Raw genomic sequence first — 57,671 nt, forward strand, 5'->3', positions numbered from 1 at the left:
ACGGCGGGCAGGTGGCCGTCGCCGCCGCCCCGCTGCGCGCCGCGCAGACCGTCACCCTGTCCGGCCCCGCCGAGATCATGGCGGTCGTCTCGCCCGAGATGCTGCGCCTGGCCCTACTCGGCAAGGTCGTCACGATCGGCGACAACGTGTCGCTGCTGCCCCAGGACGTGTCGCTGGGCACCCTGCCGTCGTCGTCGGCGGTGCGGCCGGCGGTACACATGGTGGACCGCGGCCTGGTCGAGGCGGCCCGGCGCAGCCTGTCCAACACCGTCGGCTACGCCTGGACCAGCGCCCTGCTGACCGTCGCCGGCGCCAACCCGGGCCAGGGTGCGCTGGTCACCATGGACACCACGGTCGGCTGGGAGCATGGCCAGGCCACGCACGCCCCCGGCAGCGTCATGGCCACGCCCGCGTCAGGGCCGGCCGCCGTACCGGTGGCCACGCCGGCGGGCGGCGCGCCCGCCACGCCGGCGCCCACCCTCGACGACCTGCCGGGTCTGCGCGCCCAGGGCGAGCAGCTGATCGAGCTGCTGGACCTCGGCTTCCACCACGGCGAGGTGCTGGCCAAGCTCGGCACCACGGTCTCCCTCGGCATGCTCGTCACCGGCCCGGCCGGCTCGGGCAAGTCGGCGCTCGTGCACGCCGTCGGCCGCGAGGTCGGCGCGCAGGTCATCGCGCTGTGGGCGCCGGAGATCGCCGCGCTGACCAACAACGACGCGGCCGGGCGGCTGCGCCGGGCCGCCGACGAGATGCGCGCCCCGGGCCCGGCGATCCTGCTCATCTCCGACGTCGACGCGCTCGCCCCGCGCGACCAGCCTGGGCCGCTGGCCACGGTCTTCCGCCAGCTCCTCGCCGAGCTGATCCGGGAGGGCGAGGCGGTGGTGTGCACCACCAGCCGCCCCGAGGCGGTCGACCCCGCCCTGCACTCCCCCGAGCTGCTGGCCCACGAGATCTCGCTGCCGCTGCCCGACGCCGCGCTGCGCCGCGAGCAGCTCGCCGTGCTCACCCGCGGCATGCCGCTCGACGATGACGTACGCCTCGACGAGGTCGCCTCCCGCACCCCCGGCTTCGTCGCCGCGGACCTCGCGGCGCTGGCCCGCGAGGCGGGGGTGCGGGCGGCACTGCGCCACCGCCGCGAGAACGAGACCCCGCGCGTGCTCATGGCCGACTTCGACGCCGCGCTGGAGGTGGTCCGCCCGACCTCGATGGCGGAGAGCTCCCTGGAGCTGGCGAAGGTCACCCTGGACGACGTCGGCGACATGGTCGAGGTCAAGCAGACGCTCACCGAGTCGGTGCTGTGGCCACTGTCGTATCCCGACGCCTTCTCCCGCCTCGGTGTGGAGCCGCCGCGTGGCGTGCTCCTCTACGGCCCGCCCGGCTGCGGCAAGACGTTCCTGGTCAAGGCGATCGCCGGCACCGGCAAGGCCAACGTCCTCTCCGTCAAGGGCGCGGAGCTGCTGTCGAAATGGGTCGGCGAGTCGGAGCGGGCCGTGCGGGAGCTCTTCCGCCGCGCCCGGGAGGCCGCCCCCACGCTCGTCTTCCTGGACGAGATCGACGCCCTGGCCCCGATCCGCGGTCAGGCCACCGACGGCGGCACGACCGACCGGGTCGTGGCCGCCCTGCTCACCGAGCTCGACGGCGTGGAGTCGCTGCGCAACGTGGTGGTCATCGGCGCCACGAACCGCCCCGACCTGGTCGACCCGGCAATGCTGCGCCCCGGCCGCCTGGAGCGCCTGGTCTTCGTGCCGCCCCCGGACGCCGACGCGCGGGCCGAGATCCTGCGCGCCGCCGCGAAGTCGGTGCCGCTCGCCCCTGACGTCGACCTGAAGGCCTTGGCGACCTCGCTGGACCGCTTCTCGGCCGCGGACTGCGCGGCCCTGATCCGCGAGTCGGCCCTGGCCGCGATGCGCGAGTCGCTGGACGCCACCGAGGTGACGGCGGCCCACGTCGAACTGGCACAGGAGCGCGTCCGCCCGTCCCTGGACCCGGCGCAGGTGGCCTGGCTGGCGAACTACGCGGAGCAACAGAAGACCCGCTGACCCCGGCAAGTAGCGTCAGGCGGCGGCGATGGGCACCCGCGGGCCTAGCGGCGGCGGGTGCGGGAGGCTCGTAGGCGGCGCAGGCGCTGGACCACCGTCGCGTCGTGCGCCAGCGCCAGCGGGTCGTCGAGCAGCGCGTTGAGCAGCTGGTAGTAGCGCGTCGCGCTCAGCCCGAACGTGTCGCGGATCGCCTGTTCCTTCGCGCCCGCCTGGCGCCACCACTGCTTCTCGAACGCCAGGATCCGCTTGCCGCGCTCGTCCAGCTCGGCCGGCTCCTCGGCGACGGCGATGTCCCGGGGCGACCCGGCCTCGTCGTCCGCGGGCTCGTCACCGTCGACGAAGTCGTCGACGTCCTCTGCGGACGGCTGGGCCGGGACACGGGCAGCGGCGAGGTCGTCGCGCTTCATCGTCCCTCCTGGCAGCTCATCCGGTACGCACCACCCTAATTGCCACGCCCCCGATCACCCACCCCACAACGCGGGCGTCGCGCCGGGTGTGAGGCGGGCGACGGCGGGTAGAAGGCCGGGTGTCGCACACGGACCTGGCGATCCTGTTGCTGCTCGCACTCGTCGGTCTCTACCGCCCGGTCGGCGCCGGTTCGTCGTACGCCGCGCTGCTGCAACCCTTCGACGACGGGCAGCGGCGCCGGCTCGCGGTCGGGTTGTTCCTCGGCGTGGCCGGCGTCGCGGTGGTCACGCTGCTCGTCGTCGAGCCGCTCCTGGAGCTGATCGGCCTGCCCGCCGCCGCCCTGTCGGCCACCGGCGGCATCACGCTCATGATCGCCGCGCTGCCGCTGATGCTCGGCCGCGCCACCGACCCCGACCGGCAGGTGACGGCGCCGTCCGGCAAGAGCTGGCGCCAGGTGGTCGTCATGCCGCTGACGTTTCCGCTCACGATCGGCGGTGCCACGATCGCCGTGCTCATCGGCTTCCGGGCCGAGTCCCACGGCCCCGCCGGCGTGCTCGCGCTGATCGTCGCCGCGCTGCTCTACTCGGCGGTGGCCGGCGTCTGCGTGCTCGTCGCCGGGCGGGCCGGCCGCCGGCCGGCCGACCGCGCCCGCGCCGTGCAGGACCGCGTCGCGGGCATGCTGCTCACCGCGATCGCCGCGACCCTTCTGGCCAGCGGCTTCACCCGGCTGGTCGAATCAGTCCTGCACGGCCTGGGACGACACGGCCGCTGAGAAGATGTCCGGCTCGGGCGCGCCGCCGTCCCAGGCCGGAACGACCCGGCGCAGGTGGTCCGAGGTGAGGAAGGCCCGCCGCAGGTCGTCCGGCATCCCTTCGTAGGGCGAGACCTGCGACGCGTGCGCCGCGATCGCCCGCTCCCGCCGAGCCAGGTGTCGCCCGGTGTCCACGATGGTGGTGACGAGCTCGTCCGGTGTCCCCGGCACGTCCGCCTCCAGGTACGGCGAGTCTGGGCGCTCGCCCGCGAGGTGCAGCAGCCAGCGGCGCATCAGCGAGCGGGGCAGGCATTGCAGGTACACCCGCGGCACCCGCCACTTCGAGCGCCCGACCGCGGCGAGCGTCGCGTCCCGGATCACCGCGTGGTCGCGGTGCCCGTCGCCGGCGTCGAGGGTGACGACCACGTGCGGCCGGAAGTCCTCGATGTGCGCCAGCACCCGGCCGGCGACGACGGCGGGGTCCGCGCCGGCGAGGGTGCCGGGCCCGGGCGGCCCGGCCATGCCGGAATCGGCCAGGCCGAGCAGGTCCACTCTGGCCACGCCCAGCAGCTCGGCCGCGGCACGCAGCTCCCGCTCGCGCTCCGCCGGCAGCTCCGCCGCGGTGACGCCGCTGCCGGGTGCCGGCTCGCCGGCCTCGCCCCGGGTGGCGCAGACCACGGCGGTCGTCGCGCCGGCCGCCGCCGCGTGCAGCAGCAGCGATCCGCACCCGAAGGTCTCGTCGTCGGGGTGCGCCACCACGACCATCAGCCGAGCGTGCATACGAACTCCTTGATCGCGCCCCGGACCACGTCGCCGGTGTCGAGATCGGCGCGGGTGATGCCCGCCTGGGTCGTGCTCGTCATGGCAGCTGCCTCCCGATACTTCCCTCTCGATACTGCCCTGTGCAGTATGCGTCGAGTAGACGCTGCCCTGGGCAGCATGTCAACGTGACTGTCATGCCCCCGACGAGAACCGCCACCTCCCACGCCCTGCTCGGCCTGCTCGCGGTGCGCGACTGGACCACGTATGAGCTCGCCAAGCAGGTCAAACGCAGCCTCAACTGGTTCTGGCCGCGGGCCGAGCGCAAGCTCTACGACGAGCCGAAGCGCCTCGTCGAGCAGGGCCTGGCCACCTCGGCGCGGGAGCACACCGGTCAGCGAGGCCGGACCGTCTACCGCATCACGGACGAGGGCCGAGCTGTGTTGCGGGAGTGGCTGAGCGAGCCGCCGGCACCGCGGACCGTCGAGTTCGAGGCAATGGTGAAGGTCTTCTTCGCCGATGCGGGCACGCCGGAGCAGTTGCTCGCCACGCTGGAGCGCGTCGAGGCGGAGGCGGCCGGGCGCATCGCCGCGCTGACGGAGATGGCCGCGACGCGCCCGGTGCCGTTCGCGCGGCGGGCGCATCTCAGCGCGATCGGGCTCCGGCTGCAGTATGAGCAGGAGGACGCAGTCCTGCGCTGGGCCCGCTGGACCCGGGAGCAGGTCCTGCAGTGGAACGACACGACCGACCCGGGCGACTGGGACGCGCTGGCCGCCCTCGACGAGCTGGCACGCGTCAGGCCGTGACGATCTTCACGCCCGCCCCGCGGAAGGCCTCCAGCGTCGCGGCGGTCGCGTTGGAGTCGGTGACCAGCGTGTCGATGCGGTCGATCGGGCAGATCCGGGCGAACGCGTGACCGCCGAGCTTCGAGCTGTCCGCGATGATCACGACCCGCCGGGCGCGGGCGACCATCAGGCTGTTCATGGCGGCCTCGCCCTCGTGATGGGCCGCGGCGCCGAGCGTCACGTCGAGCGCGTCGACGCCCAGCAGGGCGATGTCGAGGGTCACGTCGCGCAGGATGTTGCCGCCGAGCGGGCCGACGAGCTCGAAGGACTGCGGCCGGACCACGCCGCCGGTGACGACGATCTTCATCCGGGAGCGGACCAGCAGCTCGTTGGCGATGTTCAGGGCGTTGGTGACGACGGTGAGCTGGGCGTCGTCGACGCCGCCGGTGAGCTCTGGGCGCACCGCGAGGGCTCGGGCGACCTCGGTCGTGGTGGTGCCGCCGTTGAGCGCGACCACCATGCCCGGGGCGACGAGCGCGGCGGCCGCCGCGCCGATGCGCTGCTTCTCCGGGGCGTGCTTGGCCGTCTTGTACCGCAACGGCAGGTCATAGGACACCCCGTTGGCCACGGCGCCGCCCCGGGTGCGCGTGATCATCTGCTGCTGCGCGAGCTGGTCGAAGTCGCGGCGGATCGTCGCCTGCGACACGTCGAGCCGCTCGGCGGCATCCTCCACGCTGATCCGCCCACTGTCGGTGAGGATCTCGAGGAGCGCGTTCCAGCGCGCATACCGATCCACGCGACCCCCTCCCTGCGCGTACGGTGCGAGATGTGTGCACAATAATGCTCGAAACGGCGGGTAAACGCAAAGTCAACTGCTCAAACCAGCCAGGCCGAGATGGTTGCCAGCTGGCCCGTCGGTGCGCAATGATGCGCGAACGTGCCAGGTTTGATGCCATAACGATCAGCCAGCCGATCACCCCGAGATCATCGAGGACGAACCGCACATGACGCAGACCGTGATTGCCCTCGATGTGGGGGGCACCGGGATCAAGTGTGCCCTGGTCGGCGCTGACGGCGACACGCTGCACACGGTCCAGCACGCGGAGCGGCACCCGACCGGGGCGGACCGCGGCGCGGAGGCTGTGATCGAGACCATCCTCGGCATCGCCGAGGGGCTTGCCACGACGGCACGCGCGAAGGGCCTGGAGCCGGTCGGCGCCGGGCTGGTCGTGCCTGGGGTCATCGACGAGGCCAACGGCGTCGCGGTCTGGGCGGCGAACGTGGGCTTCCGTGACGTACCGCTGCAGGCTCTTCTGGAGCAGCGCCTCGGGCTGCCCGCGGCCCTCGGCCACGACGTGCGCGCCGGTGGCCTGGCCGAGGCGCGGCTGGGCGCCGGGCGCGGACACGACTACGTCCTGGTCATCCCGATCGGCACCGGCATCGCGGCGGCCAACGTGGTGCGCGGCCAGGTGTACACCGGCGCGCACGGCGCCGGCGGCGAGATCGGCCACATCATCGTGCGCCCGGGAGGCCCGCGGTGCGGCTGCGGCCAGCGCGGCTGCCTGGAGGCGATCGCCTCGGCGTCCGCGGTCGGCCGCCGATACTCCGAACAGGCCGGCCGGCCCGCCACTGCGGAGGAGGTCGCCCGCCTGGCCGCCGAGGGCGAGCCGACCGCGGTCGCCGTCTGGCGCGAGACGATCGACGCACTCGCCGACGGGCTGATGACCGGCATCGCGCTGTTCGACCCGGCGGTGATCGTGCTCGGCGGAGGCCTGGCCGAGGCCGGCGAGGCGCTGCTGGCCCCGCTGCGTGAGGGCGTGCACGCCCGCGTGACCTTCCACCGTGAGCCGGCCATCACCCGCGCCGCGCTGGGCGACGAGGCGGGCTGCCTGGGCGCCGCCCTGATCGCGCTGGACAACCTGATCACGAAGGGGAACAACTGATGACCGTGGTGTCCGGGGTCCGGGTGGTCGCGGGCGACCGCGTCATCGACGACGGCTACGTCCGTATCGAGGGCGACCGCATCGCCGAGATCGGTTCGCTGGACGCCACGACGCCGGGCAGTGCGCCGGAGCCCGACGCGTCGGCCGGCGTCGTGGTGCCCGGCTTCGTCGACATCCACGTCCACGGCGGTGGCGGCGCGACCTTCACCACCGGCGACGCGGACGAGGCCCGCAAGGCCGCCGCGTATCACCTGGGCCACGGCACCACGACGATGCTGGCCAGCCTGGTGACCTCGCCGCCGGAGCTGATGATGAGCGCCACGAAGGCGTTCGCCCCGCTCGTGGCCGAGGGCGTGCTCGCCGGCATCCACTTCGAGGGTCCATATCTGTCGCAGGCCCGCTGCGGCGCGCAGAACCCGGCCCACCTGCGCCACCCGTCCCTCGACGAGCTCGACGCGCTCATCGAGGCGGGCGAGGGCGCGATACGCCTGGTGACAATCGCCCCCGAGCTCCCCGGCGCCCTCGACGCGATCCGGCTGCTGGTCGCCCGAGGGGTCGTCGCCGCGATCGGGCACACCGACGCCACGTACGAGGAGACCCTCGCCGGCATCGAGGCCGGCGCGACCGTCGGCACCCACGTGTTCAACGGCATGCGCCCGCCCCACCACCGCCAGCCCGGCCCGGTCTTCGCGCTGCTCGGCGCGGCCGGGGTGGTCTGCGAGTTCGTCGCCGACGGCATCCACCTGCACGACGGCACCCTGGCCTTCGCCGCCTCCGTCACCGGCTCGGCCCGCGCCGCCCTGATCACCGACGCCATGGCCGCCGCCGGCATGCCCGACGGCACCTACGACCTCGGCGGGCAGAGCGTCGACGTCGCCGGCGGCGTGGCCCGGCTGACCCGGGACGGCGCGATCGCCGGCAGCACGCTCACCATGGACCAGGCCTTCCGCCGCGCGGTGGGCGCCGGGCTGTCGCTGGCGGCCGCGTCGGGCATGGCCTCGGCCACCCCGGCCGGCGCGATCGGCCTGGCCGAGGAGCGCGGCGCGCTGCGCGCGGGCGCCCGAGCCGACCTAGTCCTGCTCGACGACGCTCTGAACGTCCGGCGCGTCATGCGCGCCGGTCAGTGGGTGTCGTAGAAGGGGCCGGCCCAGCCGGAGCGGGTCAGGCGCGAGCCCAGCGGGATCGCGTCCCACGGGGTGCGCCGCAGGATGCGGTCCAGGAGCAGGCCCAGCATCAGGGCGGCGAGCCCGTCGGTGATCCAGTGGAAGCTCAGATATGTCGTGGTGAACAGCAGCACCAGCGGGATCGTGTAGCGGATCGCGGCCACCAGGCGCCGGCTCAGCACGTCGGTCAGCAGGGTGGCCAGCACGCCGTACCAGACGATGGCGTTGACCACGTGGCCCGACGGATACGACATGCCCGAGTCGATGTGGAACAGGTACTCGGGATGGGCGACCTTGTGGTCGCTCGCCGCCGTGCGGTCGGTCCAGATCTTCAGCGGGCCGATGGTCACATAGGTGATCACGAAGGCGCCGACGACCAGCAGGAACGGGCGCACCGTGTGCCGGGCCCGGGCCAGGAAGAACGCCGCGATCAGGGCCAGCGGGGTGAGGATCTGGCCGCCCTGGCCGAGCCGGTTGAAGATCAGCAGCGTGGTGCCCGCCCAGCCCGGGCGGTGCGCGTCGACGAAGTCGCGGACGGCCAGGTCGAGATCCAGCAGCGGGGTCTTCGCGGCGAGCAGGATCGTGATCGCCGCGAAGCCCGCCACCAGCAGCGCGTCGAGCCACCAACCTGCGGGACGGACCGGCCGTAACTCAAGGCGCACGAGGGTGAACGCTACCCGAGCGCCGCCGACCGCTGTGCCAGGCCGTGCAGGTGGGCGGCGATGCGGTCGATGCGCACGCCCGAGTTCGGGCAGCCGCCGAATTCACCGATATCCATCGATCGTCCCACCGGTCCGAGCCAACAGGTCGCCGAGTCCCAGCCGCGTCGTCGCCACGGTCAGCGAACGCGTGGAAGGTTGCCGCGCAGCCGCCGCATCAGCCACGACTCGGACGTCACCGGCCGATCGTAGCGAAAATCGCCAGTTGCCGATGCCCGTCCGGCCTCGTCGGACCCGCCCGCCGAAAGCTACCGCCGCAGCGGCGCTCCGGCCTCGTGGAGGTGGCGCAGCGCCTGGGCGTAGGAGTCGACGAACGTGGCCGAGTGATACGCCACCCCGATCTCGGCGCAGAACCGCTCGACGATCGGCCGGGCGAGGCGCAGGTTGGGCGTGGGCATGTTCGGAAACAGATGGTGCTCGATCTGGTAGTTCAGGCCGCCGAGCGCGACGTCGAGCCAGACGCCGCCACGAACGTTGCGCGACGTGAGCACCTGCTTGCGCAGGAAGTCGAGCTCGTCGGCGGCCGTGAGCACCGGCATGCCCTTGTGGTTGGGTGCGAACGTCAGGCCGAGATACAAGCCGAACAGCCCCTGGTGTACGGCGATGAAGGCGATCGCCAGGCCCGGCGAGAACAGCAGGAACGCGGCGGCCACGTAGACGGCGAAGTGGCCGTACAACAGCGCCGACTCGAGCCGGCGGCGCTTCAGCGTGCCGAGGGCGCGGGCGCTCTGCACGTGGAGGTTGAAGCCCTCCAGCAGCAGCAACGGGAAGAACAGCAGCGCCTGGTGGCCGCCGATCAGCCGGGCCAGACCCCGCGCCCGCTCCGCCTGCCGCGTGGACCAGACCAGGATGTCGGGCGCGACGTCGGGGTCGTGGTCCTCGTGGTTTGGGTTGGCGTGGTGGCGCGTGTGCTTGTTCATCCACCAGCCGTAGCTCATGCCGATGCCGGCGTTGCCCGCCAGGATACCCAGCGCCTGCGACCAGCGGCGGCCACGGAAGACCTGCTTGTGGGCGAGGTCGTGAGCGACCAGGGCGACCTGCGCGTACGCGACGGCGAGGACGACGGCGAACCACAGGCTGTGGGTCGCGGCCACGCCCACCCAGCCACCGATGTAAAGGGCGGCGACGAGGGTGAGCCGGATCGCGTAGTACCCGGGGCGCCGGTCGAGCAGCCCGGCCGCGCGGATCCGCTGCGACAGGACGGCGAAATCGGTGGCCTTCTCCGCAGAGACCAGAACTGTCATGCCGATCAGCGTCCCGAACCGGCCACCGAAGGTCGAACCTGTCAGCCCCCCGGCCGGGTGGTAGGGCTGACCCCACCCTCAGGGCGGCGTCCCTGCCGCATAGCCGTGGCGCGCAGCCTAGGCTTTGTCGGGTGCCAGTGCTCATCGGCTCCTACGCGGACCAGTACTCGACCTACGACGACGACTTCAAGCCGCTCGCGCCGCCCGTCCGGACGCCCGCGCCCAGCTTCCTGGCCGTGGGGTCCACCGGGACCCGGTACGCCGTCGGCGAGCTCGAAGGCGGCGAGGTCTCCGCCTTCACCCCGGGCGGCGAGCTCATCAACTCCCTGCCCACCGGCGGCGGCTCCCCGTGCCACGTCGTGACCGCCGGCGACCACCTGCTCGTGGCCAACTACGCCACCGGCAGCGTCGCGGCGTTCGCGCTGCGTCCGGACGGCGGCCTGGACCGGCGCACCGACCTGGCCCAGCACGCCGGCGCGAGCGTGGTACCCGACCGGCAGGAGGGGCCGCACGCCCACCAGGTCACGGTCCGCGGCAGCATGGTGCACGTCGTCGACCTCGGCATGGACGCGATCGTGCACTACCGGCTGACGCCCGAGGGCCGGCTCGAGCACGTGCGCACCACGACGGTGCAGCCGCTGGGCAGCGGGCCCCGGCACCTCGTGTTCCACCCCGACGGGCGGGTGTTCGTCGCCAACGAGCTGACGTCGACCGTCTCGACGTACACCTCCGGCTTCGAGCTGCTCGACGTGAAGCCCTCGTGCCTCGTTCAGCCGGTCGGCGACAACTTCCCGAGCGAGCTGGCGCTCTCTCCCGACGGGCGGCGGCTGTACGTCGCGAACCGCGGCAACGACACGATCACCACCTTCTCCGTCGAGGCCGGCGGGCTGCTGCCGATCGACGAGGTCTCCACCGGCGGCACCTGGCCCCGTCACTTCGCGATGCTCGGAGTGCGGCTGTGCGTGGCCAACCAGCACTCGGGGACCGTGACGCTGCTCGAGCTCGATCCGCGGACCGGTGTGCCGCACCCGGCCCGCGTGGTGCTGGAGCACACATCGCCGAGCGCGGTGATACCGATCGATCGGTGACCCCTGGGCGAGATGCGGGATGAGACGGCACTGAGCCCTTGCTGAACCGGCGTTCAGTGCCGCACCATCGATCCATGGGTGAGCTGGTGGCGCTGCCCAAGACGGGCGACGTGTTCGAGGACGTGCGGGGCGGCGACCGCACCATGCGGGTGACGTGTCATCCGCAGCGCGGCACGGTCGTGGTTTCGTTGTGGGTGGACAGGATCTGCCGGGCGTCGTTCCAGCTCGCCGAGGCCGACCTGCCGCGCCTGCAGGAGGCGCTGGCCGGGATGCGCTTCGAGGCGCCCCTGGAGGAACCCTTCGACAACGCGCGGCCCGGCCCGGAGGCGCTGCCGGAGACGGCCTGACGCGCTCAGGCGATCTCGGTGGTGAGCGCCGGCTTCTCGGCGGCCTCGGAGCGGGAGTTGCGGCTGCGCTGGCGCGGCACCCGCGGAGTCGGGGCGGTGGGAGCCGGGGCGATGGTCGACCCGGTGAGCCCGGCCCGGCGCGCCGCGTCGAGCGTGTCGCGCAGCTCCGCGGCCTCCTCGGCGACCTCGGCCGCCTCCTCGGCGAGGGCGGCGGCGGACGCGACCGCGACGTCCGCGGCCTTGATCGCGGCGCGCTCGGTGGCGGCAGCCGCCTCGTAGAGCCGGCGGGCCCGGCTCTGCGCGGTGCGGCGCAGCTCGACCTCGCGGGCAGCCAGCTCCTGCAGCGGATCGGCCCCGGCGACACCCTTGAACACCTGCTCCAGCGCTTCGACGGTGATGTCGCCACGCTTGAACGCGTCGAGCGCGGCGCGGGACGCCTCGTGCTTGGCGTCCTCGGCCTGCTCCCTCGTGGGCAGTTCGTCGGAGTCGTGCCCGGCGGCGCGCAACGCGTCCTGATAGGCCTTCTGGGCCACGTCGAACGTCGCCCACGCGTGCTCGCGGGCCACCTGGGCGGCGGCGCTGTGGGCCTGCGCCTCCACAACGGCGGTCTGCGCGCGCTTGGCCGCGGCGGCGGTCGCCGCGGCCTGGCGGATGAGCTCGCCGGCCTCGGTGCGCAGCTGGACACGATCGGCCGGGCTCAGGCCCCCCTGGGCAGCCTCGATGGCGGCCCGGCGGTCGTGGCGGTTGAGCCGGTAGAGGCTCCAGCGCGAGAAGAAGGCCGCGAGCAGCACGAAGAGGACGATGAACACTATCAACCCCAGCCACAGGACGATGGCGCCCGTGACCGGGTCAAGGCCCAAGATGCCCCGGCCCCCGGTGAGGGTCCACGGCACGTCACTGGGTGATAGTGCCAACCTGGCGGGGGTATGAAGGGCCACGGCGCGACCTCCGGCTGTGCGTGTCGCTACAGAGTAGTCGGCGTCAACGGGGCCGGTCATCCCATCGAGCAGTGACCATCAGACGAAGGTCCGTACACGAATAGTCATGGTCATGCAAGAAAGCCCCGCTCATCGGCGCGTCGCGCGATGCGTCGCCGTCGCGTTCTGTGGTGATCATGACGAATGTGTCGGCTACTTGTCACCACATCGTGATCGGACGGCTTTCCGGAGGTACGCCCGCCGGGGGATCGCCATCGTCCGCGCCATGTGCTTAGGCGTCGTGTGCCCGCCGCCGCCGCGGTAGCGGCCTGAGCATGGTGAGGGCGACCACCATGTCGGTGGTCGCCCTCAGTCCTTCAGGATCGTCGCAGCCGGACCACAGAGACCGCGGTGAACCCGGCCGCGACGGCGAGCGCCGCCAGCCCCCATAGCCACAGGCGGGACGACGGCTCGGGCGGCGGTGGTGGCGCGGCCCGCGACGCCGGCGACGGCGGGCTCTGTGCCGGCCGGGCCTCGACCACCGCCTCGGCCCGCACGGCGTCCGGCTCCGGCGCGGTGACCACGACCGTCCAGCGACCCGGCGAGAGCACCGGGCCGGAGGAGTAGAAGCCGCGGCCCTCGCTGGCCGGGTTGAGCTGGATCGGCCCGACCGTCCGGCCGCCCTCAGCCGTTGCGGTGAGGACGAGCCGGACGACCGTCTCGGCGGGGCGGCCGTCCGCGCTGTACGCGCGGACGGTCACCCCCGTCGCACCGTCGCCCGCGACCTCCAGCTGGAGGCCGCCGGAGACCGGCGCGAGCAGGCCGAGCACCATCATGAGGGACAGAACCCTCACAGTTTTCCGTTCTTCTTCAACCGGCTCGGGTCCTCATCGACCCGTCCGGTGCCCGCCAGCGACTTGCCGTTGTTGGCCTTGACGCCGGCCTGGTCGGGCGGCGTGCCGCCGAGCCGGATCGTCATCGCGTCGGCGTCGCGGATCAGCGTGCTGCGGATCCCGGCGTCGGGCACCAGGGCCGGCGTGATGAGCGCGCGGAAGGCCGCGAGCTCCTTGAGGGCCTTGGCGTCGTTGCCTTTCGCCTCGAACTTGCGGACCGTGGCGAGAGAGTCCGAGAGCTGGTTGTACGCCTTGCTCGTCAGCTGGCTGCTCGCCTTGAACCGGTCGAGCAGGTTCTGCATGTCCCGGAACGAGGTGGTGACGAAGAACGTGACCGTGGTGGTGGTCGCGTTCCCGGCGTTGTCGGTGCCGGTGACGCTCAGCTGGTGCATACCGAGGCTGAGCTGGTACATCGCCTGCAGGGTGCCGGTCTGGTAGGCGCCGCCGTCGAGCGAGCCGGCGACCGACTTCACCCCGGACGTGGCGTCGATCGCCTGCCACGTGACCCGGACGTCCTGGCTGTCGCCGTACAGCTGCCCGTCGGCGAGACCGGCCACGATGACGGTCGGCGCGGTCGCGTCGATCTTCAGGATGGCCGACTTGAGGGTCTCCACGTTGCCGGCCGCGTCGGTCGCCTTGTAGAGCAGCTCGTGCTGGCCGTCGCCGGTCACGTTGACCGGCGCGGTGTACGACGTCCAGGCGCCGCCGTCAAGCGACCACTGGATTCCTGCGACACCGGAGCCCGAGTCGGTCGCGGCGAGCGCGACCGGCGTGGCCCCCTTGTGCCAGCCCGCGTCGGTGGCCGGCGCGAACGTGGCGGTGGTGACCGGCGCGGTCGCGTCGATCTTCACCTCCTGGACCTTCGGCTCGGACGTGTTGCCCGCCTTGTCCGACGCGCGGTACCGCACCTGGTGCGTGCCGTCCCCGCTGAGCGGGATCGGCTCGCTGTAGGTGCTCCAGGTCGTGGCCGAGTCCACCTGGTACTCCACCTTGTCGACGCCTGAACCGGTGTCGGTGGCCGCCAGCGTGACGGTGACCGGGCCGTTGTAGAAGCCACCGGCCTGCGTGCCCTGCACGGTCGCGGTCGCCACCGGCGGTGTCGTGTCCACGGCTGCCGTGGTCAGGCGGAAGTAGTCGAACGAGGCCGGCTTCGACGCGGTCTGGCCCGCGCCGAGGGTGTAGACGCCCACCTTGGCGTTGGTACCGACCGCCGCGTTGGTGAGCGTGGCGGCCGTCGTCCAGGTGGTGCCGTTCGCGGAGTAGCTGCCGGTGTAGGCGTTACCCAGCTTGGCGATGCGGAAGTACCACACGGCCGAGGTCAGGTTGTTCACGTTCGGCTGCGGATTCTGCACCGCGGCGCCGATCTCGCTGCGGTACTCGATCCGCCGCACCAGCGCCTGGCCGGGCTGGTTGTCGACGATGTAGTCGATCTTGACGTAGTTGTCGTCGTCGACGTACACGATCAGGCCGCCCTGCTGGTACTGCTCGTTGAACGCCGAACCGTCCACCTTGGTCTCGATGGTGAAGTCGCCGTTCGGAGCCTTCTGCAGGATGAAGTTCTTCGGTGCGGTGTTACCGGTGCCGTAGATGTCGCCGTTCGGGACGTCGATCTGCAGCGCGCCGTTCAGGAGGCGGTACCCGGTCGGGTCCTCCCGCACGATCGCGTTCCACCGGCAGTGGTCCAGTGTGGACGAATTGAACTCGTCGCTCGGGTCCACATTGGTCGGTGCGGTGTCGGGCGAAAGCTGGAACCAGTCGAACGCCGCGTCCACGATCGGAGCCGTGGTGCCGCCGTTGAGCGCGTACAGGCCGATCCGCGGGTTGGTGATGCCGGCCAGTGCCGCGGCCCGCCCGACCGGGACGAACGTGGTGCCGTCGGTGGAGTACGCCGCGGTCAGGTTCGTGCCGTCGGAGATGAGCCGGACGTAGTACGTGTCCCCCGGCTGCGCGTTGATCGCGTCCGCGGCCTCGTTGCGCGGGGTGCCGGCGCTCTCGCGGATGAACTCGATCTTCCGCGAGGTGGCGAACAGCAGGTCCACCTTGGCGTAGTTGTCGTCGTCGCCGTAGAGGATCAGGCCGGCCTGCTGGTAGTTCGCCGCCGCCGGCAGGGTCACCTTCGTGGTGGCCTGCCAGGCACCGGCCGGGGCGGGCTGCAGCACGAGGTTGGTCGCGCCGTTGGTGCCGCCGTACAGATCACCCGGGGCGGTCGGCAGGTGCAACGCACCGCCGCTCACCGACAGCGCCTGCGTCTCCCGCACGACCGTCCACTTCGTACGGTCCAGTTCGGACCCGAGGAAGTCGTCCGAGCGAGCGCCGAAGCACTGGGTGTTGGCCGCCTCGGCCCGCACCGCCACCGTCGCGGTTCCCTTGGCGCCGCGCGCGTCGGTGACCGTGAGCGTCGCCGTGAAGTTGCCCGGCGCGGTGTACGTGTGCGTGGCGTTCGCCGTCGCCGCGGTGCCGCCGTCGCCGAAGTCCCAGGCGTAGGTGAGCGGGTTGTCGCCGTCGGGGTCGGTCGCCGAGCCGGTGAAGGTGACCGTGAACGGCGTCGTGCCGCTCGGCGGGCTGGCGGTCGCCGTCACGACCGGTGGCGCGTTGTCGGTCACGCCGCGGCCGATGAAGTCGATCCAGTTGATGTTGTACCCCGCACCCGCGCCGGTGGCGATGAAGAACAGCTCCCCGGTTGTGGTGCTCGCGGAGATGGGCACGTTCAGGTTGACGTACGTCTGCCACCCGCCGGTGCCGGGCACCGCGACCGAGCCGACGATCGGCCCGTTGAGCGACCCGGTCCGGATCTGGATCGTGCCGCCACTGGCGTTGTTGCTCGCGGCCCGGATCCGCAGGCTGTCGATCCCGGTGAGGTTCACCGGCGTGAAGGAGAACCAGTCGCCCTCCTCGACGAACCCGATGTTCTGGAAGCCGCCCTGCGGGTCGCCGGTGGTCTCCCGTTGCACGCCGGGAGTGCCGCCCGAGTTGACGCCAGGCACCCGCCCGGTCGCCGTGAAGTACTCGGCCTGCATGCGCTTGGGCTGCAGCCTGATCAGCGAACGCCCGGTCAGAGGCGCCGCGCCGCCCGGCCCGCCACGGTCCACATAGGACGCCTCGATCACGGCGAAGACGTTCGCCTCCGCGCCGTGACCGCTGGCCAGCGAGGTCTGCACGGTGCCGGAGCAGCCCGTGTACTGCTCGAGCGGGTGGGCGTGCTCGTCGTGCCCGAGCAGGTACTGCACCTGGACTTTCGAGCAGTCGATCTGCCCGTCCTCGGGGTCGGTGACCTCGACGGTGAACTTGAGCTGGTCGCCCCACTCGTAGAAGCCACCGTCCGGCGGCAGCGTGATCTTCACCGTCGGCGCCGTGTTGCCCACCGTGATCGGCACGTTCGCGGTCCCGCTGCGCCCGCCGGTGTCGGTGACGGTCAGCTGGGCGGTGAAGTTGCCGTTGCTGGTGTAGGTGTGCGCCGGGTTGGCCTCCGTGGAGGTGCCGCCGTCGCCGAACGTCCAGGCATACGTGATGCTCTGCCCGTCCGGGTCGCGCGAGCCCTGGCTGGAGAACTGCACGGTCAGGGGCGCGACGCCGCTCGTCGGCTGGGCGGACGCCTGCGCGATGGGGGCGCGGTTGCCGGCCACGTAGTCGATCCGGTACACACCGGAGTCGCTGTTGTTGCCGCCGAAGCCGGTGCCCCACTCGATGATGTACAGCGCGCCGTCGGGGCCGAACTCCATGTCCATGGGCCGGATGACCTTCATGCCGGCCAGCAGCTGGTTGATGTCCACAAGGGACTTGCCGTCAGCCGAGACCTGCATCGTGTACAGCTTGTTCTGGTTCCACTCGCCGAAGATGGCCTTGCCGTCGAAGTACGCCGGCCACTTGTTCTCCGCGGTGTTGTTCGCGTTGTAGCGGTACACCGGACCGCCCATCGGCGCGCCGCCGCCCCCGATCTCGGGGAACTTCGCGTTACCGGCGTAGTTGTAGTCGACCGTCGCCGGGATGGCCGGCGGCAGGTTGTTCAGGCCGGTGTTGTTGGGCGAGTTGTTGACGGGCGCGGCGCAGTTGTACGCCGGTCCCGCCGGGCCGGACGGGAACGTGTAGGCCCGGTACGGCACGTTCGCGCCGGTGCAGTACGGCCAGCCGAAGTTGCCCGGCTGGGAGACGATGTTCCACTCGACGGTGTTGCCGGGCCCGCGGTTGGGGTCGGCCTGCGGCGCGTCGGGCCCGTAGTCACCCACGTACACGATGTCGGTCAACGGGTCGACACCGATGCGGAACGGGTTGCGGAAGCCCATCGCGTAGACCTCGGGCCGGGTCTTGGCCGTGCCCACGGGGAACAGGTTGCCGGCCGGGATCGTGTACGTCCCGTCGGCCTGCGGCGTGATCCGCAGGAGCTTGCCGCGCAGGTCGTTGGTGTTCGCCGACGTACGCTGGGCGTCGAAGTCCTGGCGCCCCGCCCGCTCGTCCAGCGGCGAGTAGCCGCTCGACTCGAACGGGTTGCTGTTGTCGCCGGTGGCCAGGAACAGGTTGCCGTGGCTGTCGAACGTCATCGAGCCGCCCTCGTGGCAGCAGGTGTTGCGCTGCGTGGTCACCACGAGCACCTGCTTCTCACTGGCGGGGTCGATCGTGTCGCCGGTGACGGTGAAGCGGCCCAGGATGTTGCGCGGCGGGCCTGCCGCCGGGCTGTAGTACAGGTACACCCAGTGGTTCTGCGCGAAGTTCGGGTCGAGCGTGAGGCCCAGCATCCCGTCCTCGTTGCCGGTGAACACCGGGATCGTGACGGCGGTGACCGTCTTGTGCGTGTCCGGCTTGACGATCTGCACGCGCCCGTCACGCTCGATGTAGAACACGCGCCCGTCGGGGGCGACGGCGAGCTCCATCGGGTTGTTGGTGTTGCCGTCCAGCTTGATCTTCTCGAAGCTGCTGGTCAGCGAGGCGCTGCAGTCGGACGGGACCGCACCGGCGGCGGTCTGGATGCCGCCGAGCAGGTGGCTCAGGAACTGCGGGTCGGAGAACGACTCCTGAGTGTGGCCGGCGCCGGTGTACCAGGAGCGGCCGCCGTCGTAGTCGCGGCACCACGCGAACGGGTGGTCCGCACCCATCGCGCCCGTGCCCGGGGTGTAGCTGGTCTCGTCCACGCTGGCCAGGACGTGCACCTTGCCTCGCGGGTTGGTCCGATAGTTGTACCACTCGTCGAACCGGCTCCACCGCGCCGGAAGATTCTTCGTGGACGGGTGCGCGGGGTCCTCGACCTTGATGGTGGCCTGCTGCGACGCCGGGTGGGCGTTGAACCAGGCGCCTACGAGTTCGCCGTACCAGGGCCAGTCGTACTCGGTGTCGGACGCGGCGTGCACGCCCGCGTAGCCGCCGCCGCGCTTGATGTAGCGCTCGAAGGCCCCCTGTTGTTCAGCGTTGAGCACGTCCCCGGTCGTGGACAGCCAGACGACGACCTCGTACTTGGCGAGGTTCGCGTCGGTGAAGAAAGCCGAGTCCTCGGTGGTGTCGACGGTGAAGTTGTTGGCGGCGCCGAGCGCCTTGATCGCGGTGATCCCGGCCGGGATCGAGTCGTGCCGGAACCCGGCGGTCTTGGAGAACACCAGGACGTCGAACGGCCCCGCGGCCGCGTTGGCCTGCGGGACCTGCTGTGCGGGCGGGGGTGCCTCGACGGGAGCCGCGTGCGCCGCGGAGGGCAGCGCGACGGCGGCCCCGGCAACGAGCGGCAGGACTGCAGCAATGATCGGCACGCGGGATGCGCGCCTTCGAACGTTGAACACGGAGCTCCTTGTTCAGGGCTTCGCGCAACGGTCGCCGAAACCGCTGAGCTGGTTCAGTGGAGCGGGGGGTGCGATGGTGCGGCGGAGCGCGGCCGGAAGCGCCCCGCCGAGGGCGCCACCCGACCGCCGGGGGTGGTTCGTTGCGATACCTTACAAACTAGCGAGCAAGCGCTTCGTACGGAAGACACCTGGGCGGCTTGCCCCATTAACGCCTTGTGTCGCGAGGCTCGCGACCCAAGGACCCGCGCAAGCGCGCGCGACAGACGCCATGCGCGGCCTGGGTTCCACGCCTCGCGATGATCGGCATCAAGATGACCACCGCCATCCGGGGCACGCTGCGGTATGCCTCCTCGACGAGCGCGTCGAAGTCCCCCTCCACCGTTCCCGGCGGACGGGTCCGAAGGCGGTCGCCCCGAACCGTCGACCCAAATTCGCGCACGATCGAAGATGCCGTTGACCACCGAGAAGGCGTCGCTGAGCTGGTCCCACCCGTGCGGTGCGCTTGTTCCGGTGACCAGCCCAGCGGCAAATCGCGAATGAAAACGAACCGAGATTTTGCAGTGCGACGGTCCGGGCGGCACCAGGACGTCGGAATTCCAGACGTGCTTCTGAGTCGCGGCGAGGTCAGCCGAGGGTCCAGATCTGGCTGTCGGTGGCCCTGCAGTCCCAGATGACCAGCGGAGTGCCCACGCGCGTGCCGGCGTTGGCGTCCAGGCAGCGGCGGGAGTTCGGGTTCTCCCAGGTGTTGTTCGCGTGGCGGACCCACGTCTGGGCCGGGGTGCCGTTGCAGTCGTAGGCCCACACCAGGTTGTTGTTGCCGGTGCCCCGGTTCTGCACGTCCAGGCACAGGCCGGCCGCGATCAGGGTTGCGCCCGTGGTGGGGTCGCCCTGGATGCGCCAACGCTGGTTGTCCGCCCGGGCGTCGCAGTTGTCCAGCCCGATCGCCGCGTTACCCTGCTGGGCCGAGCGATACACGACGATGCACTTCTGCGACTGCTTGCCCAGCATCCGGCCTGAGGCGGCTTGGACGACCGGAGGCGGGGCGGGGCTCGACGACGCGGGGATTGAGCCGGGCGCGGACGCGCTGCGCGAGGCGGCCGGCGAACTGGTGCGGGAGCGCGACGGCGAAGGCGACGGCGAGGTGGAGGCGCTCGGCGACTGCTCCGCCGATGGGTCGGCGCCGCCCGCGGCCGGTGCCGGAGTGTCCGGCATGGTCACGCCCGGCAGCCTTGGGGGCAGGCCGTTGTTGTGCGAGCCGCCCGAGTCGCCGCTGCTGATCCACTGGAAGGCGACGGCGCCGGTGATGATCAGGATCAGCACGGCGACCGCCATCGCGCCGACCGGGTAGCGGTGCCATGGGGCGACGCGCCGGCGGCTGCCAAGGTAGTCGTCGGCGTCCTCGGGGTCTTCCTCGGTGACGATCGCGAACGCCGGGGGCGCGTAGTCGGCGAGCGTCGGCGAGTCGTCCGCCGGCACGGTGTGCAGGGGCATGAGCTCGCCCTCGACCGTCTCCACCTCTTCGGGCTCTGCCGGACCGGGTTCGACGGCGGCGAGCGAAGAAGAAACGGACGAAGCAGTGGCAACGGACGAAGCAGTGGCAACGGACGAAGCAGTGGCAACGGAAGCACTGGCATCGGAAGCCGGGGCGACGTCGGGGTCGTTCGTCACGCCGGGCAGCGACACGATGAACTCGAGGGGCTGCGTCTGCGACGCCTCGGCGAAGGCGTCCGCGGGGACCTCGCCGGCCGGGTTCGCGACCGTCGCCGGCTCGGGCATGTCCGGGTCGAGAACATCCGCGACGAGCGCATCCGGGTCGGCGGCCTGCACCGCCGGGATCGACGCGGTGGCGACCGCCGTCGGGCCCTCGGGGCGGCGCCGGCGCGGGATCGCGGGAATCGCCGGCTTCGCCGGGGTGAAGGGCTCAGGGAGGACCGGTGCCGATGCCGTGTGCGGCACGCGGTGGCGAACGTGCGAGGAGGCACCGTGCGGCAGACCGCCGGCCTCGCCCGCGTCATTCCCGTCTGTAGCGACGGACATGCGGCTAACCCCCTCCACTGGCCAGTACCGCCCGGAGCACCGTAGCTTGCGGCAGCGACGAGCGCGACCGGCCGTAAGACCGATGCGCGTCACATTTCTGGACCGCCGCGGTGCGGGATTGGACGCAGTGCGTTGCGGTCGGCCGGTAAGTTTTCCCGCATGGTGCCAGAGGGCTGGGAAACGATCGCCGCGCAGCATACGGTGTGGGGCCGCGTCGAGGACGCGCAGACGTACCGTGATCAAGCCATCGCGCTGGCCGGAGCGCTCGCCGAGTCGCGCCGCCGTTCGGCCGGCTCGCTGGGCGACGACCCGTGGCAGGACGACGACTTCGGCACCCGCATGTCGCGGCAGGTGGCACGCCTGGTCGGCCTGCTCCCGCCGGAGGAGAGGCTCACCGGCGAGGAGGCGCTGCGGCTCGTCGTAGTACCGCTGTTGCACGACGCCCTCTGGGCGGGCATGGCGGCGCAGGAGCGCGGGGTCGAGCCGGGCGATCTGGAGCCCTCGCAGGACGCGACGAGCGACCGGGCCGCGTTCGAGCGGTTCAGCCAGACCTACGCCCAGCCGCATCGACGTGCGCTGGCGGCGATCCGGGCCGGGCGCCGAGAGACGGCCGCCGAACTGGGCTGGTGGCTGCTGCACCGCTGGATCGGGCGGCGCCCGCAGGCCTACCAGCCGGCCACCATCGCGGCGCTGACCGGCTGGGCGGATACAACCGGGCGTGAGGACGCGCGCACGGCCGAGACGCTGCGCGCGATCCGTGCCGATCCGGCGTTCCTCAACCGGCACGACCGGCCCGAGTCGCTGCTGTCGCGGCACGGCGAGGTGCGGGAGCGGCTGGTCGCGTTCCTGCTCACCATCGCGCGGGGCCTGGCGATCGAGGTCACGGTGCTGCCTGAGGTCATCGGCGAGCACCTGGGCATCGGCGACCCAGTCACGGCCGGGCAGGTACTGGACACGGTGCGCAACGGGCACTGGGAGCCGCGTGGGGCCACGCTCGTGCTCAGCGCCGCGTGCGCGCACCCGTCGATCGAGGTCGCGCTGCGTGCGCACATCGACACGCTCAACCAGCTGCTGGCCGAGGCGCAGCGCGCCGCCGCGCGGGACGACTCGCTGCTGCCGCTGCGGCAGCTGCCCAACCGTGCCGCGACCGACGACGTCGGGCCGCTGGTGCGCGACGGCGTCCCGGCGTACCAGTCGGCCGGCGTGCGCTTCCGGCTCGCCGAGGACCGGGTGCGCGAGCTGCTGATGGGCGAGCAGCTGTACGGCGACCCGGCGCTCGCCATCCGCGAGCTGTACCAGAACGCGCTGGACGCCTGCCGCTACCGCGAGGCGCGCACCGAGTACCTCACCCGTGCGCAGGACCACCGGCGGTCGGCCCCGGCGACGTGGAACGGGAAGATCCGGTTCGTGCAGGGCGTCGACGAGCACGGCCGGGGGTTCCTCGACTGCGCCGACAACGGCGTCGGCATGGGCGTGCGCGAGCTGAGCGAGGTGTTCTCACAGGCCGGCGTGCGCCTGGCCGACCTGCCGGAGTTCCTTGAGGAGCAGGCCGAGTGGGCCCGCCTGGACCCGCCGGTGCAGTTGTTCCCCAACAGCCGCTTCGGCATCGGCGTGCTCAGCTACTTCATGCTCGCCGACGAGCTCACCGTGGAGACCTGCCGGATGGGCCGCGACGGCCAGGCCGGCGAGCGGCTGCGGGTGTCCATCGCGGGCCCGGGCAGCCTGTTCCGCATCCAGGACCTCGGGCCGGGCACCGAGACGGGCACGACGGTCCGGCTGCACCTGCGCGACGGCGTGACCGTCAGCTCGGTCGAGGAACTGCGCAAGCTGCTGTGGGTCGCCGAATTCACGACCGAGGCGACCGACGGTGTGCAGAGCCAGAACTGGGTGCCCGGCGAGCTGTCCGCCGCGGCGAGCGCGATCCAGGACGACGACGAGGACGAGGACGAAGAGGGCGTCGGCCCGGGCGTCGTGCCGGCCGAGGGCTCGCGGGTGTGGTGGTGCCGGGGCAACGGTGCGCTGCTGGCCGACGGGCTCTACGCGGGCAAGGAGATCTTCGGCGCGGTGGTCAACCTCAACCGTGACCTGGCGCCGCGCCTGTCCGTCGATCGGACCAAGATCCTGGCGTACCGCGAGGACGACGTCGACCGCCTGCTCTGGGAGGCCGTCCCAGCACTCACCGCGCCGGGCACGACCCTGCTCGGCTACAACTGGCTGTGCCGGCTCGCCCCGGTGCGCCCGCTGGTCGCCGACCTGATCTTCGAGCAGGCGATCGAGCGCGGGCATGGCAAGTGGGAGATGGACGGCGAGACCGTCGACGCCGCGGTCACCGGCTGCTTCGTGGCCAACGACGGGCCGGTCGGCGGGCCGGACGAGCTGGTCGAGTGGCGGCTCACGGCGCTGGCCGCGGGCGGGCGCTACCGCAAGGTGCTCAAGCCGGGGCCCGACTGGAAGCGGGCGCTGCGGGCCCGCCCGTCCGACGCGCTGCTGCTCAGCGTCGACGTCGACGGCACCGGGCCGTGGCTCGACACGGTCGACATCGTCCCGCTCGTACACCTGGTCCGCGCCGCCCGCAAGACCGGCCGCTCGGCCCCCGAGATCGCCGCGCGACTGGAGACGCTGGGCTTCGAGCCCTCGGTCGGCGCCGAGACGGTGGGCGTGGACCCCGACGACCTGGTCTTCACCAGCCGCGACGTGGACGGCACCCGGCCGTGGCTGCAGCCCGACCAGCCCGTGTACCTCGTGCACCTGCTCCGGGCGGCGCACAAGTCCGGGCGGAGCGTGGACCAGGTGGTGGCCCGGCTGCGGCAGCTCGGCTTCGACGTGGACGTCGACGTCGACGTGCTGCCGCTGGAGCAGTTCGGGCCGAAGGATCTCACCATCGCCAGCCGCGACCTCGACGGCTCCCACCCGTGGCTCGACCCGCGCGAGCCGGTGACGCTGCTGCACCTGCTGCGCGCCGCGCACAAGGTCGCGCTACCCGCCGACGAGACAGCAGCGCGCCTGGCGCTGCTCGGCTACCAGCTCGACAGCGGCTGGGAGACGCTCGTCACCGAGCCGGACGACCTGGTGATCATCTCGCGTGACCTGGACAGCTCCTCGCCGTGGCTGGACGTGAGCGAGGAGGTGGCGCCGGTGCACGTGCTGCGCGCGGCCGAGCGCACCTCGCGGCCGGTCCCCGAGGTGGTGGCCCGGCTACGCTCGTTCGGCTTCCAGCTCGGCGGAAACCTCGACGCGATCGAGGTGGTCAAGCTCGAGCCCGAGGATCTGCAGCTGGCCAGCCGCGACCTCGACGGCTCGCAGCCCTGGCTGGACTCGTCGCGGCCGGTGCCGCTGATCCACCTGCTGCGCGCCGCCGAGTCCACCGGCCGCGAGCTGCGAGACGTGGCGGCCCGGCTGTCGGCCTGCGGGTATCGGGTCGACATCGATCCGGACGCCATCCTCATCGACCACCTGGAGCCCGACGACCTCACCATCACCAGCGAGGACCTCGACGGGTCGGACCCGTGGCTCGACCCGATGAAGCCGGTGCCGACGATCCGCATCCTGCGGGCCGCCCAGCGCACCCGGCGCAGCGTGCACGACATCGCCGCGCGGCTGACGTTCCTCGGCTACGCGGTCAGCCTGCACGGCGCCGGCCCATCGCTGGACCAGGTGGAGCCCGACGACCTGCTCATCACCAGCCGCGACCTGGACGGCTCGCAGCCCTGGCTGGACCTCGATGAGCAGGTGCCGCTGCCGCACCTGCTGCAGGCCGCCCGGCGGGTGCGCCGGCCGGTGCACGAGATCGCAGCCCGGCTGGAGACGCTGGGGTACACCGTCGACGTCGACCTCAGCACCATCGCGGTCGACTCGGTGAAGCCCAACGACCTGCTCCTGGCCAGCACCGACCTGGACGGCTCCCGCCCGTGGCTGGACGCCTCCCAGCCGGTGCCGCTCAACCACCTGCTGGCCGCGGCGCAGAAGATCCGCAAGCCGATCGAGGAGGTCAGCACCCGCCTGCGCGCACTGGGCTACTCCGTCCCAGACGTAGACACCCGCCTGCCAAGACTGCGCCCCGGCGGCGTCTAGAGCCCTCGGTACCCGCTGTGGCGTGGGTTACGCAGTTGTCGACCACGCGCAGCACATGGGGCAGAATCAATCGATGTCCCCCTATTGGCCAGTGGTGCGGGACCGGGTCTTCGGCCGGGTGCTGCCGGGCCTCGCGCTCTCCGCGCTCGGCGACGGGATGAGCGCGGTCGCGATCGGGTGGCTCGCGGTGCAGTACGCGCCGCATCATCAGCGGGGCCTGTGGGTCGGGCTGGCCGTCGCCGCGTACACGCTGCCCGGGGCGATCGGCGCGATCGCGCTGGCGCCGCTGCTGCGCGGGTGCGGCGGGGCGCACCTGGTGGCGCTCGACGCGGTGCTGCGCGCGGCGTTTCTGGGCACGGTACCGCTGCTGGCCGCCCTGGGCACGCTCAGCATCGGCGGATACGCCGCGCTGCTGGCCGGCTCCGCGCTGCTGGCCGCGTGGGGTTCAGCCGGGCGGTACACGCTGGTGGCCCAGGTGCTGCCGGCCGAGCTGCACCTGCCGGCGAACGCGCTGCTCACGCTGCTCACCGAGGCCTCGACCGCGGTCGGGCCGGTGCTCGCCGGGCTGCTCATCGCCTGGCTCGGGGCGCCGGCGGTGCTCGCCGTCGACGCGGCGACGTTCGCGGTGCTCGCGGTGTGCTTCACGGCGGTCCGCACACGGGCGCCGCTGCCGTGCCGGGAACCGCCCGCGGCCGGCCTCGCCACGATTCGTCACGACCGGGCGCTGCTCGGCCTGACCGTGCTGTCGTTCTGGTTCTTCCTGCTCTTCGGGCCGATCCCGGTCGCGGTGCCGCTGTTCGCGTCCTCGGCGCAGGAGGCCAGCCTGCTCTTCACCTCCTTCGGCGTCGGCGCCATGATCGGCGCGATCGCCATCGGGCACCTGCCCCGGCTGCCGCTGTGGCCGGCCACGATCGGCTCGGTGATCGCGTTCGGGCTGCTGCTCACGCCGCTGGGGCTGGGCCTGCCGCGCTGGGCGGACATGCTGACACTGGCGCTGGCCGGGCTGGCGTGGTCGCCGTACCCGGCCACGAGCGTGTCGCTGTTTCAGCGCGCGGTGACGGCCGAACGGCTGCCGCCGGTGCTCGCCGCCCGCGGCGCGGTCCTGGTGCTCTCAACGCCGCTGGGCACACTGCTCGGCGCGCCGATGGTGCAGGCGGCCGGGCCGGACATCACACTCCTGGCGTGCGGCGCGGCGACCACGGTGCTCGGTGCGGTCGCGCTCGTGGTCCGGCTGCGGTCGCGCGCGCCGATGGTCCACCTGGCGCGGGCCGGCGCCGCCCCTTGAGCGGGCCCGGTCGGCGTCGGGCCGATCAGGCCACGCCATTCAAGCCGTTCAGCTCGTCCAGGACGTCGCTACCGGAGCAGAGCCGCCGGGTGTACTCCCGCAGCGCCGCGATGGCCTCGTCGATGTCCTCGGTCAGCACGTCCGGCAGGTCGACCAGCAGCCGCCGGCCGTCCACGGAGCCGTAGCCGCTGACCTCGAACGCGCCCTCCCGCACCCAGAGATCCACGCCCAGGTCGACGGTGATGCGGTCGTAGCGCAGGACCACCCCGACGAGTGCGAACGGCGCCTCGCCGGGGCCGATGCGGCCGATGAGCTCCCAGTGCAGCGGCCTGTGCGTGGCCGCGACCTGCTGACCGTACCGCTGGAAATCCTCACAGGCCTCGTTGAGCGCACCGAGCAGTGCGGCGGCCCCGCCCGATCTCGCATCCATGGTCATCCTCCCGCGGCTCGATAGGCGGCACCCACCTGGGTCGGGGTGGTGCCGTTGCTGTAGAGGCCGGTGTCGCCGGACTTGCTGGAGTAGAGCAGGAACCAGCTGTAGCGCTCGACGTAGGACAGGCCCTGCAGCATCGCCGTGGAGCTGTTAACGAAGGCGACCTGCTGGTCCATCGACGGGTAGACCGTGCCGTTGTCGAAGCGCATCAGCGCGTACTCGGTCAGCCAGATGGGCAGGTGGTAGCGGTTGTAGACGTTCTGGATGTAGGTCTTGAGCTGGTTGGTGGCATTGGCGGAGAAGTCCCCGCCGTACCAGTGCAGGGTGATGAAGTCGACCCGGTAGCCGCGCTGGCGGATGCCGGTCATGAACTGGTCGAACCACCCGCCCGGGGTGTCCGCGCCGTAGGCGGGCGCGGGGCTGCCCAGCCGCATGCCGGTCGCCTGCAGCTGCGGCCACAGGTCGAGCACCTGCTGCGGGCTCATGTTCGACTGTTCCTTGAGGTCCGGCTCGTTGAAGGCGAGCAGCGTCTTGCCATTCGCCTTCGCCTTGGCCAGGTCGGCGGCGACGTTGCCCCCGCCCCACACCATCGGCACGAACTCGATGCCGGAGACGTTCGCGACGGGGTTCGGCGACCAGTTGTAATACCAGCCGGCCTGCACGTCCCGCAGCGCCGGGGCGTTGTTCGAGCCGAACTTGTCGTTGGTGCTGACGCCCTTCTTGGCGCTCTTCGTCGCCGGCGGCAGCGCCGCGGCCGTGGTCTTGGAGGTCGAGGGGCTCGGCGCGGCGCTCGACGACGGCGCGCTCGACGCCAGCATGCTCTGCGCCGGCACGCTCTGCGCCGGCAGCGGCGCATCCTCGGCGGGCGAGCCGGACGGTGCCGCCGCGGCGATGTTGGACTGGCTCTCGCCCTGGGTGGCGATGTACACCATGCCGGCGGTGCCCGCGAGCACGGCCGTCGCCGCGATGCCGACCATCGCCGGCTTGGCGGCGGCGACCCAGCCGGCGAGCATCGCCTTGAACCCGCCGGCCTTGGCGGTGGCGGCGGTACCGGCGGACGCGCCGGTGAGCAGCGCGCCCGTGTTCGCCGCGGCGACGGTGAACACGAACGGCACCGGGACCAGCGCGATGCCGGCCAGCAGGCGCTCCGCGGCGATCATGTCGGTCCAGGCCCGGTCGCACTGCCGGCACTCGCGGGTGTGCCGGGCCAGCCGCTTGCGCCACAGCGCGGTGGGGCGCCCGTCCCAGCTGTGCAGGACGGCGTTGAACTCGGGGCAGCGGGGCCGGACCGCGAGCGCCCGCACGACCGCCCGGGCCGCGTCCAGCTGGGCCTTCATCCGCTGGATGCGCACGGCCGCGTGCTGGCGGGTCAGCTGCAGCGCGTCGACGACCTCGTCGCGGTCGAGCTGACCGGCCGCCTCCAGCCACCACAGCGACAGCAGCTCGCGGTCGTCGTGGTCGAGCCAGCGGGTGGCCTCGGCGACCTCCTGGCGCTGGCCGGACAGGCGCAGCCGGGTGATCGCCAGGTCGGCGAAGTCGGCGCCGGGGTCGGCGGTGTCGGTCGGGTCGGCCCAGTCGCCGACCAGCGGCGCCTGCACCTGGCGGCGGTGCCGGTCGCGGACCTGGGACATGGCGATGGCCACCGCCCAGGAGCGGAAGCTGTCCGGCTCGCGCAGCCTCGGCAGCCCGTCGACGATGCGCAGCATCGTCTCCTGAACGACATCGTCGACGTCCGCGTGCCCCTGCAGCGCGCGCCCGACGATGTTGTAGATCAGCGGGAGATACTCGCCGACCAGGGCGTCAAGTGCCCGCTGGTCACCAGCCCTCGCCGCGATCACCGTGGCCGTGCTCATTAGCGCCTCCTGTCGAACCTATTCAGGAGACGCGGCTGCGCAGGGTCAATAACCGGTTCCCAGAAACTACTTTCGGTTACGGCGTCGAAGCAGCATGACGCCGACGACGGCCAGACCGACGGTGAGCGCGTAGCCGAAGATGTTGATCCCGAGCGAGGTCGCGTCGAGCGGCACGTCGTTCGCGGGGTCGCTGTTGTCGGCCACGGCCCAGGACCAGATCCCGCTGCAGCACAGCGCGACCCCCGAGAGCACCAGCGCGATCACGCCGCCGATCAGCCGGCCGGTGGTGTTGCCGTTGGCGGCCGGGGCCGGCGGGGCGGCGCTCGCGGGCGCCTCGGACTTAGGCGACGGGATCTGCCGGGGGTCGCGGGGCGGCTGCGGGACGGTGACCTGGGCGAGCGCGGCGTCGATGTGCGCGATCGCTCCCGGGGGCACCGCGTACATCGTCGGCTCGACCCGGATGGTCAGGCTGTCGAAGCCGATGAGCTGGCGGCCGCCGTCGGGGTAGGCCAGCGAGATCGCGCACTCGTGGAACGGGATCGCGACCGGCGGGCAGCCCTCCTGGTCGATGCCGACCCCCTGCGGGCCGATGATCAGGCCGACCTTGCCGTCGCGCAGGTCCGGGTACCGCTGCCCCAAGACCTGGCGGTCGGAGAAGAGCGGGGCGGGCTCGAACCCGGCCCACTCCCCGTCGTGGCCGTCGGGCACCTGCAGCAGGCCGGTGCCGAGCATCTCCATCGCCGCGCCGTGCACGTCGGCGACGGTGAGGGCGCGCATCTCCGCGCGGACGTCGTCGATCTCCCGCAGCGGGTAGCCGACCAGCAGGTCCATCGCCATGCTGGGCAGCCGGCCGACCTCGACCATCGGCCCGCGCATGCCGTCCTCGGCCTTGGCCTTGACCGCCTCGATGTCGGCCGGATCGATCCGCCCGGCGCGCAGCTTGGCCAGCACGTCGACGAAGCCGCCGAGGACCGCGTCCTCCTTGTCGGGCACGGCGTCGGCGAGCGCGGTGATCGCGGCGTAGCCGTCGCCGCGCGGTTCGTAGTTGGCCGCGGCCGTGTAGGAGTTGCCGTCCTCCTGGCGCAGGCTGCGGTACAGCTCCCGCTCCAGGACCCCGGCGAGCACCGAGCCGGTGACGCCGCGCCGCACGATCCCCTCGTAGGCGACGTGGGTGCCGTTGCCCCGGAAGAACGCGGGCATGCCCTTCAGCGCGAAGGTCGGCGCCGGCACCGGGCGGCGCGCACCCTCGGGCAGCGCCAGCTTCAGCGCCGGCGGGATCCGTTCGCCGGCGACCCACAGCGCCGCGTTCTGCCGGGTGAACCAGTGCTGCGCCCACCGATGCAGGTCGTCGCCGGTGAGCCGGGGCACCCCCATCTCGTCGTAGGCGGGCAGGCCGTAGGTGCGCGCGCCGTAGCGCCACAGGGCCAGCGCCTCGGCCGGGCCGCCGCGCCGGCCGCCCTCCTCGGCCCGCAGCACCTGCCGCTCGGTCTCCAGCCGGTGCAGGGGCAGTTGCTGCAGCGAGGCACAGACGCCGTTGAGAAACGCGACGATGTCGTCCTCGCCGCCCTGCAGGTGGAACATCGTGATCACGACGCCGGTGCTGCCGTTGTAGTGGTAGTCGGTCAGCCCGTGCCCGTGCAGCACGAGGTGCTCGAGCAGGTGCGTGATGCCCCGGCCGGCCAGGGTCTCGTCGGCCTGCCCGACCCGGAACGTCAGGCCGGCGATCATCGGCCCGGAGTGCTCGGCGAACAGCGTGGGGACGCCATCGATCTCGGTGTGCGTGATGGTCATGCGCTCATCGCCTTCGCCCGGGCCGCCTCGAACACGGCCTGCTCGTCGCCGAGGTAGCCCCAGAAGAAGCCGGAGCCGTGGTTCCCGATCGCCATGAAGTGGTGCCGGGCCGCGGCGTGGTCGCCCAGCTGGTTGAACGCCAGCGCGAAGAGGTTGTGCGCGGTGAGCGCCCGGTAGCCGGCCCGGAAGGCCGGGTGGCGCACCGAGCGGTTGGCCGCCTCCTCGATCTCGGCCCGCACGTCGGGGCGCTGCCAGTACCCCGCCCGCTCGCCGTGTCCCACCTCGAACGCAATCTCGAGGTGCGCCTCCACGAGCGCGAGCGAGGCGAGCGAGCCGTCCGGGCCGGAGCGCATGCACTCCACACCGAACGCGCGCACCTTCTCGACGCTGCCGCCCCACTTCTTGCAGAACTGCTGCACCAGGTTGGCCTGGGCGATGTACAGGTGGGGCACGAAGCGACTGAGCCGGTCGTAGCGCCGCCGCGCCTCGTTCTGCCCCAGCTCGAGCCCCCGGTTGACCTTGATGCGCGCGACCCAGGCGGTGGAGTTGGCCGGCTCCTCGGCGGTGATGTCGATGAGCACCCGCTCGGCGCGGCGCAGGTAGTCGTGGAACGCGGCGAACTGGGACCGGCTGACGTCGGTCGCCCGGGCCCCGGTGCGCACGTCCCAGCCCGCGGAGATGAGCCGGGTGCCGTAGAGCGTGCGGGCCAGGGTCCCCGGCTCGCGCTGCGCGGCCTCGCCGAAGAAGCCCTCGCTGTCCGCGACGTCGGCCACGAGGCGCGCGGCGAACTCGTGGTCGTTCGGGTCGTCGAGCCGCTCGAAGAGCCCGGCGATGGCCGGCCAGTCGCGGCGCGTCACCGCGCGGCGCAGCTCCCGCAACTCCTCGTAGGGCCCGGCGGGGTCGAAGTCGGTCACGAGCGCAGAGCATAGGTGAGCCGGATTCGCGATGGGACCCCTCCGGGCCGGACTCGGCGAGGCGACGTTTCGGCGCGTGAGCTGCGGCTGCTGGGTGAGAGGCGGACGAGTGGGGCAGAATGCATGCTCGTGACGACCTCGATTCACCAGCGCATCGCGGAAGAGCTCGGCGTCAGGGAGCGGCAGGTGGCCGCGGCCGTCGATCTGCTCGACGGCGGGGCCACGGTGCCCTTCATCGCTCGGTACCGCAAAGAGGCCACCGAGATGCTTGACGACGCCCAGTTGCGGACGCTGGAGGAGCGGCTGCGGTATCTGCGGGAGATGGAGGAGCGGCGGGCCGCGATCCTCGAGTCGATCCGCAGCCAAGGCAAGCTGGACGAGGCGCTCGAGGCCCAGATCATGGCGGCCGACTCCAAGGCCCGCCTGGAGGACATCTACCTGCCGTACAAGCCGAAGCGGCGGACCAAGGCGCAGATCGCCCGCGAGGCCGGGCTGGAGCCGCTCGCCGACGGGCTGCTCGCCGACCCCACCGTGGACCCGCAGGCGGCCGCGGCCGTGTTCATCGACGCCGAGAAGGGCGTGGCCGACACCGCGGCGGCGCTGGACGGCGCCCGGGCCATCCTCGTCGAGCGCTTCTCCGAGGACGCGGACCTGATCGGCGACCTGCGCGAGAGGATGTGGGGCCAGGGCCGGCTCGTGTCGAAGATGCGCGAGGGCAAGGAGGCCGACGGCGCCAAGTTCTCCGACTACTTCGACTTCAGCGAGCCGCTCACGAAGCTGCCCTCGCACCGGATCCTCGCGATGTTCCGTGGGGAGAAGGAGGAGATGCTCGACCTGGTGATGGAGCCCACGGCCGACCCGGAGGCGCCGTCGCTGTTCGAGCCGGCGATCGCGTCGAAGTTCGGCATCCGCGACGAGGGGCGCGCGGCCGACAAGTGGCTGAGCGACACCGTCCGCTGGGCCTGGCGCACCCGGATCCTGGTGCACCTCGGCATCGACCTGCGGATGCGGCTGTGGCAGGCGGCCGAGGAGGAGGCCGTGCGGGTCTTCGCCGCCAACCTGCGCGACCTGCTGCTCGCCGCCCCGGCCGGCACCCGCGCCACGATGGGCCTCGACCCGGGCTTCCGCACCGGCGTCAAGGTGGCCGTCGTCGACGCCACCGGCAAGGTGGTCGACACCCACACGATCTACCCGCACGTGCCGCAGAACAAGTGGAACGAGTCGATCGCGATCCTGGCCGCGCTATGCCAGAAGCACAAGGTCGAGCTCATCGCGATCGGCAACGGCACCGCCTCCCGCGAGACCGACAAGCTCGCCGACGACCTGGTCAAGCAGTATCCGCAGCTCAGCGTCGTGAAGGTGATGGTCTCCGAGGCGGGTGCGTCGGTGTACTCGGCCTCAGCCTTCGCCTCACAGGAGCTGCCCGGCCTCGACGTGTCACTGCGCGGCGCGGTCTCCATCGCCCGCCGGCTGCAGGACCCGCTCGCCGAGCTGGTCAAGATCGACCCGAAGTCGATCGGCGTCGGGCAATACCAGCACGACCTCTCCGAGTCGAAGCTCAGCCGTTCCCTCGACGCCGTCGTCGAGGACTGCGTCAACGGCGTCGGCGTCGACGTCAACACCGCGTCGGCCCCGCTGCTGACCCGGGTCTCCGGCATCGGCGCCAGCCTGGCCGACGCGATCGTCGCGCACCGCGACGCCAACGGCCCCTTCCGCAACCGCCGGGCGCTCAGGGACGTCGCCCGGCTCGGCCCGAAGGCGTTCGAGCAGTGCGCGGGCTTCCTGCGCATCCCCGGCGGCGACGACCCGCTCGACTCCTCCTCGGTGCACCCGGAGGCCTACCCGGTGGTCCGGCGCATCATGGCCGCCACCAGCGGCGACGTCAAGTCGCTCATCGGCAACGGCACGGCCCTGGCCAAGCTCAAGCCGGCCGACTTCGTCGACGACACGTTCGGCCTGCCGACCGTGACCGACATCCTCAAGGAGCTGGAGAAGCCCGGCCGCGACCCGCGCCCGGCGTTCAAGACCGCGGTCTTCGCCGACGGCGTGGAGAAGATCTCCGACCTGACCCCGGGCATGCTGCTGGAGGGCGTGGTCACCAACGTGGCCGCGTTCGGCGCGTTCGTCGACGTGGGCGTGCACCAGGACGGGCTGGTCCACGTGTCGGCCCTGTCGCGCACGTTCGTGAAGGACCCGCGCGAGGTGGTCAAGCCCGGCGACATCGTCCGGGTGAAGGTGCTCGACGTGGACATCCCGCGCAAGCGCATCTCGCTGACCCTCCGCCTGGAGGACGAGGCGACGCCCGCCCAGCGCGACGGCGGCCGCCCGCGCGGCGAGCGGCCCGAGCGCGGCAGCGGCGGCGGAGGCGGAGGCGCCGCGGGTGGTGGCAGCGGCCGCCCGCGCGGCGGCGACTCGCGCGGCGGCCGGCAGTCCCGCGAGTCGCGCGACACGTTCTCCGGCGGCGGGGCGTTGGCCGACGCGCTGCGCCGGGCCGGCCTGGACAAGGGGCTGGACTCGCTCAAGGACCAGCAGAAGCAGCGCCGGAAGTAGGCCGGCGCAGGCGCCAGATCCGCGTCGTCATGACGTCCCCGTCCTCGAGCGATCGGCGGACGGGGACGTCATACTTGGCGAGCTCCTCGAACAACCGCTCCGGCAGGTGCCCGCGACCCGGGTCGCCAATGAGCGCGTCCGCGGCGGCGGCGCGCAGGATCTTCAGTACCGTGGCGGAGACCGGCGCCGAATAGAAGACGTCCCCGGCCACGATCACCTCAGCCGGCACGGCCGCCGCGGCCGTCTCGATCTCGACGCCGTTGCGGGCGGCGTTGCGCACGGCGGCGGCGAGCGCGGCGGGGTCGGTGTCCACGGCGGTCACCCGCCTGGCCCCGGCCCGTTTGGCGGCGATCCCGACGAGCCCGCTGCCCGCCCCGAGGTCGACCACCGTGCGCCCGGCGACGAGTTCGGGGTGGTCGAGCAGGTGCCGGGCGAGCGCGACCCCGCCGGGCCAGGCGAACGACCAGAACGGCGGCGGGGTGTCGCTGCGGTAGCCGCCGGTGGCGTCGAACAGCCGGACCCGCTCGTCGGCCAGTTCGAGGTCGAGTTCGGGCAGCAGCCGCACTTGCATGTCTCGTCCTTCTCCTGCACTTTTCCGGCAAAGGTCGTCGTCGTGGGTTTCGGAGCCGGACGGTCTAGGGTGGTTGGGCAACCCGCTGCGCCACCCGTGTCCGCCCGCCCGGAGGTATTCCCGTGGATTGGCCCCCGTTCCTGCAGCTCAGCGTGCCGGTCACGCTGGCGGTGTGGGTCGCGCTGACGGCCGCCGCGCTCCGACGGTCGCGCTCGCGGCTGCCCGAGCCCGGCACGCCGCTGACCGCCCCGCCGGGCGAGGAGCCGCCGGCGGTGGTCTGCCTCATGGTGAACCGCTGGCGGACCGACGAGGACGCGATCGACAGCACCCTGCTCGACCTGGCCGCGCGCGGCTTCCTCGAGCTGCGCCAGCCGGGCGACGATCCCTCCGAGACGAGGATACGGCTGCGTAAGGGCGACGGTCGGAGCCTGACGGCGTACGAGCAGCAGGTCCTCGACCGCGTCCGGAAGCTGTCCGTCGACGGCGAGGCGGCGCTGACCAGCCTGGCGTTTCGCAGCTGGTCGGAGGCGCGCCGATGGCGCGGCGCGTTCTACCGCGCCGTGATCGAGGAGGCCCGGCACCGCGGCCTGTCCCAGCCCCGCCTGACCAGGCGGACCCGCCGCACGCTGCTCGGCGCGGCGGTCGTCCCGTCCGGCTTCATGTTCGCGAGCTGGATGTGGACCTCCGCGAAGCTGTACGCGGGCCTGTCCGACCAGATCACCGGCTCGCTGATCGCCGCGAGCGCGGTGTTCCTGGCCTTGTACCTCGCGGTCGAGCTCCGGTGGAGCGACCGGAGCACGCCGGAGGGCACCCGGGTCGCGACCGACTGGCTGTCCTACCGCGCCCATCTGGTCGCCGTCGAGGGCGTGACCGACCTGGCCCCGGCAGACGTCGCCTCGTGGGGCCGGGACGTGGCGTTCGCCTCGGCGTTGGGGGTCCTCCCGACCGAAGAGGCCCTCATGCGCTCTCGGGTCGCGCTGTAAGGCGTTGCTTCGCTTCCGGGTCGCGCTGTGCCGCAGACGCTTCCGGGAGCGGCCGATCAGGCCTGACCGCGCAGCAGCAGCGTCAGGAACTCGGCGTTTGACTGCGTCTTGGCAAGGCGCTCCAGCAGCTGCTCCGTGGCCGGCTGGCCGTTGGCACCGAGCGCCTTGCGTAGCCGCTGGACGGCGAGCAGCTCGTCTGGGTGCAGGATCACGTCGTCGCGGCGGGTGCTGGACCCGTCGATGTCGATCGCGGGGAAGACCCGGCGGTCGGCGAGCTTGCGGTCGAGCTTGAGCTCGGCGTTGCCGGTGCCCTTGAACTCCTCGAAGATCACGGTGTCGCCGGTCGAGCCGGTCTCCACCAGGGCGGACGCGATGACCGTCAGCGAGCCACCGTTCTCGATGTTGCGCGCCGCGCCGAGCAGGCGCTTCGGCGGATACAGCGCGTTGGCGTCGATACCGCCGGTCAGGATGCGCCCGGACGCCGGGGCCGCGTTGTTGTACGCCCGGCCGAGCCGGGTGATCGAGTCGAGCAGCAGGACTACGTCGTGGCCGAGCTCGACGAGGCGCTTGGCCCGCTCAACGGCGAGCTCGGCGACGCCGGTGTGCTCCCCCGCCGGCCGGTCGAAGGTCGAGGCGATGACCTCACCCTGCACGGAGCGCTGAATCTCGGTGACCTCTTCGGGCCGCTCGTCGATGAGCAGCACCATGAGGTGGCACTCGGGGTTGTTGCGCGCGATGGCGTTGGCGATCGCCTGCAGGACCATCGTCTTGCCCGCCTTCGGCGGCGAGACGATGAGCGCCCGCTGGCCCTTGCCGATGGGCATGACCAGGTCGATCAGGCGAGCGGTGAGCTGCCGCGGGCCGGTTTCCAGGCGCAGGCGCTCCTGCGGGAACAGCGCGGTCAGCTTGGCGAACTCGGGCCGGTTGCGGGCCCACTCCGGGTCGTTGCCGTGCACGGTGTCGAGCCGGGTGAGGGTGCCGCCGTTGGCGCCGCCGGTGAGGGCGTCACCGTGGCGCAGGCCGTAGCGGCGAACCATCGCGGCCGGGACCGTGACGTCGTCGGGGCCGGGCAGGTAGCTGTCGACGCGGAGCACCATCTTGTCGCGATAGACGTCGACGATGCCGGCGACGTCGCGTGCCTCGCCCGAGCTGGGCGGCTGCGGCTGGTTGGCCGGGCGGCTGTGGTCGCGGTTGCGCGGTGCGGAGCGGGTGCGCCGCCTTCCCTGGCCCTGGGCTGAGGGGTTCTGTTTGGGGGTGGTGCGTTCCAACATTTTGGTTGGGGCCATATGCGTCCTCCTAAGGACTGTGCGGCCGGGAAATGGTGGATCTCCGGATACGCGTGCCCGATGAACCTGACTGCGCTGCGTGTGCGGTGGCCGCCTGGCTTCCTGCGCGAGAGCGTGACACGCGGTGGCGAAGAGCGTCCCCGGGCGGCAGATTGCCGACTTCCGCGGGACTGAATCGACCGTAACGCGAAACGGCAACCTTGGGCAAGCCCCGCGAAGGCGTGGCGCGCCACCGCACGGCACCCGAAGGGGTCCCTGGACGGCACCGGACCAGGGGCTCCTTGAATGGTGTCACGGAGAACACCAATCATGGGGTTGACATGAACAGGACGTTCGACACAGTGCGCGCCGGGGCCCTGTTCGCCTCCCCCTGCAAGTCTCGCAGAATCCGACGCCGACGCGGGTGGGCAACGGGGAGTACCCCGATACCACCGCCGCCCGCATGGGGTGGGCGCCGGAGATGATCCGCTCGGCGTGCCAGGCGCTGGCCGCTCGCGAGTTCGCCTACGCCGGCTGAGCCACGTTTCCGACGACGACCGATGCGGTATGAGTCGGTTGTGGACCTTCGCCTGACCGTCGACCTGCCGCGCGACGTGGATCGCGTGAACACCCTCAGGCATGTCCTGGACGGGGCGCTGGCCGGGCTCGGCGTGAACGAACAGAACCGGACAGACATCGCCCTCATCGTAAACGAGACGTGGGCGAACGTGATTGCTCACGTTCGGATCGGCGTTGCTTTTCAGGTCCGGGCGACCGTCGATGAGAAATCGTGTGTGATTGAGGTCACGCACCCGGATGAACCCGCCACCGAAGCCATCAACGCCCTGACCGCCTCCGGACATGCCCTCCGGGTCGTACGCTCCCTCGCCGACGACGTCGACGTGGACAGCGACGGCCTCCTCATGAAGGTCACGAAGCTGCTATGACGGCATTCGCCGCCCAGGCCACCCCCGCCGCGGACGGCACGGTCACCGTGACCGCCTCCGGCGAACTCGACATGATCACCGCCCCCGACTTGATCAACGTGCTGCGCAAGGCGATCCACAGGCACGGTCCGCGGGTCGACCTCGACCTGACCGGGGTGACCTTCATGGACTCCACCGGCCTGCAGGTCCTGGTGGCCGCCAACACTGACGTCGGCGGCGGGCTACGAATCACCGGCACGAGCCCGGCGGTGTACCGCTTGCTTCGGCTCACCGGCGTCCTAGAGGAATTCGGGTTGCCGTCGGCACGTTCTGACGAAATAGCGACATAACCATTTCGCAACCGGACAGTCCCCGCACCGGCACCTGGATAGGAGTTAGCTGGACACAGCAGGGAGTTGCCAGCAGGAGGTCTCACGATGGAGTCCACGTTCGAAGCGGTCCGTGCCGAAGCGCTCTTCGCCTCCACGCTGCAGATGTCTCAGCGCCCGGTCGACGCGGACGTGCGCGCGGCCGTGACGAGCACCCTGCGTCGCATCGGCGAGCAGGGCTGCGTCGCCTGTGTGGCGACGGAGTTCGGCGATCACCCCGAGACCGCCACCACCAGGATGGGCTGGGCGCTGATCATGATCCGGCACGCGTACGCCGAATCGTGCACCCCCGAGGTCTTCGACCGCCCGCGGGCGTCGCTGAACTGAGGCATCGCGGCCATCCCGGCCCGGCCCGCCCACCGGCGGCCGGGCCCTTTCTCATCTCCGGCCTCGCCCGCTTCCCATACCTGGCCTGCGTCTTCCGGCTTCGCCCCCCGGCCGCCATCCGTCGCGGGCTCCGTGTGCCGGCGGTGCTTGCCCGGCCCGTCCATAGAAACCGCAAAGCCCCCGCCGAGGTTGTCGGACGGGGGCTTGCTACTCCTTCGGCCGTGAAGCGGGTCTCGGCCTACGACTGGGGGTGTTTGTCAGACCGCGCGGATGTTGTCGGCCTGCGGCCCCTTCTGGCCCTGCGTGATCTCGAACTCGACCTTCTGACCCTCGGCCAGCTCGCGGTAGCCGGTGGCCTGGATCGCCGAGTAGTGCGCGAACACATCGGGTCCACCGTTGTCCTGCGAGATGAAGCCGTAGCCCTTCTCCGAGTTGAACCACTTCACCGTGCCTGTTGCCACGTGTAACTCCTTAGCGACGTCGCCCCGATCCGCACCTCACGGATCAATGTTGAAACAGGCACACGCCACGCAGGAGACGGTAGCTTGCGCGCTGCAAAAACGCAGCCCCGGTATCGCCATGCGGACGAGATCAACTACCAAACTGAAATGCACACGCAAACCTTGTGAACACTCAGCGTATTGCACTACCGAACACTCAGTGATAGAACGATCGACTTCAACCCCACAAGTCTCGCGCTGAACGTGGGAATCTAGTACAGTCGGCTAAGCTCACCTCGTCCGAACGGTTTGTTTGGGCGCGGGGCACCGTCCAACAACGGCGGATCGACCCCGGTGAGCCTCGCAGGTCTTGCACCGGCGCTCAAGAAACGGGCGCCGAGAGCGATTCTCGACCGGCGCGGTGGCGTGTGCCTTACCTTCCCGGGGCCGCAGCATCCGTCTGCGCCCAGGCCGCCGCCGGTCACCCGCATCAGAAGGGTCAAACCCATGACCGTCTCCGCCGACCGTGCAATCAACCGTGCCGACTCCATCGACTGCGCCGGCCGTGCCATCGAGCGCGCCCTTGCCGAACACGCCCCGAACACCACGGGGGGCGGGGAAACCTCCGGCACGAGCACCCGCGCCACCGACGCCCAGGCCCGGGCGCTGCTCTCGCTGATGGCCGACCTCCCGGCCGGCGCCGACCGCGAGCGCGTCCGCGCCCGGCTGATCGAGCTGTACATCCCGCTGGCCGAGTATCTGGCCCGCCGCTTCCGCAACCGCGGCGAGCACCTCGACGACCTCGCCCAGGTGGCCAACCTGGGCCTGATCAAGTCCGTCGACGGCTACGACCCCGCCCGTGGGGCCGCGTTCACCAGCTACGCGATCCCGATGATCGTCGGTGAGCTCAAGCGGCACTTCCGGGACAAGGGCTGGGACGTGCGCGTCCCGCGACGGCTGCAGGAGCTGCGGCTGGTGATCAGCAAGGTCTCCGACGACCTCGCGCAGGACCTCGGCCGCTCGCCGACCGTGGCCGACCTCGCCGCCCGGCTCGAGGTGAGCGAGGAGGAGGTCATCGAGGGCCTGGACTGCGGGCAGGCATACCGTGCGCTGTCGCTCGACGCCCCCGCCGGCGACGGCGGCGACCAGGGCGCCGCCGGCCTGGGCGACCTGCTCGGCGCCGAGGACCCGGACATGCGCAACGTGGAAAACCGTGAGGCGCTGCGCCCGCTGCTGGCCAAGCTCCCGGAGCGGGAACAGAAGATCATCGCGATGCGCTTCCACGGCAACCTGACCCAGACACAGATCGCGGCCGAGTTGGGCATCTCGCAGATGCACGTGTCGCGACTGCTGGCCGCCGCGCTGCGCTCGCTGCGGATGGAGCTGAGCGCGATCGCCGAGTAAGCCAGGTGAGACGGGTGAGCGGGTGGGCCAAGCGACATCGAAGCCGTGGCCCATCACCTTCAGTCATGACAAAGACGCCGAAATCGCAAATACCGGGATGGGAAAGCGATATCGTCACCTTCCGGCGGCGCGAAGCAGCCGCCGATACGGAGAATGCATGTGGTGACGGTGACGCGGCCCGGGACCGGCGACGGCATGACGGGCCAGAGATCCGCCGGCAGCCGCACCCAGGCGCGACGGGTCGCGATCGCTCTGCTCCTGGCCTGGCTCGTGCCGCTGGCCGCTCACCCGGCCCGCCTGGACGCGCTGCTGCCGGTGCTCGCAGTTGCCGGCACGATGGCGATGCAGCGCGGCGGCACCGGGCTGCTCGACCGGTTCGTGCTCGCGTGCGCCCAGCTCTTCGGCGCCGCGTGCGTGTTCGGCCTGGCCCTCACGCTCTGGCCCGGCTCGCCAGGCCATCCGCACCCGACCCTGGTCGCGGGCGTCGCCCTGACCGTTCTTGTGCTGATCGCAGCGGCGACGGGCCGCCTCACCCCACCCGCGCGTAAGACCCGGCGTCCCGCCGACGCGATGCTCGCGATCGCAATCACCGGCGTCGCCGTGATCTCGTTGGTGCCGTATGCCACCCGCGACCTCGGCGGCCGCCTCGGCCTGCCGCTCGCGGGTGAGGACATCGCGCGCCACTACCTGCTGTACGACCTCATCGGCCGCACCGGCGGCTACCTGTTCCTGCACCCCGAGGCCCTGCGCCCGTACGTGCCGGACGCGGAGCTCGACGGCATCGCGAACTACCCGCAGGGCCTGCACTTCGCCTACGCGGTGCTGGGCCACTTCGTCTCCTCGACGACCGGGCGCACCTCGCCCGGGGCCGCCGTCGACGTCATGATCTGGCTGCTCGTCGGCACGTTCCTGCTGCTCGCCCTCGCCGTGCTGTGGGCGGTGCGCCGCCTGGCCGGCCCCGGCACGTCCGCCGCCCGGCTGCTGCCGGTCCTGCTGATCGCCGCCGCCTGGCTGGTGCTCGGCGACCTGGTCACCGTGCTCTCCCGCGGCTACCCGAACGAACTCGCCGGCCTCGCGTGCGCGGCGGTGCTCACCGCGATCGTCGTCCGCCCGCTACCACGGCCGGGCGAACAGACCGCGACCGTGGCGCTGCTGCTCGTGGGGATCTCGTTCAGCTACCCGCTGTTCCTGGCGTACGGCGGGCTGGCCGCCCTGTGGTGGGTCTGGCGCGCGCGGCTGTGGCGGTTCTGGTGGGGCTGGCTGACGGCCGCCCTGGTCGCGGTCGTCACCTCGATCGGACCGCTGACCGCGATGGCCGCCTCCAGCCAATCGCAGCTGCTGCTCAACGGCACGGCGAGGATCGTCGACCGCCCGGCGACGACGGCCCTGCTGGCGCTGGCCGTGTTCGCCGTGCTCGTGCGGCGCGGGCTGCGCGCGCCGAGCCACCGCGCGGCGCTGTTCTCCCTCGCCGTCGCGTTCACCCTCGCCGCCGGCCTCGCGCTGTATCAGACGGCCATGATCGACCACCCGGTGTACTACTTCGACAAGCTTCTGCACCTGCTCATCGTGGTCAGCCTGTGCGCGCTCGGCGGCCTGGTCCGGTTCCTGCCGGGGTTCGGCACCGCGGCACGGGTGGCGATCGCGCTGCCGGTCGTCGGCCTGCTGGCGGTCGCGGGTGGCGAATGGCACACCACCCCGGTCGCGCCCGGCATCAATCTGGCCCTGGGCAAGGATCGCGGCACTCCGGAGTCGGCCCGCGACGCGCTGCTGATTGCCCGGATGTTCCCCGACGGCGGCGGGGCGGTGAACGTCGATCTCATAGGCGGCCCGTGGCGAAACTGGTCGGCCACCCTCGGCGCCGCCGCGCTGCTGCACCAGTATCGGTACTTCCCGGCCTGGTCGGGGCTGCTGTACCCCGGATCCGCCGGCAAGGCCAGCACCATGCAGGACATGGACCGGCTCGTGCGGGAGAGCCCGGTGCCCGTCCGCTTCTTCGTGCACAACCCCGAGGCGAGCCTGCTCGTCGTCGATGGGATGCACCCGTACCGGCCGAACGTCCGGCCTGGTCAGCCGCTCCCGGTGGCCTTCGGCGACCCGGCCGCGCCGACCAACATCGCGGCCGCTCGCGCGCTGGCTGCGAAATATCCGACGAAAGTGCAGGTCGTGTACGCTACGCCAGCGAACCCGTAGGACTCCGTGTGGTGGCGCAGCACCGCAACTGAGACGGATTGGTCATCGTGCAAAGACCTGAGGTCAGCGTCGTCATTCCCACCCGCAACCGGCCCGAATTGGTGGTCCGCGCCGTCCGGAGCGCACTGGCCCAGACGATACGGGAGATCGAGGTCGTGGTCGTGATCGACGGCCCCGACCAGGCGACCGTCGACGCGCTGCGGGCGGTCGGCGACGATCGCATCCGCCCGGTCGAGCTGCCGACGTCCGGCGGCGCGCCGAACGCGCGCAATCGTGGCGTCGACCACGCGCGGGCGGACTGGGTGGCGTTCCTGGACGACGACGACGAGTGGCTGCCGGAGAAGCTGGCCACGCAGCTCGCGCGGGCCCGCTCCTCCGGGGTGGCGCTGCCGATCGTGGGCAGCCGGCTCTACATGCGCACCCCGCGCGCCGAGCTGATCATGCCGCGCCGGATTCCGGCGCCGGGCGAGCCGGTCAGCGAGTACCTCGCCGTGCGCCACGGGCTGTTCCACGGTGACGGCTTCATCCAGACCTCGACGATCATGGCGCCCACCGCATTGCTGCGGAAGGTGCCGTTCGCCGATGGCCTGCGCCGGCTGCAGGAGCTCGACTGGACGCTGCGCAGCCTGCAGGAGGACGGCGTCGACCTCATCTACGCCGAGGAGCCCCTCGTCATCTGGTATGCCGACGAGAACCGTCCCCGGATCAGCTTCGACGCGCCGTGGAAGCAGTCGCTGGAATGGCTGCAGCAGACCCGCCCGCGGGTCACGCCCCGCGCCTACGCGGCACTCGCGATGAGCGTGGTCGGCTCGATGGCCGCCGCCAGTCGCAGCCCGCGGGTCTTCTTCGACCTGCTGCGCGAGGCCCGGCGGCACGGCGAGCCGAGCTTCACCGACTACGTCACCTTCCTGCAGGTCTGGCTGGTGCCGGCAGGGCCACGCCGGGTGGTTCGCGACTTCTTCCTCAGCCGCCGCCGCGCCGGGGTCGATGCCAGTTGAAGCGCTGGATGACCGGCCCGCAGGGTCGCGTGGCAGGCGCCGTCGCGGCGATCGTGATCGCGCTGCTGGCGGGCGTCCTGGAGTACACGCGGACGGACTCGATCGGGCAGTCGGCGGCCGCGTTCGCGGCGGGCCTGATCGCGATGGCCGTGGCCGGGCTGGCGCTGAGCCTGCCCGGCCTCACGCGGCAGGGCCTGGTCCTCGGCGGGCTGTTCGTGACCGCCGGCATCCTGACCTGGACCGCGACCAAGCGGCCCGGGATCATCTGGGCGGTCCTCGCCATCGAGGTGGTCGTCTTCGCGGTGTGGGCGTGGCCGTGGCTGCGCTCGGCCCGGTCGCTGTCCCGCCTCGGCACGGCCTGGCTGGGCCTGGCGTACTGGTTCTTCGGCATCCTCGGCGCGGTGCTCGTCGCGCAGTGGAAGGTGGCCGGCCAGCGCGTCGCCTACGCGGGCGTGTTCACCCTCGCCGTGCTCGCGCTCATCGCGCTCAACACGACCGCCAAGCGGCGCGGCCGGGACCTGTCGGTCGGCATGGCCGCGGCGATCCTGCTCGGCATCGCGGCCCTGCTCCTCGTCGGCTCCGGCAGCCTGTTCGACAAGGTCCACGCGATCCCGGACAACGCCTCCGCGCGCCTGATGACCGACCGCTTCTGGGGCGGCCCCGGGCTCTTCTACCACCCGAACTCGCTGGCCGGCCTCATGGTCGTGGCCGGCATCCGGATCGGCTTCGACCGCGCGATGGCCGCCTGGCAGCGCCTCGGCGTGGCCGCGCTCGCCACGCTCGTGCTGTCCATCAGCAACTCGCGCACCGCCTTCGTCTTCGCCGCGGCCGCCGCGGTCGTCCACCTGGGCCTGGTCCTCTACAACAGCGCGATCAAGGCGAAGCGCGACGACGACGTCGACCGGCTCCCGTCCCGCTCCGCCTGGCTCTCGGTGGTCACCCCGTTCGTGGTGCTGCTCATCGTCTTGACGATCGGCAACGGGTCCCAGTTCCTGCTGCGCGACCGGTTCAACAACAACGGCGACGTCACCAGCGGCCGTACCGACACCTGGCGCCAGGTCTGGGTGGACTGGAAGGACGCCGGCTGGGCCGAGAAGGCCTTCGGCGACGCGAACACCTCGCGGGCCGTGGTCACGCGCGTGAACGACGGCAACCCGATCGCGGGCCCGCGCCGCCAGCTCAACACCGACAACGCCGCGGTGGGCGCGTTCCGCCGCGGCGGCGTGTTCGGCGCCGCGGCGTTCGTGCTGGGCCTGGCCCTGCTGCTGTGGCACGCGCTGCGCCGCCGCCGGGACGGCACAATGCCCGCCGCCTGGTTCACGATCGGCGCGCTCGCGGTGGTGCCGACGATCGCCACCGAGGATTGGCTGATCGGCGGCACGAACGGCGCGATCTGGCTGCTACTCGCGGCCGGCGAGGCCCGCACGCTGCTGCACCGCGACGCGCCGGCCGAGGTCGCCCCGGAGCCCGAGCCCGCCCTCTCCTGACCGCCGCGGCCGCAGCCCGGCGATCAGGACTTCGGGCGGATCGCGTACGTCACCGAGCCCTGGGTCCGCGGGTTCCACGACGGCGGGATGTAGTTGGCGCAGCCGTTCGGTGGGTCGACGCACAGCACCGCGTCCACCGTGTCGATCGCCGGGGCCGGCATGTTCGCCTGCAGCGACTGCAGCGACACCAGCTCGCTGCCCCGCAGCAGGATCCACCACGGGTACTCCCACGTGTTGTATCCCTGCAGCAGCCCGACGCGCTTCGCGCCCGAGGCGCGTACGGCGTCGGCGGCCCAGACATAATCCGTGCCCCACTCCGGGCGGCGGATGAAGCGCTCGTCCTGCGTGCTCGTGGTGAACACCGAGCCGTGGCCGACCAGGCGGCGGGGCCAGCCGTACGAGACGGCGAACGCGCCGGCCATCGCGCCGCCGGCGAGGGCGAGCGCGGTCGCGCCGGCGATCGCGCGCCGGCGCGCGGCGAGGAGACCGTCGACCCAGAGGGCGGCGAGCGGGGTGCCCAGCAGGATGAGGAACAGGATGAGCCGGTTGCCCCAGGGCTGCCACTTGACCATGGTCACGTATGCGAGCACGGCGATCCAGAACACCGCGGCGTAGAGGCGGGCGGGCGAGCGGCGCCACAGCAGGACGGCGGCGCCGACGAGGATGAGCGTGCCCTGCACCGGTAGCGAGACGCGGTCCTCGTCCGGCGGCCAGGACTCGTACGGGTAGGTCGTGTTCCAGTACGTGATGTCGCGCGCGTCCGGGTCGACCCCGATGGCGTGGGCCAGGCCCCTGATCGCGCCGGCGCCGACCGGGCCGGCCGGGGTCTGCAGCGCGGTCTCGCCGATGCGCAGCGCGTTGATCAGCACCGAGGCCGGGTCGTGGCGCTGCATGGAGATGGAGCCGCGCAGGTGGTCCGGGCCGAGCGGGTTCTCGTACGTGGTCTGCACGCGCCAGAGGTACGGACCGGACATCAGCGCCATCATCCCGGCGATGACCGCGGCCTTGGGCAGAACGTCGGCCAGAACGACGGCCATGGAGCGACCGATCGGGCGCTGCCGCAGCTGGGCGCCGAACCACACGACGAGCAGCGGGCCCGCCGCGAGCAGGCCGGTCGCCTTGGTCACCAGGGTCAGCCCGGCGGCGGCGCCCAGCAGCAGCACGGCGGGCCAGGGCGTGCGCCGGTGCAGCTCGTCGAGGACGAGGGTGGCGACGCTGCCCACCCACAGCGCGATCACGAGGTCGGTCTGGGTGCTCGTCGCCTCCAGAAGAACCATGGGGATCGTGCCGAAGATCAGCGCCGCGATCAGCTGGGCGCGTCGGCCGCCGCCCAGCTGGGCGGCGATCCGCGAGGCGATGAGCACCGTGCCGACGCCGGCCGCGAGCTGGACGAGGTTGTAGAGCGCGTCGCCGCCGGTGAGCAGGCGCAGGTGCAGCAGGATGTACTCCGCGCCCGGCGCCATGGCCAACTGCCGGTCGATGATGGTCGGGTAGAAGTTCACGCTGCCCTGCGCCGCCCAGTGCTCGACCTTGGGCAGGTGATACGTCTGCGAGTCGAAGTTGTTCGGCGGCGACATCAGGGCGATGACGAGGTCGGCGAGGAACAGCGCGCCGAGCAGGGACACGATCACGCGCTCGACGCGGGCGGCCTCGCGCCAGCGGTCGCGAATCATCGGAAATATTCCGATGAGCCACCTACGTCCGAAATATCCGGCTACGATCGCCGCCGCGACCCAGGCGATTGTGATCGTGAGGCGGTTGAGCAGGCCGACTGCCGAGAGCAGCTCGACCAGCAGCACCGCCGCACCGCCGAACACGAGCCCGGCGCGGATGAGCAACAGGCGGGTCGGGGCTACAGGCACCGCGGCAGGTTATCGAACCTTCCTGAGCGCCGGGCCGCAGGCCGCTAAAGTCCGCCCAGCCGAGCCAGCACCGCCCGGCCGAACAGCGCCGCCGCCTCCGCCGCGTGGACCTCCGGCCCGTACGCCGCGACGACCACCCCGCCCACGACAGTCCCTACACCACGTCGAGGCGGTACGTGACCTCCACCGTGAACCCGTAGCCGTCGCCGCCGGAGACATGCAGCGAGTGGCTCCCCGCGGGCAGCGGGTCGAGCCGCCGCCAGAGCCCCCACACGTTGACCGGCACGGCCTGCCGCGTGCCCGTCACGGGATTCAGCAGCGCCCCCGCCACGGCGAACGGCACCGGCGTGGCGATCACGTCGACCTCGGTGGGCACGTCGTCGACGACGAGGTGCCCGAACGCATCCGGCACCGGCTCCGGCGGCCCCTCCGCCCCGACGGACCAGATGTTGAACGCGGGGAGGAACAGCGGCCGCCCGCCCGGCACGACGCACCTTCGCCGGACCTCGCCCCCGAAGGTCCCGGCGAGAAACCACACGTCGTCCGGCTGATGCAGCCCGGCGAACCGCCCACTGCGGTCCCGCACGGGATTCCGGAAGGGCCCGACCCCGGCGACCCACCGCACCCACCGCGCGGCAAGGCCCTCGGGCGACGCGGACTCGTACGGCAGTGCCCCGCCCCCGGATAAGATCGACATCGCCTCACCTTACGCGCGCCGCCCACCGGCGTTCCTTCCAGGAAGGTCGCGCGGTGACACGGGGCAGGCACGGTACCCGGCTCCGCTGTACCGCGATCGATGTGATCGCGGTACAGCGGATGGCAGGGCTCAGATGACCGCGAGCCGGGGCAGGACCTTCTCGGCCAGTTCGGTGGCGAATTCGACCGGGTTGCGGTCCGGCATGGTCTGGACCTCGGTGATCCCGAGCGCAGCGAGTTCGTCGACGTAGGCGAGCCAGCCGTCCACGTCGGTCAGCACAGGGCGCATGACCACCACGGTCTTGACGATCGAGTCGTAGTCTCGGCCCTCGGCTTCGCAGTGGGCGCGCAGGATGTCGAGCTTGCGCGCCACCTCCTCGGCCGAGGTGGCGAAGAGATTGCAGGCGTCGCCGTACTTGGCCACCAGGCGCAGCGTCTTCTTCTCCCCGCCCCCACCGATCAGGATCATCGGGTGCGGGCGGCTGAGCGTGGGCGGCGAGTTCAGCGTCTCGGTCAACTGGTAGTACGTGCCGTTGTACTCGGCGACCGTGCCGCTCCACATCTGCAGGCAGATCTGCAACGTCTCCTCGAGCCGCTCGAATCGCTCGGCGACCGGCACGACCGGCACGCCGAGGCCCCGCTGCTCCCGCTCATACCAGGAGGCGCCGATGCCCAGCCGGGCACGCCCGCCGGAGAGCACGTCGAGCGTGGTGACAATCTTGGCGAGCAGGCCCGGGTGGCGGTACATCACGCCGGTGACCAGCAGGCCCAGCTGCATCTGCGACGTGAGCGCCGCGACGTACCCGAGCGTCGTGTAGCCCTCCAGCATCGGCTCATCGGCCGGCGCGATCGCCTCCATCTGGAAGTAGTGATCCATTACCGTGAACACGGCGACCCCCGACTGCTCGGCGATCAGGGCCGTCTCGCGCAGGGTCGGGGCGATCGCCACCGGCTCGGCCGGCTTGGCGAAGTTCCAGTAGTGCAACCCAAGCTTCATGCGTCCATTTTCTAGGCCCGGCTCTCGCTTCGCGGGCCCTTTTTGCCCGCGCTTCGCCCCCATGCGTCCATTCACCCCTCAAAGCCCTCGCCGTCACCTTCTCTCACCTCCCCGCGCTTCGCCGGACTCGCGCAGTTGAGCACCGCCGGCGCCAACATGCCCAGCGTGCCCGACGTCGGCACGGCCAGCGCGACCCGCACCGCGCGGCCCGGCTCGGCCGGCAGCAGCCGGGCCTCGAGCGGATCGAAGACGACCCGGACCTCATTCACGCCACCGAGTATCTTTCCTAGGCTGGCTGGCGAAAAGGGGAACGATGGTGGATGCGGTCGGGCTGCGGGCCCATCTCGGCTACGTGCTGAGTGAGGCCGAGCGGGCGGTGAACCGCGGGCTGTCGGCGGGGCTGCAGCCCGAGGGCGTCCCGGTCGAGCATTGGCGCATCCTGCAGGCGCTCTCGGACGGGCGCGGGCACTCGATGGGCGACCTCGCCGAGGCCGCGCTCATGCCGCACCCGACCCTGACGAAGATCGTCGACCGGCTCGTGGACGGCGCGCTCGTCCACCGTCGTCAGGACCCGAACGATCGGCGGCGGGTCGCGGTGCAGCTCTCCGAGGCCGGCACCGCGCTGCTGGGCCGCCTCGACCACGCGGCGACCGCGCACCACCGCGCCGTGGAGGCCGCGTTCGGCGCGGCCCGCGCCGAACGCCTGATGCGCGAGCTCACGGACCTGATCGAGGCCGTCCGGTAAGACTCAAGCGCCCGCGCCGAACGCCACCGACGCGGGCCACGCCGCTGTGTACAGGCGTACACATGTAATGTACGTTTGTACACATGACCGGACCCGGGAAGTCCATGCGGCAGCGCATGCTCGACGGCGAGCTGTACATCGTCACCGAAGAGATCGAGCGTGACTCCCTGCACGCCCAGGACCTGACCCGCCGCATCAACGCCCTGCCCGCCTCCGCCGGCGAGATCAAGCGCAAGCTGCTCACCGAGCTCCTCGGCGCGCTCGGCGAGGGCACCGAGATCCGCGCGCCGATGCAGTTCGACTACGGATGCCAGACCTTCTTCGGCGCGCGTTGCTTCGTGAACTTCGGGTTCGTCTGCCTCGATGTGGCCCGCGTGACGATCGGCGACGACGTGCTGATCGCCACGAACGTGCAGCTGCTGACCGCCTGGCACCCGATCGACCCGCAGGCGCGGCGCGACAAGTGGGAGGCCGGCTCCCCGATCACGATCGGCGACAACGTCTGGCTCGGCGGCGGGGCCATCGTGTGCCCGGGGGTCACGATCGGGGCGAACACCGTCGTCGGCGCGGGATCGGTGGTCGTCAAGGACCTGCCCGCCAACGTGATCGCGGTCGGCAATCCCGCGCGGATCGTCCGCGAGATCTGATGCCGACCCGTCGGCACGACCCGGACCGCAAGGCCCGCATCATCGACGCGGCGATCGAGGTCATCGCCGAGCACGGCGTCGCCGGCACCACGCACCGGCTGATCGCCGTCGCCGCGGACGTGCCGCTGGGCTCCCTGACGTACCACTTCAGCAGCCTTGAGGACCTGCGCGCCCAGGCGTTCCGGCGCCACGCGCAGCGCATGTCGGTGATCTACGAGGCGCACTTCCGTGGCATCGAGACCCGCGAGGAGCTCGTCGAGGCGGTCACCGACCTCATCGACGGCGACGCCGGCGCGGGCGCCCACGACTGGGCGATCGCGTACGAGCTGTATCTGGCCGCCCTGCGCGATCCCGCCCTGCGCGAGATCACCGAGGCCTGGATGCGCACCAGCCGCTCCGTGCTCGAGCGGTTCGTCGACCCGACCACGGCCCGGGGCATCGATGCCCTGATCGAGGGCCTGGTCATGCACAAGACCCTGTCGACCGGCCCGGTGTCCCGCCAGGACATCCGCGCGATCGTCGACCGAACGATCGGAACCAGCACACCATGACCGTAACCGCCCCCGCCACCGCCGACCTGCGCCCCGCCACGCGCGCCACGTATGCCGCCTTCATCCTGGCCGGCGTCTCCATTTCCAGCTGGGCGACCCGCATCCCGCAGATCCGCGACGAGCTGCGCCTCACCCCGTCCCAGCTCGGGCTCGTGCTGCTGTCCATCGCCGGCGGCTCGATCGTCTCGCTGGTCGCCTCCGGCCACCTCGTGGCCCGCTTCGGCTCGCGCCGCACCGTGACCGCGATGGCGGCCCTGCTGACGCTCGCGCTTTCCGGTGCCGCCGCCGGCTACCACCTCGGCGTCGTCGCGGTCGTGGTGTGCCTGTTCGCGTTCGGCTTCGCCAACGGCGCCTGGGACGTGGCCATGAACGTCCAGGCCGCCGTGGTCGAGCGCGGCCTGGGCCGCTCGATCATGTCCCGGTTCCACGCCGGATTCAGCGTCGGTACCGTCGCGGGCGCCCTGCTCGGCGCGGTGATGGTCGCCGCGCACGTCCCGGTCACGCTCCACCTGAGCGTCACGGCCCTCGTCGTCGGCGCGAGCACCATCCTCGCCGTGCGCGCCTTCGTCCCCGACGGCGCCACCGAGGAGCAATCCGGTGGTGGCCTCAAGCACACGCTACGCTTCTGGCGCGAGCCACGCACCCTGCTGGTCGGTGTCTTCGTGCTGGCCTTCTCGTTCGCCGAGGGCAGCGGCGTCGACTGGATCGGTATCGCGGTCATCGACGGCTACCAGGCCCCCGCCGCGGTGGGCACCTTGACGTTCGCGGTGTTCCTGGCCGCGATGACCGCGGGCCGCTGGTTCGGCCCGTACCTGCTGGACCGTTACGGCCGCGTCCCGGTGGTCCGCGCCCTGGCCGTGATCACCGTCGCCGGCCTGCTCCTGTTCGTCTTCGGCTCGACCACGCCGGTCGCCTTCGCCGGCGCGCTGCTGTGGGGCGTCGGCGCGTCGCTGGGCTTCCCGGTGGGCATGAGCGCCGCCTCCGACGACCCCGCGTACGCCGCCCCCCGCGTCAGCGTGGTGGCCTCGATCGGCTACTGCGCGTTCCTCAGCGGCCCGCCCCTGATCGGCTTCCTGGGCGACCACATCACGGTGATCCGCAGCCTGATCGCCGTAGCGGTGCTGATGGGCGTGGCCTCGATGGTGGCCGGTGCCGTCCGCCCGCTGCCCACCCCACCCAAGGCCGACTGACCGCCCCGGGACGAGCGGCCGCGGCGGCGGCTCGAACCAGAGAGTGGCACACGGTCTAATAGGGGCGTGAGCAACCACGTCGAGATCTACACGGACGGCGCCTGCAGCGGAAACCCCGGTCCCGGGGGCTGGGGCGCCGTCCTGCGCTACGGCAGCGTGGAGAAGGAGCTGTGCGGCGGCGAGGCCACGCCCACGACCAACAACCGCATGGAGCTGACCGCGCCGATCCGGGCGCTTTCGAGCCTCACCCGGCCGGTGGTCGTGCATCTGTACACCGACAGCTCCTACGTCCGCAACGGCATCACCGCCTGGGTACCGCGCTGGAAGCGCAACGGCTGGCAGACCACCGACCGCAAGCCGGTGAAGAACGTCGACCTCTGGCAGGAGCTCGACGCGCTCGTCGCCCGCTACCAGGTCGAGTGGCACTGGGTGAAGGGCCACAGCGGCCACCCGGAGAACGAGCGCGCCGACCGGCTGGCCGCCCGCGGCCTGCAGGAGGCCCGATCGGCGCAGCGCCGGGCATGACGCCTCTCCCGGGCGCTGATCGTCGCGCCCGGCGTGATCCCCGCCACGCCGTCTATGCGGCCAGGCTGCGGACGAAGCGGCCCATGCGCTCCAGGGCCTCGTCAAGCAGGGGCAGGGCCGTGGCGTAGCTGCAGCGGATGTGGCCCTCGCCCGACGCGCCGAAGACGTTGCCGGGCACGACCGCCACGCGTTCGGTCTCCAGGAGACGTTCGGCGAAGGTCTCCGAGTCGAGGCCGGTGGCGCGGATGGACGGGAAGGCGTAGAAGGCGCCCTGGGGCTCCTCGCAGGTCAGGCCGATCTCGTTGAGGCCCTTCGCGAACAGGCGGCGCCGGCGGTCGTAGTCGGCGACCATCTCCACCACCTGCGGCTCGCCGTGGCGCAGGCCCTCCAGAGCGGCGGCCTGGGAGACGTGCGGGGCGCACAGCATCGTGTACTGGTGGATGCGGCCCGCCAGCTCCAGCACCGGGGCCGGGGCGCACACGTAGCCGACCCGCCAGCCCGTCATCGCGTGGGCCTTCGAGAAGCCGCCCAGCACGATCGTGCGGTCGCGGGCGCCCGGCAGGGACGCTACGCAGGTGTGCGGGGCGTCGTAGCTCAAGCGCTCGTAGATCTCGTCCGAGACGAGGTAGAGATCATGACGTACGGCCAGGTCCGCCAGCGCGGTGAGCACCTCCCGCGGCTGGATGGCGCCGGTCGGGTTGGACGGCGAGGAGACGAGGATCGCCTTAGTGCGCGGGGTGATCGCGCGCTCGATCTCGTCGACGAGGATGTGGAAGCTCGCGTCGGACGGCACGTAGACGGGGGTGCCGCCGGCGAAGGTCACGCACGGGCCGTAGGCGACGTAGCACGGTTCGGGGATGATCACCTCGTCGCCGGGCGCGAGCAGGGTGCGCATGATCAGGTCGAGGCCCTGCGAGACGCCCGAGGTGATCAGGCACTCGGCGGTGGGGTCGAAGCTCACGCGGTGCCGCCGTGAGAGGTCCTCGACGATCGCCTGGCGCAGCTCCAGGAGCCCGGCGTTGGAGGTGTAGGTCGTGTATCCCTGTTCGAGCGCGTAGATGCCCGCCTCGCGGACGTGCCACGGGGTGACGTAGTCGGGCTCCCCGACGCCCAGGGAGATCACGTTGTCCATGGTGGAGGCGATCTCGAAGAACCGGCGGATGCCGGAGGGCGGGCAGGCGGCGACGATCGGGTTGAGCGGCTTCACGGCGTGACCGGAAGGCGTCGGTCGACCTCGGCGGTCGCGTACAGCTCGTCGTCGTCCTTGTACGTCTTCATCACGAAGTGCGTGGCCGTGGCCGTCACTCGCTCGATCGTGGAGAGCTTCTGCGCGACGAACTCGGCGATGTCGTGCATGCTGCGGCCGGTCACGACGCAGCGCAGGTCCTGGGCGCCGGAGACCAGATACACCGAGCGCACCTCGGGGAAGCGGGCGATCCGCAGCGCCACGTCGTCGAAGCCCAGGCCACGGGCCGGCATCACGGCCACGTCGATGAACGCGGTGATGAGCTGCTCGCCGGTGATCTCGCGCAGCCGGTCGGCGTCGACGACGGCCTTGTACCGCCGGATGATGCCCTGCTGCTCCCAGGCGGCGATCTGCTTCCTGACGTCTTCGGCGGGGATCCCGGTCAGCGCCGAGATCCGTTCCGGCGTCGCATGCGCGTCCGCACGAAGGATCTCCATGATCTCCAACACGCGGCAATCTTACTGTCCGTGGCGGTGTGCGCTCCAGCTACTATTCGGCGAATGGACCCAGTCTCGGTCGCCGAGGTGGCGTCGATCGTCGGCGGAACCGTGCACTTCCCGCGGGAGGAGCGCGAGGTCGGCAGCGTCGCCATCCATTCGGACCGGTTGCAGGCCGACAGTCTCTTCTTCGCTCTCGATGGTGCTACGGACGGTCACAGGTTCGCGGCACAGGCGCTGACCAACGGCGCGATCGCCGCGGTCGTCGCCGAAAACCGGCTCGCCGACCTGCCCGCCGACGTCGGGCCGCTCATCGCCGTGGCCGACCCGCTCGCCGCGCTGCAGGAGATGGCGGTGTGGTGGCGCCGGAAGCTGACCGCCACGACGTTCGTCGCGGTCGTCGGCAGCAACGGCAAGACCCTGACCAAGGACGCGCTCGTCGGGCTGCTCGCCGGGCATCGCAACACCTACGGCAGCCCCGGCAGCTACAACAGCCAGCTCGGCGTGGCGCTGTCGGTGCTGCAGTGCCCGGCCGACGTGCCGATCGCGGTGATCGAGGCCGCCGCCACCGAGCCGGGCGAGATGGCGCGGCTGGCCCGCATCGTGGCCCCCGACGCCGTCGTGTTCACCAACCTCGGCTCGCGCAGCGTGCAGAGCTTCGGCAGCCGCGACGAGCACGCCCGCGAGCTGCTGAGCATGGCGGCCGGCCTGCCGTCCGACGGCTGGCTGCTCATGGGGGAGACGGATCCGGCGGTGCACCGGCTGGCCGCCGGGATCACGCGGGCGCGCGTGCTGCCGACCGGCGACGCGGCCCTGCCCCGGCTGACCCGCCTGCGCCACGTGGAGCGCTCGTCGCTGGTGCGCGCGACGCTGCCCGGCGGCACCGAGGAGGACCTGCTCGTCGCCACCCCGTCGCCGGAGGTGCTCAGCGACCTGGAGCTGGCGATGGGCGCGGCCACCCTGCTCGGGATCGGCCCCGCCGACCTGCTCGCCGCGGTCGCCGACTACACGCCGCCGTCGACGCGGATGCAGATGTGGCGCCGCCCCGACGGCGCGACCGTCGTCGGCGAGCTGGCCAACACCGACCCGCTCGCGCTCAGCAGCGCGCTGCGCACCGCGCGCTCGCTGATGGGCGCCCACGGCCGCACCCTGATGATCATCGGCGATCCGCTGGCCGGCCTCACCGCCGAGGGTGCCGAGGCCATGGCGCGCTGCCTGCAGGCCGAGAACGTCCGCCTGGTCTGCGGCCTGACCGACGACGCGCACCGGCTGATCGAGGAGGCGCTGCGCGGCACCGGCGTGCCCGTGCACCGCTTCCCCGACGAGGACCGGATGCGCGCGTTCGTGGCCACCGAGCTGCGCCCGGACGACGTGGCCCTGGTGCACGTACCGCGGGACACCATGGTCACCGACTCCTGGATGCATCTGGTGGAGACGGCCGCGGCGACCCGGCTCTACGTGGACCTCGCCGCGGTCAAGAGCAACGTCGCCGCCTTCCGCAAGCTCGTCGGACCGCACACGAAGCTCATGGGCGTGGTCAAGGCCGAGGCCTACGGCACGAACCCGGTCACGGTCGCGCACACCCTGCGCGAGGCCGGTGTCGACTGGCTCGGCGTAGCGACAGCGGACGAGGGCGTCGCGCTGCGCCGCGCCGGGGTGCAGATGCCGATCCTGGTCTTCCTCGCCGTCCCCGGCGACCTGGAGCGGCTCGTGCGGCACCGGCTCACGCCGTCGCTGTACTCCGTGGAGATGTACGACGCCGCCTGCCGCGCCGCCGAGATCAGCGGCCGCCGCCTGGACGTGCACCTCGAGGTGGACTCCGGCATGCACCGCAGCGGCTTGTACCCGGAGGCGGCGATCGAGCTGCTGGGCAAGCTGCGCGGCAACGAGCACCTGCGGCTGACCGGCCTGATGAGCCACCTGGGCTGCCCCGACGACCCGGCCGAGGACGACCTGACGCGCGAGCAGCTCAAGCGTTTCGACGCGGTGTGCTCGGCCGCCGCCGACCTGGGGTTCGAGGATGTGGTACGCCACACGGCCGCCACGGCCGCGACGATCCGCTTCCCCGAGGCGCGCTACGACATGGTCCGCATCGGCCTGGGCCTCTACGGCCTGCACGTGTCGACCGCCACCAGCGGCCTCATGACGCTGACCCCCGGCGTCGGCCTGGTCAGCCGCATCATCGAGCTCCACCACATGGCACCCGGCGAGCGCGTCGGCTACGGCGGCCTGTTCCAGGCCCAGTCCCCGGACACCCGCATCGCGCTCATCGCGGCCGGCTACTACGACGCGGTGCCGCGCGCCTTCCGCAAGGTCGGCTTCGTCCTGGTCAACGGCCACCGCTGCGAGATCGCCGGCACCATCTCGATGGACTCGATGGCGATCGACATCACCGGCCACCCGGACGCGGAGGTGGGCTCGGACGTGTTGATCTTCGGTCAGTACGCCGGCTTCTCCACCCCGATCGAACAGGCCGCCGCCGCGATGGACACCGTCTCGCACGAACTGCTGACCCAGGTCGGCCCCCGCGTCCAGCGCATCTTCACCCAGCACTGACCGGGCGCGCCGCCGCCGAGACCTCAGGGTCCGGCGGCGGTAACCAGCGGGCGCGTCGATCTCACGAATGCGTGGCAAGGTCCAGGATGCGCTCGAGGATCTGCCGCGGCGGCACCGGCGGCTCTTCGGCGAGGCCCTGGTGGTAGAACACCGTCGCCGGGGTGAGGCCGGGCAGCGAGTTCGCCTCGATCACGATGATCTCGCCGGTCTTGTGGTGCATGAAGGCGTCGATGCGCCCATATCCCTCCATGCCCAGCACGTTGGCGGTGCGCGCGATGCGAGCGCGGACGGCCTCGACGGCACCCGGCTCGACCCGGCCCAGCGGCGGCCCGGGCGGCGGCGTGATGTTGATGCCGGTGCCGCCCATGAACTTCTCCTCAAGACTGAGGATGCCGGCGCTTGCCACGGTGATGCTCGGGTTCATCGCGACCATCGCGCCCTTGGGGCCGATGACGCCGACGGTGACCTCGATCCAGCCGGTGTCACGATCGCGGCCCCAGACCAGCTCGGCGGCCCCGGAGTGGTCCTCCACCCGCACGTCGTCGGTGTCGATGTAGTCCTCGAAGAGCAGGTGCTGCGGGCGGTTCGTCGGCATCTCGACCAGCTGGTCGGGGCTGAGCAGCGAGAAACCGGCGTCCTTGATCCGCCGGGCGCCGGCGTTGATCAGCTCGAAGTATCGGCCCAGGTCGGCGGCGTTGCCCAGCGGCACGATGCCGGCCGAGCAGCCGTCGTCGAGGGGCTTGACGACCACGCGGGTGTCGGTGCACTCGGTGATGATGTCGTGCCAGAGCGCCTCGACCGCGGCGGCGTTGACGACCTCGGGCACGTCGACGCGGATCCGGCGGGCCGTGTGGATGCCCTCACTCTCCAGCGTGGCGACGACCTTGCCGGTCTCATACTTGTCCGCGCACAGCCGCGACGCCTCGGGCCCGGAGCCGTTGTAGCGGATGCCGTGCCGGTCGAGGAGCTCCTGCAGGGTGCCGTTCTCGCCGGCACCGCCGTGCAGGGCGATGAACACCAGGTCGTGGCGCTCGAGGAACTCCTCCATGCTCAGCTGCACGGGCGGGGCCACGGAGACGCTGCGGGCCCGCTCGGGCAGCTGCAGGCGCTCGATGATCCGCTCGGCGAGCCGGCTGCGGCGCTCCTCGAGGCGCAGCCCGTCGCGGCACGCGTAGACGACCTCCTCGACCGAGTGGCGCAGCGCGGTGGAATACGACACCTGCCACACCGAGCCGTCGGGCGCGAGCAGATAGGGCACCGGCGCGTACTTCTCGGAGCGGGCCAGCTTGAGCCACACGTTGGTGCCGCTGAGCACGGACACCTGCCGCTCGGCGGTGGCCCCGCCGAACAGCACCGCGACCGGCTGCCCGCCCTGCGCGGCCGCATCGGACGTCTCGGGGAACTCCAGCCCGACCCGGCGGGCCGCCGCCTTCAGCACCTCGCGCAGCACGTCGGCGTGCGCCATGCCCAGCTGGGCGGCCTGGATGAAC

46 protein-coding genes and 1 pseudogene (2 of these 47 only partly in view) are annotated in these 57,671 nt (G+C 71.8%); 24 read left to right on the top strand and 23 right to left on the bottom strand.

Annotated elements, in window-relative coordinates; all coding sequences use genetic code 11:
- Positions 1-2,039: the 3' portion of an AAA family ATPase gene (locus AB0367_RS14510; RefSeq protein WP_366226734.1), read on the top strand. The gene continues 235 nt to the left of window position 1, outside the view; 2,039 of the gene's 2,274 nt are visible here — the last part of the coding sequence; its start codon lies off the left edge, out of view; the stop codon is at positions 2,037-2,039.
- 44 nt (positions 2,040-2,083) lie between these two features.
- On the opposite strand, the gene AB0367_RS14515 is transcribed toward AB0367_RS14510, so the two are convergent.
- Complete coding sequence (locus AB0367_RS14515) at positions 2,084-2,446, bottom strand: DUF3263 domain-containing protein (protein ID WP_366226735.1); 363 nt, start codon at positions 2,444-2,446, stop codon at positions 2,084-2,086.
- 119 nt (positions 2,447-2,565) lie between these two features.
- Here AB0367_RS14515 and AB0367_RS14520 point away from each other — a divergent pair, with 119 nt between their 5' ends.
- Positions 2,566-3,219 carry a MarC family protein gene (locus tag AB0367_RS14520; protein ID WP_366226736.1) on the top strand — a complete coding sequence of 218 codons (654 nt, stop codon included), beginning with the start codon at positions 2,566-2,568 and terminating at the stop codon, positions 3,217-3,219.
- Here the strand turns inward: AB0367_RS14520 and AB0367_RS14525 are convergent.
- Positions 3,184-3,978, bottom strand: a complete 795-nt coding sequence (locus AB0367_RS14525) for a PIG-L deacetylase family protein (RefSeq protein ID WP_366226737.1) — start codon at positions 3,976-3,978, stop codon at positions 3,184-3,186. The genes AB0367_RS14520 and AB0367_RS14525 overlap by 36 nt on opposite strands.
- 176 nt (positions 3,979-4,154) lie before the next feature.
- Here AB0367_RS14525 and AB0367_RS14530 point away from each other — a divergent pair, with 176 nt between their 5' ends.
- Positions 4,155-4,763, top strand: a complete 609-nt coding sequence (locus AB0367_RS14530; protein WP_366226738.1) for a PadR family transcriptional regulator — start codon at positions 4,155-4,157, stop codon at positions 4,761-4,763.
- Here AB0367_RS14530 and AB0367_RS14535 read toward each other — a convergent pair.
- Positions 4,753-5,538 (bottom strand): DeoR/GlpR family DNA-binding transcription regulator, encoded by a 786-nt coding sequence (locus tag AB0367_RS14535; RefSeq protein WP_366226739.1) that lies wholly within the window; start codon positions 5,536-5,538, stop codon positions 4,753-4,755. The genes AB0367_RS14530 and AB0367_RS14535 overlap by 11 nt on opposite strands.
- Before the next feature lie 208 nt (positions 5,539-5,746).
- Between AB0367_RS14535 and AB0367_RS14540 the strand changes: the two genes are divergently transcribed.
- Together AB0367_RS14540 and nagA are read left to right on the top strand one after the other, a co-directional pair.
- Complete coding sequence (locus tag AB0367_RS14540) at positions 5,747-6,685, top strand: ROK family protein (protein WP_366226740.1); 939 nt, start codon at positions 5,747-5,749, stop codon at positions 6,683-6,685.
- Positions 6,685-7,821, top strand: coding sequence for an N-acetylglucosamine-6-phosphate deacetylase (gene nagA, locus AB0367_RS14545; RefSeq protein ID WP_366226741.1), 1,137 nt, complete (start codon positions 6,685-6,687; stop codon positions 7,819-7,821). The genes AB0367_RS14540 and nagA overlap by 1 nt, the downstream gene beginning before the upstream one ends.
- On the opposite strand, the gene AB0367_RS14550 is transcribed toward nagA, so the two are convergent.
- Both AB0367_RS14550 and AB0367_RS14555 read right to left on the bottom strand, forming a co-directional pair.
- Positions 7,806-8,510, bottom strand: a complete 705-nt coding sequence (locus AB0367_RS14550; RefSeq protein WP_366226742.1) for a phosphatase PAP2 family protein — start codon at positions 8,508-8,510, stop codon at positions 7,806-7,808. The genes nagA and AB0367_RS14550 overlap by 16 nt on opposite strands.
- A gap of 305 nt (positions 8,511-8,815) precedes the next feature.
- Positions 8,816-9,811: an acyl-CoA desaturase gene (locus tag AB0367_RS14555; protein WP_366226743.1), complete on the bottom strand. Its 996-nt coding sequence runs from the start codon at positions 9,809-9,811 to the stop codon at positions 8,816-8,818.
- Between the two features lie 131 nt (positions 9,812-9,942).
- Here AB0367_RS14555 and AB0367_RS14560 point away from each other — a divergent pair, with 131 nt between their 5' ends.
- Entirely contained in the window at positions 9,943-10,899 is a 957-nt protein-coding gene (locus AB0367_RS14560; protein WP_366226744.1) for a lactonase family protein, read from the top strand.
- A 74-nt stretch (positions 10,900-10,973) separates the two neighbouring features.
- The gene (locus tag AB0367_RS14565; protein WP_366226745.1) at positions 10,974-11,246 is read left to right on the top strand and encodes a hypothetical protein; all 273 of its coding nucleotides are present in this window, start codon (positions 10,974-10,976) and stop codon (positions 11,244-11,246) included.
- Between the two features lie 5 nt (positions 11,247-11,251).
- Here the strand turns inward: AB0367_RS14565 and AB0367_RS14570 are convergent, their stop codons facing one another.
- From AB0367_RS14570 to AB0367_RS14585, 4 genes are all read right to left on the bottom strand, one after another.
- Entirely contained in the window at positions 11,252-12,139 is an 888-nt protein-coding gene (locus tag AB0367_RS14570; RefSeq protein ID WP_366226746.1) for a hypothetical protein, read from the bottom strand.
- Positions 12,140-12,540: 401 nt separating this feature from the next.
- A complete protein-coding gene (locus AB0367_RS14575) occupies positions 12,541-13,017 on the bottom strand; it encodes a hypothetical protein (RefSeq protein WP_366226747.1) in 477 nt (158 codons plus the stop codon).
- Positions 13,014-18,785 carry a ThuA domain-containing protein gene (locus AB0367_RS14580; RefSeq protein ID WP_366226748.1) on the bottom strand — a complete coding sequence of 1,924 codons (5,772 nt, stop codon included), beginning with the start codon at positions 18,783-18,785 and terminating at the stop codon, positions 13,014-13,016. The genes AB0367_RS14575 and AB0367_RS14580 overlap by 4 nt, the downstream gene beginning before the upstream one ends.
- Positions 18,786-19,439: 654 nt before the next feature.
- Entirely contained in the window at positions 19,440-20,852 is a 1,413-nt protein-coding gene (locus AB0367_RS14585; RefSeq protein ID WP_366226749.1) for a ricin-type beta-trefoil lectin domain protein, read from the bottom strand.
- Between the two features lie 159 nt (positions 20,853-21,011).
- Here AB0367_RS14585 and AB0367_RS14590 point away from each other — a divergent pair, with 159 nt between their 5' ends.
- Positions 21,012-24,923: a hypothetical protein gene (locus AB0367_RS14590; RefSeq protein ID WP_366226750.1), complete on the top strand. Its 3,912-nt coding sequence runs from the start codon at positions 21,012-21,014 to the stop codon at positions 24,921-24,923.
- 73 nt (positions 24,924-24,996) lie between these two features.
- Positions 24,997-26,208 (top strand): MFS transporter, encoded by a 1,212-nt coding sequence (locus AB0367_RS14595; RefSeq protein WP_366226751.1) that lies wholly within the window; start codon positions 24,997-24,999, stop codon positions 26,206-26,208.
- Positions 26,209-26,233: 25 nt separating this feature from the next.
- Here the strand turns inward: AB0367_RS14595 and AB0367_RS14600 are convergent, their stop codons facing one another.
- The 4 genes from AB0367_RS14600 to AB0367_RS14615 all read right to left on the bottom strand — a co-directional run bounded on the left by AB0367_RS14600 (position 26,234) and on the right by AB0367_RS14615 (position 31,199).
- Positions 26,234-26,638, bottom strand: coding sequence for a hypothetical protein (locus AB0367_RS14600; RefSeq protein ID WP_366226752.1), 405 nt, complete (start codon positions 26,636-26,638; stop codon positions 26,234-26,236).
- A gap of 2 nt (positions 26,639-26,640) precedes the next feature.
- A complete protein-coding gene (locus AB0367_RS14605) occupies positions 26,641-28,494 on the bottom strand; it encodes a sigma-70 family RNA polymerase sigma factor (protein ID WP_366226753.1) in 1,854 nt (617 codons plus the stop codon).
- Positions 28,495-28,560: 66 nt separating this feature from the next.
- The gene (locus tag AB0367_RS14610) at positions 28,561-30,285 is read right to left on the bottom strand and encodes an insulinase family protein (protein ID WP_366226754.1); all 1,725 of its coding nucleotides are present in this window, start codon (positions 30,283-30,285) and stop codon (positions 28,561-28,563) included.
- Positions 30,282-31,199: a hypothetical protein gene (locus AB0367_RS14615; RefSeq protein WP_366226755.1), complete on the bottom strand. Its 918-nt coding sequence runs from the start codon at positions 31,197-31,199 to the stop codon at positions 30,282-30,284. Before AB0367_RS14615 ends, AB0367_RS14610 begins: the two co-directional genes overlap by 4 nt.
- A gap of 129 nt (positions 31,200-31,328) precedes the next feature.
- On the opposite strand from AB0367_RS14615, the gene AB0367_RS14620 reads away from it, so the two are divergent.
- Positions 31,329-33,749, top strand: a complete 2,421-nt coding sequence (locus AB0367_RS14620) for a Tex family protein (protein WP_366226756.1) — start codon at positions 31,329-31,331, stop codon at positions 33,747-33,749.
- Here AB0367_RS14620 and AB0367_RS14625 read toward each other — a convergent pair.
- Positions 33,718-34,320: a 50S ribosomal protein L11 methyltransferase gene (locus AB0367_RS14625; RefSeq protein ID WP_366226757.1), complete on the bottom strand. Its 603-nt coding sequence runs from the start codon at positions 34,318-34,320 to the stop codon at positions 33,718-33,720. The genes AB0367_RS14620 and AB0367_RS14625 overlap by 32 nt on opposite strands.
- A gap of 122 nt (positions 34,321-34,442) precedes the next feature.
- On the opposite strand from AB0367_RS14625, the gene AB0367_RS14630 reads away from it, so the two are divergent.
- On the top strand, positions 34,443-35,303 hold the full coding sequence (locus tag AB0367_RS14630; protein WP_366226758.1) for a hypothetical protein: 861 nt from the start codon (positions 34,443-34,445) through the stop codon (positions 35,301-35,303).
- Positions 35,304-35,359: 56 nt separating this feature from the next.
- Here AB0367_RS14630 and rho read toward each other — a convergent pair.
- Positions 35,360-36,541, bottom strand: a pseudogene (rho, locus tag AB0367_RS14635) (transcription termination factor Rho); the annotation flags it as partial.
- A gap of 605 nt (positions 36,542-37,146) precedes the next feature.
- Between rho and AB0367_RS14640 the strand changes: the two are divergent.
- The 3 genes from AB0367_RS14640 (at position 37,147) to AB0367_RS14650 (ending at position 38,210) form a co-directional block, all read left to right on the top strand.
- Positions 37,147-37,515 (top strand): ATP-binding protein, encoded by a 369-nt coding sequence (locus AB0367_RS14640; RefSeq protein WP_366226759.1) that lies wholly within the window; start codon positions 37,147-37,149, stop codon positions 37,513-37,515.
- Positions 37,512-37,844: an STAS domain-containing protein gene (locus AB0367_RS14645; RefSeq protein WP_366226760.1), complete on the top strand. Its 333-nt coding sequence runs from the start codon at positions 37,512-37,514 to the stop codon at positions 37,842-37,844. Before AB0367_RS14640 ends, AB0367_RS14645 begins: the two co-directional genes overlap by 4 nt.
- Before the next feature lie 87 nt (positions 37,845-37,931).
- A complete protein-coding gene (locus AB0367_RS14650) occupies positions 37,932-38,210 on the top strand; it encodes a hypothetical protein (protein ID WP_366226761.1) in 279 nt (92 codons plus the stop codon).
- 257 nt (positions 38,211-38,467) lie between these two features.
- Here AB0367_RS14650 and AB0367_RS14655 read toward each other — a convergent pair whose 3' ends face one another.
- Positions 38,468-38,671, bottom strand: coding sequence for a cold-shock protein (locus AB0367_RS14655; RefSeq protein ID WP_350549950.1), 204 nt, complete (start codon positions 38,669-38,671; stop codon positions 38,468-38,470).
- Positions 38,672-39,157: 486 nt separating this feature from the next.
- Between AB0367_RS14655 and AB0367_RS14660 the strand changes: the two genes are divergently transcribed.
- From AB0367_RS14660 to AB0367_RS14675, 4 genes are all read left to right on the top strand, one after another.
- Entirely contained in the window at positions 39,158-40,054 is an 897-nt protein-coding gene (locus AB0367_RS14660; RefSeq protein WP_366226762.1) for an RNA polymerase sigma factor SigF, read from the top strand.
- A gap of 162 nt (positions 40,055-40,216) precedes the next feature.
- Complete coding sequence (locus AB0367_RS14665) at positions 40,217-42,244, top strand: hypothetical protein (protein WP_366226763.1); 2,028 nt, start codon at positions 40,217-40,219, stop codon at positions 42,242-42,244.
- Positions 42,245-42,291: 47 nt separating this feature from the next.
- Entirely contained in the window at positions 42,292-43,242 is a 951-nt protein-coding gene (locus AB0367_RS14670) for a glycosyltransferase family 2 protein (RefSeq protein ID WP_366226764.1), read from the top strand.
- 8 nt (positions 43,243-43,250) lie between these two features.
- Positions 43,251-44,729: a hypothetical protein gene (locus AB0367_RS14675; protein WP_366226765.1), complete on the top strand. Its 1,479-nt coding sequence runs from the start codon at positions 43,251-43,253 to the stop codon at positions 44,727-44,729.
- Positions 44,730-44,752: 23 nt separating this feature from the next.
- On the opposite strand, the gene AB0367_RS14680 is transcribed toward AB0367_RS14675, so the two are convergent.
- The 4 genes from AB0367_RS14680 to AB0367_RS14695 all read right to left on the bottom strand — a co-directional run bounded on the left by AB0367_RS14680 (position 44,753) and on the right by AB0367_RS14695 (position 48,553).
- On the bottom strand, positions 44,753-46,591 hold the full coding sequence (locus AB0367_RS14680) for a hypothetical protein (RefSeq protein WP_366226766.1): 1,839 nt from the start codon (positions 46,589-46,591) through the stop codon (positions 44,753-44,755).
- 154 nt (positions 46,592-46,745) lie between these two features.
- On the bottom strand, positions 46,746-47,288 hold the full coding sequence (locus AB0367_RS14685; RefSeq protein ID WP_366226767.1) for a hypothetical protein: 543 nt from the start codon (positions 47,286-47,288) through the stop codon (positions 46,746-46,748).
- 129 nt (positions 47,289-47,417) lie between these two features.
- Positions 47,418-48,284 carry an LLM class F420-dependent oxidoreductase gene (locus AB0367_RS14690; protein ID WP_366226768.1) on the bottom strand — a complete coding sequence of 289 codons (867 nt, stop codon included), beginning with the start codon at positions 48,282-48,284 and terminating at the stop codon, positions 47,418-47,420.
- A 71-nt stretch (positions 48,285-48,355) separates the two neighbouring features.
- Entirely contained in the window at positions 48,356-48,553 is a 198-nt protein-coding gene (locus tag AB0367_RS14695) for a hypothetical protein (RefSeq protein ID WP_366226769.1), read from the bottom strand.
- A gap of 44 nt (positions 48,554-48,597) precedes the next feature.
- On the opposite strand from AB0367_RS14695, the gene AB0367_RS14700 reads away from it, so the two are divergent.
- From AB0367_RS14700 to rnhA, 5 genes are all read left to right on the top strand, one after another.
- Positions 48,598-49,029: a MarR family transcriptional regulator gene (locus AB0367_RS14700; RefSeq protein WP_366226770.1), complete on the top strand. Its 432-nt coding sequence runs from the start codon at positions 48,598-48,600 to the stop codon at positions 49,027-49,029.
- A gap of 83 nt (positions 49,030-49,112) precedes the next feature.
- Positions 49,113-49,676 carry a sugar O-acetyltransferase gene (locus AB0367_RS14705; RefSeq protein ID WP_366226771.1) on the top strand — a complete coding sequence of 188 codons (564 nt, stop codon included), beginning with the start codon at positions 49,113-49,115 and terminating at the stop codon, positions 49,674-49,676.
- Positions 49,676-50,227 (top strand): TetR family transcriptional regulator, encoded by a 552-nt coding sequence (locus AB0367_RS14710; RefSeq protein ID WP_366226772.1) that lies wholly within the window; start codon positions 49,676-49,678, stop codon positions 50,225-50,227. The genes AB0367_RS14705 and AB0367_RS14710 overlap by 1 nt, the downstream gene beginning before the upstream one ends.
- Positions 50,224-51,417, top strand: coding sequence for an MFS transporter (locus AB0367_RS14715; protein WP_366226773.1), 1,194 nt, complete (start codon positions 50,224-50,226; stop codon positions 51,415-51,417). Before AB0367_RS14710 ends, AB0367_RS14715 begins: the two co-directional genes overlap by 4 nt.
- A 66-nt stretch (positions 51,418-51,483) precedes the next feature.
- Positions 51,484-51,942: a ribonuclease HI gene (gene rnhA / locus AB0367_RS14720; protein ID WP_366226774.1), complete on the top strand. Its 459-nt coding sequence runs from the start codon at positions 51,484-51,486 to the stop codon at positions 51,940-51,942.
- A 52-nt stretch (positions 51,943-51,994) separates the two neighbouring features.
- Here rnhA and AB0367_RS14725 read toward each other — a convergent pair whose 3' ends face one another.
- Together AB0367_RS14725 and AB0367_RS14730 are read right to left on the bottom strand one after the other, a co-directional pair.
- Positions 51,995-53,149 carry an aminotransferase class I/II-fold pyridoxal phosphate-dependent enzyme gene (locus AB0367_RS14725; protein ID WP_366226775.1) on the bottom strand — a complete coding sequence of 385 codons (1,155 nt, stop codon included), beginning with the start codon at positions 53,147-53,149 and terminating at the stop codon, positions 51,995-51,997.
- Positions 53,146-53,637, bottom strand: a complete 492-nt coding sequence (locus AB0367_RS14730) for an Lrp/AsnC family transcriptional regulator (protein WP_366226776.1) — start codon at positions 53,635-53,637, stop codon at positions 53,146-53,148. The genes AB0367_RS14725 and AB0367_RS14730 overlap by 4 nt, the downstream gene beginning before the upstream one ends.
- 51 nt (positions 53,638-53,688) lie before the next feature.
- Here AB0367_RS14730 and alr point away from each other — a divergent pair, with 51 nt between their 5' ends.
- A complete protein-coding gene (gene alr / locus AB0367_RS14735; protein WP_366226777.1) occupies positions 53,689-56,181 on the top strand; it encodes an alanine racemase in 2,493 nt (830 codons plus the stop codon).
- Positions 56,182-56,242: 61 nt separating this feature from the next.
- Here alr and AB0367_RS14740 read toward each other — a convergent pair whose 3' ends face one another.
- On the bottom strand, positions 56,243-57,671 hold the 3' portion of the coding sequence (locus AB0367_RS14740) for a hypothetical protein (RefSeq protein WP_366226778.1). The gene runs 971 nt beyond the window's last position; 1,429 of the gene's 2,400 nt are visible here — the last part of the coding sequence; its start codon lies off the right edge, out of view; it ends in the stop codon at positions 56,243-56,245.

Source organism: Dactylosporangium sp. NPDC051484, assembly GCF_040689395.1.
Classification (GTDB): Bacteria; Actinomycetota; Actinomycetes; order Mycobacteriales; family Micromonosporaceae; genus Dactylosporangium.

Coding starts and splice junctions, on each gene's coding strand:
- AB0367_RS14515 (WP_366226735.1), bottom strand. CDS start 2,446: ATGAAGCGCGACGACCTCGCCGCTGCCCGTGTCCCGGCCCAGCCGTCC.
- AB0367_RS14525 (WP_366226737.1), bottom strand. CDS start 3,978: ATGCACGCTCGGCTGATGGTCGTGGTGGCGCACCCCGACGACGAGACC.
- AB0367_RS14530 (WP_366226738.1), top strand. CDS start 4,155: ATGCCCCCGACGAGAACCGCCACCTCCCACGCCCTGCTCGGCCTGCTC.
- AB0367_RS14540 (WP_366226740.1), top strand. CDS start 5,747: ATGACGCAGACCGTGATTGCCCTCGATGTGGGGGGCACCGGGATCAAG.
- nagA (WP_366226741.1), top strand. CDS start 6,685: ATGACCGTGGTGTCCGGGGTCCGGGTGGTCGCGGGCGACCGCGTCATC.
- AB0367_RS14555 (WP_366226743.1), bottom strand. CDS start 9,811: ATGACAGTTCTGGTCTCTGCGGAGAAGGCCACCGATTTCGCCGTCCTG.
- AB0367_RS14565 (WP_366226745.1), top strand. CDS start 10,974: ATGGGTGAGCTGGTGGCGCTGCCCAAGACGGGCGACGTGTTCGAGGAC.
- AB0367_RS14585 (WP_366226749.1), bottom strand. CDS start 20,852: ATGTCCGTCGCTACAGACGGGAATGACGCGGGCGAGGCCGGCGGTCTG.
- AB0367_RS14590 (WP_366226750.1), top strand. CDS start 21,012: ATGGTGCCAGAGGGCTGGGAAACGATCGCCGCGCAGCATACGGTGTGG.
- AB0367_RS14595 (WP_366226751.1), top strand. CDS start 24,997: ATGTCCCCCTATTGGCCAGTGGTGCGGGACCGGGTCTTCGGCCGGGTG.
- AB0367_RS14600 (WP_366226752.1), bottom strand. CDS start 26,638: ATGGATGCGAGATCGGGCGGGGCCGCCGCACTGCTCGGTGCGCTCAAC.
- AB0367_RS14605 (WP_366226753.1), bottom strand. CDS start 28,494: ATGAGCACGGCCACGGTGATCGCGGCGAGGGCTGGTGACCAGCGGGCA.
- AB0367_RS14610 (WP_366226754.1), bottom strand. CDS start 30,285: ATGACCATCACGCACACCGAGATCGATGGCGTCCCCACGCTGTTCGCC.
- AB0367_RS14625 (WP_366226757.1), bottom strand. CDS start 34,320: ATGCAAGTGCGGCTGCTGCCCGAACTCGACCTCGAACTGGCCGACGAG.
- AB0367_RS14645 (WP_366226760.1), top strand. CDS start 37,512: ATGACGGCATTCGCCGCCCAGGCCACCCCCGCCGCGGACGGCACGGTC.
- AB0367_RS14650 (WP_366226761.1), top strand. CDS start 37,932: ATGGAGTCCACGTTCGAAGCGGTCCGTGCCGAAGCGCTCTTCGCCTCC.
- AB0367_RS14660 (WP_366226762.1), top strand. CDS start 39,158: ATGACCGTCTCCGCCGACCGTGCAATCAACCGTGCCGACTCCATCGAC.
- AB0367_RS14675 (WP_366226765.1), top strand. CDS start 43,251: ATGACCGGCCCGCAGGGTCGCGTGGCAGGCGCCGTCGCGGCGATCGTG.
- AB0367_RS14685 (WP_366226767.1), bottom strand. CDS start 47,288: ATGTCGATCTTATCCGGGGGCGGGGCACTGCCGTACGAGTCCGCGTCG.
- AB0367_RS14690 (WP_366226768.1), bottom strand. CDS start 48,284: ATGAAGCTTGGGTTGCACTACTGGAACTTCGCCAAGCCGGCCGAGCCG.
- AB0367_RS14700 (WP_366226770.1), top strand. CDS start 48,598: ATGGTGGATGCGGTCGGGCTGCGGGCCCATCTCGGCTACGTGCTGAGT.
- AB0367_RS14705 (WP_366226771.1), top strand. CDS start 49,113: ATGACCGGACCCGGGAAGTCCATGCGGCAGCGCATGCTCGACGGCGAG.
- AB0367_RS14710 (WP_366226772.1), top strand. CDS start 49,676: ATGCCGACCCGTCGGCACGACCCGGACCGCAAGGCCCGCATCATCGAC.
- AB0367_RS14715 (WP_366226773.1), top strand. CDS start 50,224: ATGACCGTAACCGCCCCCGCCACCGCCGACCTGCGCCCCGCCACGCGC.
- alr (WP_366226777.1), top strand. CDS start 53,689: ATGGACCCAGTCTCGGTCGCCGAGGTGGCGTCGATCGTCGGCGGAACC.